Source organism: Curvibacter microcysteis (assembly GCF_028649455.1).
GTDB classification, from domain to species: domain Bacteria; phylum Pseudomonadota; class Gammaproteobacteria; order Burkholderiales; family Burkholderiaceae_C; genus Curvibacter; species Curvibacter microcysteis.
Genome location: NZ_JAQSIO010000002.1, coordinates 501582 through 558384, shown reverse-complemented (window position 1 = coordinate 558384; position 56803 = coordinate 501582). Strand labels below are relative to the sequence as shown.

General features: G+C 64.4%; 48 protein-coding genes, 3 tRNA genes and 2 riboswitches (2 of these 53 only partly in view). Of the genes, 24 read left to right on the top strand and 27 right to left on the bottom strand.

All coding sequences use genetic code 11. From position 1 onward, the window contains the following. From ssuD to PSQ39_RS07785, 6 genes are all read right to left on the bottom strand, one after another. Window positions 1–440: the 5' portion of an FMNH2-dependent alkanesulfonate monooxygenase gene (gene ssuD / locus PSQ39_RS07810; protein WP_273926140.1), read on the bottom strand. The gene continues 724 nt to the left of window position 1, outside the view; 440 of the gene's 1164 nt are visible here — the first part of the coding sequence; it begins with the start codon at window positions 438–440; its stop codon lies beyond the left edge, outside the window. A 41-nt stretch (window positions 441–481) separates the two neighbouring features. Next, entirely contained in the window at window positions 482–784 is a 303-nt protein-coding gene (locus PSQ39_RS07805; RefSeq protein WP_273926139.1) for a hypothetical protein, read from the bottom strand. Between the two features lie 39 nt (window positions 785–823). After that, on the bottom strand, window positions 824–1786 hold the full coding sequence (locus PSQ39_RS07800; RefSeq protein ID WP_273926138.1) for a sulfonate ABC transporter substrate-binding protein: 963 nt from the start codon (window positions 1784–1786) through the stop codon (window positions 824–826). A gap of 45 nt (window positions 1787–1831) precedes the next feature. Next, a complete protein-coding gene (locus PSQ39_RS07795) occupies window positions 1832–2014 on the bottom strand; it encodes a hypothetical protein (RefSeq protein WP_273926137.1) in 183 nt (60 codons plus the stop codon). Between the two features lie 136 nt (window positions 2015–2150). Further along, window positions 2151–2738 (bottom strand): NADPH-dependent FMN reductase, encoded by a 588-nt coding sequence (ssuE, locus tag PSQ39_RS07790; RefSeq protein ID WP_273926136.1) that lies wholly within the window; start codon window positions 2736–2738, stop codon window positions 2151–2153. A 51-nt stretch (window positions 2739–2789) separates the two neighbouring features. Then, on the bottom strand, window positions 2790–3812 hold the full coding sequence (locus PSQ39_RS07785; protein ID WP_273926135.1) for a sulfate ABC transporter substrate-binding protein: 1023 nt from the start codon (window positions 3810–3812) through the stop codon (window positions 2790–2792). Between the two features lie 260 nt (window positions 3813–4072). Between PSQ39_RS07785 and PSQ39_RS07780 the strand changes: the two genes are divergently transcribed. From PSQ39_RS07780 to PSQ39_RS07730, 11 genes are all read left to right on the top strand, one after another. Next, the gene (locus PSQ39_RS07780; RefSeq protein WP_273926134.1) at window positions 4073–4345 is read left to right on the top strand and encodes an oxidative damage protection protein; all 273 of its coding nucleotides are present in this window, start codon (window positions 4073–4075) and stop codon (window positions 4343–4345) included. A 79-nt stretch (window positions 4346–4424) separates the two neighbouring features. Further along, the gene (mnmC, locus tag PSQ39_RS07775) at window positions 4425–6233 is read left to right on the top strand and encodes an FAD-dependent 5-carboxymethylaminomethyl-2-thiouridine(34) oxidoreductase MnmC (protein ID WP_273926132.1); all 1809 of its coding nucleotides are present in this window, start codon (window positions 4425–4427) and stop codon (window positions 6231–6233) included. Window positions 6234–6369: 136 nt separating this feature from the next. Further along, window positions 6370–7161 carry a sulfite exporter TauE/SafE family protein gene (locus PSQ39_RS07770; protein ID WP_273926131.1) on the top strand — a complete coding sequence of 264 codons (792 nt, stop codon included), beginning with the start codon at window positions 6370–6372 and terminating at the stop codon, window positions 7159–7161. A 29-nt stretch (window positions 7162–7190) separates the two neighbouring features. Next, a complete protein-coding gene (locus tag PSQ39_RS07765) occupies window positions 7191–8978 on the top strand; it encodes a nitrite/sulfite reductase (protein WP_273926129.1) in 1788 nt (595 codons plus the stop codon). Between the two features lie 36 nt (window positions 8979–9014). Then, a complete protein-coding gene (locus tag PSQ39_RS07760; RefSeq protein ID WP_273926127.1) occupies window positions 9015–9401 on the top strand; it encodes a DUF934 domain-containing protein in 387 nt (128 codons plus the stop codon). A gap of 55 nt (window positions 9402–9456) precedes the next feature. Further along, a complete protein-coding gene (locus PSQ39_RS07755) occupies window positions 9457–10233 on the top strand; it encodes a phosphoadenylyl-sulfate reductase (protein WP_273926126.1) in 777 nt (258 codons plus the stop codon). Beyond that, window positions 10230–11201, top strand: coding sequence for a sulfate adenylyltransferase subunit CysD (cysD, locus tag PSQ39_RS07750; protein WP_409242004.1), 972 nt, complete (start codon window positions 10230–10232; stop codon window positions 11199–11201). The genes PSQ39_RS07755 and cysD overlap by 4 nt, the downstream gene beginning before the upstream one ends. Then, on the top strand, window positions 11201–12499 hold the full coding sequence (locus tag PSQ39_RS07745; protein ID WP_273926125.1) for a sulfate adenylyltransferase subunit 1: 1299 nt from the start codon (window positions 11201–11203) through the stop codon (window positions 12497–12499). The genes cysD and PSQ39_RS07745 overlap by 1 nt, the downstream gene beginning before the upstream one ends. A 137-nt stretch (window positions 12500–12636) precedes the next feature. Continuing rightward, the gene (gene fdxA / locus PSQ39_RS07740; protein WP_273926124.1) at window positions 12637–12966 is read left to right on the top strand and encodes a ferredoxin FdxA; all 330 of its coding nucleotides are present in this window, start codon (window positions 12637–12639) and stop codon (window positions 12964–12966) included. 73 nt (window positions 12967–13039) lie between these two features. Further along, complete coding sequence (locus PSQ39_RS07735; protein WP_273926372.1) at window positions 13040–14119, top strand: NAD(P)/FAD-dependent oxidoreductase; 1080 nt, start codon at window positions 13040–13042, stop codon at window positions 14117–14119. Between the two features lie 334 nt (window positions 14120–14453). After that, window positions 14454–16757: a PAS domain-containing protein gene (locus PSQ39_RS07730; protein WP_273926123.1), complete on the top strand. Its 2304-nt coding sequence runs from the start codon at window positions 14454–14456 to the stop codon at window positions 16755–16757. Between the two features lie 47 nt (window positions 16758–16804). On the opposite strand, the gene thiD is transcribed toward PSQ39_RS07730, so the two are convergent. Next, complete coding sequence (thiD, locus tag PSQ39_RS07725; protein WP_273926122.1) at window positions 16805–17662, bottom strand: bifunctional hydroxymethylpyrimidine kinase/phosphomethylpyrimidine kinase; 858 nt, start codon at window positions 17660–17662, stop codon at window positions 16805–16807. A gap of 90 nt (window positions 17663–17752) precedes the next feature. Beyond that, window positions 17753–17869: riboswitch (TPP riboswitch) on the top strand. Window positions 17870–17999: 130 nt separating this feature from the next. Here thiD and PSQ39_RS07720 point away from each other — a divergent pair. The 8 genes from PSQ39_RS07720 (at window position 18000) to PSQ39_RS07685 (ending at window position 24710) form a co-directional block, all read left to right on the top strand. Further along, window positions 18000–19088 (top strand): FAD-dependent oxidoreductase, encoded by a 1089-nt coding sequence (locus PSQ39_RS07720; RefSeq protein WP_409242010.1) that lies wholly within the window; start codon window positions 18000–18002, stop codon window positions 19086–19088. Between the two features lie 37 nt (window positions 19089–19125). Next, complete coding sequence (thiS, locus tag PSQ39_RS07715; RefSeq protein ID WP_273926370.1) at window positions 19126–19323, top strand: sulfur carrier protein ThiS; 198 nt, start codon at window positions 19126–19128, stop codon at window positions 19321–19323. Window positions 19324–19328: 5 nt separating this feature from the next. Then, entirely contained in the window at window positions 19329–20165 is an 837-nt protein-coding gene (locus PSQ39_RS07710) for a thiazole synthase (protein WP_273926121.1), read from the top strand. A 31-nt stretch (window positions 20166–20196) separates the two neighbouring features. Further along, entirely contained in the window at window positions 20197–21144 is a 948-nt protein-coding gene (locus PSQ39_RS07705; protein WP_273926120.1) for a thiamine phosphate synthase, read from the top strand. Window positions 21145–21228: 84 nt separating this feature from the next. Next, window positions 21229–21329, top strand: a riboswitch (TPP riboswitch). A 73-nt stretch (window positions 21330–21402) separates the two neighbouring features. Further along, the gene (locus tag PSQ39_RS07700; protein WP_273926119.1) at window positions 21403–23646 is read left to right on the top strand and encodes a TonB-dependent siderophore receptor; all 2244 of its coding nucleotides are present in this window, start codon (window positions 21403–21405) and stop codon (window positions 23644–23646) included. A gap of 42 nt (window positions 23647–23688) precedes the next feature. Further along, window positions 23689–23764: transfer RNA gene (locus PSQ39_RS07695), tRNA-Asn, on the top strand. 73 nt (window positions 23765–23837) lie between these two features. Further along, window positions 23838–23913: transfer RNA gene (locus tag PSQ39_RS07690), tRNA-Asn, on the top strand. 197 nt (window positions 23914–24110) lie between these two features. Continuing rightward, window positions 24111–24710: a DUF2242 domain-containing protein gene (locus PSQ39_RS07685; RefSeq protein WP_273926118.1), complete on the top strand. Its 600-nt coding sequence runs from the start codon at window positions 24111–24113 to the stop codon at window positions 24708–24710. Window positions 24711–24746: 36 nt separating this feature from the next. Here the strand turns inward: PSQ39_RS07685 and PSQ39_RS07680 are convergent, their stop codons facing one another. After that, the gene (locus PSQ39_RS07680) at window positions 24747–28496 is read right to left on the bottom strand and encodes a PAS domain-containing sensor histidine kinase (protein ID WP_273926117.1); all 3750 of its coding nucleotides are present in this window, start codon (window positions 28494–28496) and stop codon (window positions 24747–24749) included. Window positions 28497–28707: 211 nt separating this feature from the next. On the opposite strand from PSQ39_RS07680, the gene PSQ39_RS07675 reads away from it, so the two are divergent. Beyond that, a complete protein-coding gene (locus PSQ39_RS07675; RefSeq protein WP_273926116.1) occupies window positions 28708–29463 on the top strand; it encodes a fused MFS/spermidine synthase in 756 nt (251 codons plus the stop codon). Between the two features lie 138 nt (window positions 29464–29601). Here the strand turns inward: PSQ39_RS07675 and PSQ39_RS07670 are convergent. The 10 genes from PSQ39_RS07670 to uvrB form a co-directional block, all read right to left on the bottom strand. Then, window positions 29602–29676, bottom strand: a tRNA-Val gene (locus tag PSQ39_RS07670). Window positions 29677–29775: 99 nt separating this feature from the next. Then, window positions 29776–30486: a DNA polymerase III subunit epsilon gene (dnaQ, locus tag PSQ39_RS07665; RefSeq protein WP_273926115.1), complete on the bottom strand. Its 711-nt coding sequence runs from the start codon at window positions 30484–30486 to the stop codon at window positions 29776–29778. Then, on the bottom strand, window positions 30486–30824 hold the full coding sequence (gene fdx / locus PSQ39_RS07660) for an ISC system 2Fe-2S type ferredoxin (protein WP_273926114.1): 339 nt from the start codon (window positions 30822–30824) through the stop codon (window positions 30486–30488). Before fdx ends, dnaQ begins: the two co-directional genes overlap by 1 nt. 32 nt (window positions 30825–30856) lie before the next feature. Beyond that, window positions 30857–32719 (bottom strand): Fe-S protein assembly chaperone HscA, encoded by a 1863-nt coding sequence (gene hscA, locus PSQ39_RS07655; protein ID WP_273926113.1) that lies wholly within the window; start codon window positions 32717–32719, stop codon window positions 30857–30859. Between the two features lie 35 nt (window positions 32720–32754). Beyond that, window positions 32755–33273: a Fe-S protein assembly co-chaperone HscB gene (hscB, locus tag PSQ39_RS07650; protein WP_273926112.1), complete on the bottom strand. Its 519-nt coding sequence runs from the start codon at window positions 33271–33273 to the stop codon at window positions 32755–32757. A gap of 89 nt (window positions 33274–33362) precedes the next feature. Further along, complete coding sequence (gene iscA, locus PSQ39_RS07645) at window positions 33363–33686, bottom strand: iron-sulfur cluster assembly protein IscA (protein ID WP_273926111.1); 324 nt, start codon at window positions 33684–33686, stop codon at window positions 33363–33365. A 2-nt stretch (window positions 33687–33688) separates the two neighbouring features. Then, window positions 33689–34075, bottom strand: a complete 387-nt coding sequence (iscU, locus tag PSQ39_RS07640; RefSeq protein ID WP_273926110.1) for a Fe-S cluster assembly scaffold IscU — start codon at window positions 34073–34075, stop codon at window positions 33689–33691. Between the two features lie 33 nt (window positions 34076–34108). After that, complete coding sequence (locus PSQ39_RS07635; RefSeq protein WP_273926109.1) at window positions 34109–35329, bottom strand: IscS subfamily cysteine desulfurase; 1221 nt, start codon at window positions 35327–35329, stop codon at window positions 34109–34111. A gap of 83 nt (window positions 35330–35412) precedes the next feature. Next, window positions 35413–35949, bottom strand: a complete 537-nt coding sequence (gene iscR, locus PSQ39_RS07630; RefSeq protein ID WP_273926108.1) for a Fe-S cluster assembly transcriptional regulator IscR — start codon at window positions 35947–35949, stop codon at window positions 35413–35415. Window positions 35950–36174: 225 nt separating this feature from the next. Further along, window positions 36175–38280, bottom strand: a complete 2106-nt coding sequence (gene uvrB / locus PSQ39_RS07625) for an excinuclease ABC subunit UvrB (RefSeq protein WP_273926107.1) — start codon at window positions 38278–38280, stop codon at window positions 36175–36177. A gap of 122 nt (window positions 38281–38402) precedes the next feature. Here uvrB and PSQ39_RS07620 point away from each other — a divergent pair, with 122 nt between their 5' ends. Continuing rightward, window positions 38403–39599 (top strand): amino acid aminotransferase, encoded by a 1197-nt coding sequence (locus PSQ39_RS07620; protein WP_273926106.1) that lies wholly within the window; start codon window positions 38403–38405, stop codon window positions 39597–39599. 94 nt (window positions 39600–39693) lie between these two features. Here the strand turns inward: PSQ39_RS07620 and ygiD are convergent, their stop codons facing one another. Continuing rightward, on the bottom strand, window positions 39694–40530 hold the full coding sequence (gene ygiD, locus PSQ39_RS07615; RefSeq protein ID WP_273926105.1) for a 4,5-DOPA-extradiol-dioxygenase: 837 nt from the start codon (window positions 40528–40530) through the stop codon (window positions 39694–39696). 220 nt (window positions 40531–40750) lie between these two features. Between ygiD and PSQ39_RS07610 the strand changes: the two genes are divergently transcribed. Next, window positions 40751–42250 carry a polyhydroxyalkanoate depolymerase gene (locus tag PSQ39_RS07610; RefSeq protein WP_273926104.1) on the top strand — a complete coding sequence of 500 codons (1500 nt, stop codon included), beginning with the start codon at window positions 40751–40753 and terminating at the stop codon, window positions 42248–42250. 7 nt (window positions 42251–42257) lie between these two features. Continuing rightward, on the top strand, window positions 42258–42938 hold the full coding sequence (rsxB, locus tag PSQ39_RS07605) for an electron transport complex subunit RsxB (protein WP_273926102.1): 681 nt from the start codon (window positions 42258–42260) through the stop codon (window positions 42936–42938). 99 nt (window positions 42939–43037) lie between these two features. Here the strand turns inward: rsxB and PSQ39_RS21760 are convergent, their stop codons facing one another. From PSQ39_RS21760 to scpA, 6 genes are all read right to left on the bottom strand, one after another. After that, window positions 43038–45365: a methyl-accepting chemotaxis protein gene (locus PSQ39_RS21760; protein ID WP_409242003.1), complete on the bottom strand. Its 2328-nt coding sequence runs from the start codon at window positions 45363–45365 to the stop codon at window positions 43038–43040. Window positions 45366–45586: 221 nt separating this feature from the next. After that, window positions 45587–46069 (bottom strand): VOC family protein, encoded by a 483-nt coding sequence (locus PSQ39_RS07595; RefSeq protein ID WP_273926101.1) that lies wholly within the window; start codon window positions 46067–46069, stop codon window positions 45587–45589. A gap of 171 nt (window positions 46070–46240) precedes the next feature. Beyond that, window positions 46241–48289 (bottom strand): acetyl-CoA carboxylase biotin carboxylase subunit, encoded by a 2049-nt coding sequence (locus PSQ39_RS07590; protein WP_273926100.1) that lies wholly within the window; start codon window positions 48287–48289, stop codon window positions 46241–46243. 33 nt (window positions 48290–48322) lie between these two features. Beyond that, entirely contained in the window at window positions 48323–49855 is a 1533-nt protein-coding gene (locus PSQ39_RS07585; protein ID WP_273926099.1) for an acyl-CoA carboxylase subunit beta, read from the bottom strand. Window positions 49856–49898: 43 nt separating this feature from the next. Continuing rightward, window positions 49899–50912, bottom strand: coding sequence for a methylmalonyl Co-A mutase-associated GTPase MeaB (gene meaB, locus PSQ39_RS07580; RefSeq protein ID WP_273926098.1), 1014 nt, complete (start codon window positions 50910–50912; stop codon window positions 49899–49901). After that, window positions 50909–53110, bottom strand: coding sequence for a methylmalonyl-CoA mutase (scpA, locus tag PSQ39_RS07575; RefSeq protein WP_273926097.1), 2202 nt, complete (start codon window positions 53108–53110; stop codon window positions 50909–50911). Before scpA ends, meaB begins: the two co-directional genes overlap by 4 nt. A 120-nt stretch (window positions 53111–53230) precedes the next feature. Between scpA and PSQ39_RS07570 the strand changes: the two genes are divergently transcribed. Continuing rightward, window positions 53231–53866: a GntR family transcriptional regulator gene (locus PSQ39_RS07570; protein ID WP_273926096.1), complete on the top strand. Its 636-nt coding sequence runs from the start codon at window positions 53231–53233 to the stop codon at window positions 53864–53866. Window positions 53867–53905: 39 nt separating this feature from the next. Here PSQ39_RS07570 and dusA read toward each other — a convergent pair whose 3' ends face one another. Further along, a complete protein-coding gene (dusA, locus tag PSQ39_RS07565) occupies window positions 53906–54910 on the bottom strand; it encodes a tRNA dihydrouridine(20/20a) synthase DusA (RefSeq protein WP_273926095.1) in 1005 nt (334 codons plus the stop codon). Between the two features lie 172 nt (window positions 54911–55082). Continuing rightward, on the bottom strand, window positions 55083–56803 hold the 3' portion of the coding sequence (locus PSQ39_RS07560; RefSeq protein ID WP_273926093.1) for a PAS domain S-box protein. Its footprint extends 799 nt past the window's final position; 1721 of the gene's 2520 nt are visible here — the last part of the coding sequence; its start codon lies beyond the right edge, outside the window — the gene reads right to left on this strand; the stop codon is at window positions 55083–55085.

Here is a 56803-nt window from a genome sequence, read left to right as displayed (position 1 = left end):
CCGGTGTGGCTGCGCGTCAGGATTTCGCGCCAGATGCGGATGAATTCGGCAGACTGCTCGTAGCGTTCGGTGTGGTTGAGGTAGACGCCGTCGCCTTCCAACTCGATCTGGTCACCGCCGGTGACGAGGTTGACCAGGAGACGGCCTCCCGAGAGGCGGTCAAAAGTGGCGGCCATGCGCGCGGCCAGGGCCGGCTGATGCAGGCCCGGGCGCACCGCGACCAGGAACTTCAGGCGCTGGGTGACGGGCAGCAGGGCCGAGGCCACCACCCAGGGGTCTTCACACGAGCGCCCGGTGGGGATCAGCACGCCCTCGTAGCCCAGGTGGTCCGCCGCGGACGCCACTTGCTTGAGGTAGTCCAGGCTGACTTCGCGCGCGCCTTCGCTGGTGCCGAGGTAGCGGCTGTCACCGTGGGTGGGGATGAACCAAAAAATTTTCATGGGAATTTCTCGCAAATCAGAACTCGCTCAGGCCGCTGGCCTCACCAGGCCAGCCCCTTCAAGGACCAGGCCGACACGGGCTGGTATGCCAAGGCCTGGGCCATGGCGCGCCGAGCACGGTTCATGCGCCGGCGCACCCGCACGCTACCCCCGCCCTGAAGCGCCCCCTGGGCCTGCACCGAAGGCCGCGGACACAGCGGTCGGCTCGGCGCCGACAGCGGCCAGGCCAAGCCCCATTGGGCGGCGGTGGTGCCCAACACCTGATCGATGCGGGCGGACACCCGGTCCGCCTTGTCGAGGGCTTCGGGCCGGGAGGGAAAGGACAAGGGAGGGAAGGTGCTCATGGGTGGCTCCTGCGCTCAGGTCAGTGGCGGGTCAGCCGGTCACAGGTCCACGGGCGCGGCGTGCAACAGGTTGAGCTTCTTGGGGATCAGCTTCAGGTCGAAGAAGGTGTCGGCAATGGATTGCTGCTCGCCCAGGATGTCGCGCGTCACCGGCGCTGCCCCGTAAGAGGCGCGGTTGATGAACAGCTCGGTGATGCTCTTGTCCAGGCCCAGCACGGTGGACAGCTCCGCCGCTGCGGCCGGCTTGTTCTTGGCGATCCACTGTTCGATGGTGTTGATTTCCTGGATCGCGATGCGCAGCACATCGCTGTTCTTGGTGGCGAAATCGCGCGAGCTGAAGTAGTAGGCCCGGTTGTTGACCACGCCCGTGGCGTCGGCCAGCAGGCGGGCGTCCAGGGTCTTTTGGGCGGCGGCCAGGAAGGGGTCCCAGATCACCCAGGCGTCGGCGGCACCGCGCTCGAAAGCGGCGCGGGCGTCCGGCGGCGCCAGGAAGACGGACTGCACATCGCTGTACTTGAGGCCGTTCTTCTCCAGCAGCTTGACCAGGAAGTACTGCACGTTGGAGCCCTTGTTGTAGGCCACGCGCTTGCCCTTGAGGTCGGCGATCGAACGGATCGACGAGTCCTTGGGGACGATCACCGCCTCCAGCGCCGGGCGGGGCACGGTGGCGCCGGCATACACCAGCGGGGCACCGGCGGCCTGGGCAAAGATGGGGGGCGCTTCGCCCACGTCACCAAAGTCGATCGATCCGACGTTCAGCGCTTCCAGCTGCACCGGGCCGGCGTTGAACTCGGTCCAGGTCACGCTCACACCCAGGGGGGAGAGGCGCTTTTCCAGCGTACCCCGGGCCTTGAGCAAGGACAGCCAACCCTTTTGGTGGCCGATGCGGAACACGCGGTCGGTCTTTTGCGCCCAGGCCGGGCCCGCAGTGAGGGCGGCACCCGCCAGTCCCAAGGCCGTGATCAGGGCCTGACGGCGCTGCCAATGAAGGGAAGAAGTCATGGTCAGTTCTTTCAATCTAAGAAGAGGGTTCAGCGCAGCGGGCCGTCAGGCCGGCACCACAGGCAAGAGCAGGAAGCCCACGATCAACACCAGCGAACTCACCAGCAGCACGGCAATGCCCAAGGCCTGCACCAGGTCCAGCCACCAGGAGCGCCAGCTCAAGGACAGCTCGTCCTGGGCGGCCGACAGGGGCGTGGGACTGGGGGTCGACAAGGGCAAGGGACTCATGGCGGTGGACTCAGGTGAGGGGAACAGAGAAATTCGAGGCAAACGCTTCCCCCGGGTGGCACACACGCCACCGCTGTCCAGCACAAAGAAGGGGGGGGAAACAGAAGAGGCAGCGGCGCGGGCCGCTGCCCCGCGATCAAACGCTACATCGCACCTGGTCGAAGGGGATGGGGGCAAAGCCAGCCAAAGGTTGGCGTTGGCCGTAAGCCTCGAGTTGCAGCACGCCGACGGCTTCGTCGAGGCGGGTGCCGATGTCCGGGCCGATTTGGTAGGCGCCTTCGGGGGTCACCGCGATCTGTGCATCGGTGGCATAGACACCGGGCAGGATGTGGCGCGCCGCCAGCGACTGCAGCACCGGGCGCAGGGTGTAGTCCAGCGCCAGCATGTGGTGCGGACTGCCGCCCGTGGCCAGGGGCAGCACGGTCTTGCCCTTGAGGGCCGTCTGGGGCAGCAGGTCCAGGAAGACCTTGAGCACACCGCTGTAGGCGGCCTTGTACACCGGGGTCGAGACCACGATGGCCGAGGCGCGCTCCACCTGGGCAATGGCCTGCAGGATGCTGGGGTGGCCGAAGTCGGCCAACACCAGCGCTTCGGGCGCCAAGTCGCGGATCTGGATGCGATCCACTTCGACGCCGCGCTGCTGCAGGCGTTGACCCACGCTGTCGAGCAAGCCCGAGGAGCGGGATCGGGCCGAGGGGCTGCCGGCGATCAGGAGTACGGTCATGTTGTTTCTTTCTGAACCTGGAAGGCCGTCAGGCGTGATGTCAGCCCGGGCTCAACGCGGCGAGTAGATCTGGTCGAAGGAAGCACCGTCGGCAAAGTGGTCCTTGTCGGCCTTGCCCCAGCCACCAAAGGCCTCGTCGATCGTGACCAAGGTCAGCTTGGGGAATTGGTTGGCGAACTTGGCCTTGGCCTTCTCGGCCGTCGGGCGGTAGTAGTTGCGACCCGCGATGTCCTGGCCTTCGTCGGAGTACAGGTACTTCAGGTATTCCTCGGCCACGGCGCGCGTGCCCTTCTTGTCCACGTTCTTGTCGACCACCGCCACCGAGGGCTCGGCCAAGATGCTGACCGAGGGCACGACGATCTGGAACTTGTCCGGGCCGAATTCCTTCAGGGCCAGGAAGGCTTCGTTTTCCCAGGCCAGCAGCACGTCGCCCACGCCGCGTTGCACAAAAGTGATGGTGGAGCCACGCGCACCGGTGTCGAGCACCGGGACGTTCTTGTAGAGCTTGCCCACGAACTCCTTGGCCTTGGCATCGCCGCCGTACTTGCGCTTGGCGAATTCCCAGGCCGCCAGGTAGTTCCAACGGGCACCGCCCGAGGTCTTGGGGTTGGGCGTGATGACCGACACACCGGGCTTGGCCAGGTCATCCCAGTCCTTCAAACCCTTGGGGTTGCCCTTGCGCACCAGGAACACAATGGTCGAGGTGTAGGGCGAAGAGTTGTGCGGCAGGCGCTTGACCCAGTCTTTGGCCAGCAGGTTGCCGTTCTTGGCCACGGCGTCCACGTCGCCGCCCAGGGCCAGGGTCACCACATCGGCGTCAATGCCATCGATGACCGAACGGGCCTGCTTGCCGGAGCCGCCATGCGACTGTTTGATCGACACGTCTTGACCCGACTTGGCCTTCCAGTGCTTGGCGAAGGCGGCGTTGTACTCGACGTACAGCTCGCGCGTCGGGTCGTAAGACACGTTGAGCAGGGTGACGGTCTGGGCCGAAGCCGGCAGGGCGGACAAGGCACCCGCCAGGGCCAGAGAAGCCAGGGCAGCACGTTGGATCAGGGCGCGTCGGAAGTTCATCGGTTGCTTTCGTTCGGGGTCGGTCAAGGGGGGGTGAATCAAGTGATGGGATGGATTCTGGAAAACCTCGGTTAAAACTCAAACGCATAAGAAATCATTTGTTTATCTGTTTTCTATCTTTCAAAACGTGGAAACGGGGGCGGCGCGTGCTCAGCGCAAGCCCCCAGCCCCTGTGGGGACCGGCAGCAATGGGATAATTCGGCGCTTTGGTCAGGCCGCTCGCCGGCCCCGCCCTCCCCCACTGGACAAGGAAGAACGACATGGCACGCATGGTCAACTGCATCAAACTCGGCAAGGAAGCCGAAGGTCTCGATTTCCCGCCCTACCCCGGCGAGCTGGGCAAGCGCCTCTGGGAAGGCGTGAGCAAGGAAGCCTGGGCTGCGTGGATGAAGCAGCAAACCATGCTGGTCAATGAAAACCGCCTGAACCTGGCCGACGCCCGCGCCCGCCAGTACCTGGCGCGCCAGATGGAAAACCACTTTTTCGGTGGCGGCGCCGACGTGGTGCAAGGCTACGTGCCGCCGCAGGCCTGATCGACACGGCACCCGACCCAGGCGGCCATCCCGCCTGGGCCCCACCTCCCAGCCAGCCCGGTCCGCCGGGCTTTTTGCCATGAGCCTGCCCCGCACCACCGACCACCCTGCCCCACCGGAGTCCCTGCCGCCCAGCCCGGGCCGGGACCACTGGGTGCTGCTGGCGGTGGGCGAAGGCGCTGACGCTGCATGCCTGCAAGCCTGGCAGGACTGGCGCCAGGCGGCGCCCCCGGGCTCCCCCAGCCGCCTGTCGATGGTGTGGATGGCCGAGACCCCACCCCAGGCCGAGGCCCTGCGGGCCAAGTGGGGGCCGCACCCCGATCTGGGCCCGCTGGCCGAAGCATGGGCCCGGCAGTGCTGGGGCCTGACACCCGGCTTCCATCGACTGAGCTTCGACCAAGGCCGGCTGCAACTCATGCTGTGCCTGGGACCGCTGCTGGAGAACCTGCGCGAACTGCAATTGCAGGCCGACCAGGTTCACTGGGGCGCCGGTGGGGACGCGAGCCAGCGGGACACCACCCTCAAGACCATCGCCCGCCTGTGCCGACGCGGCGCCACCTTGCAGAGCCCGGACGCCGACCTGGCAGAGTCCCTGCGCCCCCTGGGTTTTGGGCCAGAGGGCGACGGTCACTGGCGTTACCAACCCCGCTGGGAGCCGCGCCGCGCCGCCCCCCTGAGCCCCCCCTGGCCCGAAAGCGCCCCCCGCCGCTGCGTGGTGGTGGGCGGTGGTTTGGCGGGCCTGGGCACGGCCCATGCCCTGGCGCGCCGGGGCTGGCAGGTCACGGTGCTGGACGCGGCCGAACAGCCCGCGCAGGGCGCCTCGGGCCTGCCGGCGGGGCTGTTCTCGCCCCATGTCTCACCCGACAACAACCGCATCTCCCGCCTGACCCGCACCGGCCTGCGCCTGAGCCGTGACACGGCGCAACGCCTGCTGCGCGAGGGTGAGGACTGGGCCCCCAGCGGCGTCATGGAGCACCGCGTGCACGGCAAAGCCGGCCCGCGCGGCGCCCTGATCGATGAAGCCTTGTGGAGCCACGAGGCCAGCCCCGAGCAAAAAACGGCGGCAGGCCTCGGCGCAGACGCCTCGGCCACCTGGCACCCCACGGCCGGCTGGGTGCGGCCGGCCCGCCTGGTGCAAGCCCTGCTGGCCGAAGCCCGCAGCGCCCTGCCCGGCCGCGTGGACTGGCGCGGGGGCTGCCGTGTCGCGCAACTGCAGCGCGGCGACTCGGGTGAAGCAGGCCCTGAATGGCAGTTGCTCGATGCGCAAGGCCAGGTGTTGGCCAGCGCCGCTTTGGTGGTGATTGCCGCTGGCCCGGGCAGCCGCGCGCTGGGCGAGCCCCTGGTGCCGCTGCAAGCGCTGCGCGGCCAACTGAGCTGGGCCGTGGCCCAGGCGGGCGAGCAGTTGCCGCCCCACCCGGTCAACGGCCAAGGCAGCCTGATCCCCCACCTGCCCGTGCCCGGCGGCACGGCCTGGTACACCGGCTCGACTTTTGACCGCGGTCACCCCCTCCAGGCCGCGGGCGAGGCGACGCCCTTGAAACCAGACGACCATGAGACCAACCTGAACAAGCTGGCCAGCCTGCTGCCCGCCACGGCCGCCAGCCTGCAAAGCCCGGCAGGCAGCCGCACGCTGCAGGCCTGGGCGGGCATTCGCTGCACCTCCCCCGACCGCGTCCCCTTGGTGGGCCCGGTGAACCCCGAGCACCGGCCCGGGGTCTGGCTGTGCACGGCCCTGGGCACGCGCGGCTTGACCTGGGGCCTGCTGTGCGCCGAACTGTTGGCCGCGCAGTTGACAGGCGAGCCCCTGCCGATCGAGTTGAGCCTCGCCCGGGCCTTGCAAGCCAGCCGCCCGGCCCCCGGCAAAGCACAGCCCCTGGGCGAAGACTGAAGCCCCCGGCTTTATCCGAAAACGCCTCCCAATCGCCCGCCAAGCCGCGCCAAATAAGGCGCATAAGCTTATCCGCATAAAGCGCGAACAAAAAAATCGTTGGGGGTCATAAGACCACTCACCACAATACGCCCCCATGCAAGAATTCGCGTTTGTGTTGGCTGGTCTGTTCGTGGGCATCGTGGTTGGTCTGACCGGGGTGGGTGGCGGCTCGCTGATGACGCCTATCCTGATCTTCTTTTTCGGCATGAAGCCCCACCTGGCCATCGGCACCGACTTGCTGTTCGCCGCGGGCACCAAGTTCAGCGGCTCGGTCAAGCTGGCGCGCTCGCGCACCATCGACTGGCCCGTGGTGCTGCTGATGGCCCTGGGCAGCGTGCCCGCCTCCGTGCTCACCCTGGTGGCCCTGGACCACTTCGGCGCCACCTCGCCCGCCGTGCAAAAAGCCATGACCACCACGCTGGGTGTGGCCTTGCTGCTGACCGCCGTCGCCACTTTGTACAAGGCCTTGTTCGGTCAAAAGCAAGGCACCATCGCCGTCGGCCAAGACCCCGCCCTGGCGGCACTCCCCATTCACAAAGCCCTGCCGGTGCTGTTCGGCGCCGTAATCGGTGTCTTGGTAACATTAACCTCGGTGGGTGCCGGCGCGATTGGCGTGCTGGTGCTGATGTTGGTCTACCCCGCGCTGCCGCTGCAGCGCATCGTGGCCGCCGACATCGCGCACGCGGTGCCGCTGACCCTGGTGGCTGGCCTGGGCCATGCGGGCCTGGGCACGGTGGACTGGTGGCTGCTGGCCAAGCTGCTGGCGGGCTCCATCCCCGGCATCTGGCTGGGTTCGCACCTCAACACCAAACTGCCTGAGCGCTTCATCCGCTCCGTCCTTTCGCTGCTGCTGGCCTACGCCGGCACCAAATTGATCGCTATTTGATCGCCATTTCATAAAAACCCACGTCCACGATGTACCAATACACCGCCTTCGACAAGCAGTTCGTCAAGCTGCGCGCCGCCCAACACCGTGACCAGCTCGAGCGCTGGCAGGCTGGCAAGCTGGCCGACGAGGAGTTCCGTCCGCTGCGCCTGCAAAACGGCTGGTACGTGCAACGCTACGCGCCCATGCTGCGCGTGGCCGTGCCCTATGGCGAGCTGTCCAGCGCCCAGTTCCGCGTGCTGGCCAAGATCGCCCGCGAGTACGACGAACCCGAAGCCGGTGTCTACGCCGAAGCGCTGAAGATCCAAGGCGCCATGGGCTCGACCCAGTTGCCCACGCACTACGCGCACTTCACCACGCGCCAGAACGTGCAGTTCAACTGGATCCCGCTGAGCAAGTCGGCCGACGTGATGGACCTGCTGGCCAGCGTCAACATGCACGGCATCCAGACCAGCGGCAACTGCATCCGCAACATCACCAGCGACGAACGTGCCGGCATCGCCGTCGACGAGCTGGCCGACCCGCGCGCCTTTGCTGAAATCCTGCGCCAGTGGAGCACGCTGCACCCCGAGTTCGCCTTCCTGCCGCGCAAGTTCAAGATCGCCATCATTGGCGCCACCGAAGACCGCGCCGCCACGGCCTGGCACGACGTGGGCCTGCACCTGATCAAGAACGAAGCCGGCGAGCTGGGCTTCCGCGTGCTGGTGGGTGGCGGCATGGGCCGCACGCCGATCCCGGGCACGGTGATCCGCGAGTTCCTGCCCTGGAACCAGATCATGAACTACCTCGAAGCCGTGGTGCGCGTCTACAACCGCTACGGCCGCCGCGACAACATGTACAAGGCGCGCATCAAGATCCTGGTCAAGGCCGAAGGCCAGCGCTACTTTGACGATGTGGAAGCCGAGTTCAAGCAGATCGTCGAGCACGACGGTGGCCAGCACACCATCCCGCAAAGCGAACTCGACCGCGTCAGCGCCTCGTTCGTGCCGCCCTCGCTGGCCGGCCGCCCGGTGGTCAGCGCCGAAGCCGTGGACACCCAGCTGCGCCAGGCCGCCGATGCCGACCCGCTGTTTGCCCGCTGGCTGGCCCGCAACGTGGCCCCGCACAAGAACCCGGCCCTGCGCGCCGTGACCCTGTCCTTCAAGCGCCTGGGCCAAGCCCCGGGCGACGCCAGCGCCGACCAGCTCGACACCATTGCCGATCTGGTGGACCGCTTCAGCGCCGGTGAAGCCCGCGTCACGCACGATCAGAACGTGCTGCTGCCCTGGGTCTCGGCCAGCGAGCTGCACGCGCTCTACACCGCCGCGCGCGCCGCCGGCTTCGCCAGCCCCAATGTGCACCTGCTGACCGACATGATCGCCTGCCCCGGCGGCGACTTTTGCGCGCTGGCCAATGCGCGCTCGATCCCGATCGCCGAAGCCATCACCGAGCGCTACCAGGACCTCGACGAGCTCGACGACCTGGGCGAGATCGACCTGCACATCAGCGGCTGCATCAACTCCTGCGGTCACCACCACAGCGGCCACATCGGCATCCTGGGCGTCGACAAGGACGGCAAGGAGTGGTACCAGGTGACCCTGGGCGGCGCCGATGGCTCCGACCTCAGCGGTGCCGCCGTGGCCGGCAAGGTGGTGGGCCCGTCCTTCTCGGCCGCCGAAGTGCCGGACGTGATCGAAGCCGTGCTCAACACCTACCGCGACCTGCGCGAAGGGGGTGAGACCTTCATCACCACCCTGCGCCGCGTGGGCCTGGACCCCTTCAAGACCGCCGCCAACGCCGCCCGTGCCGAGCCCGCCCACGCCCCGGTGGCCGCCTGAGCCGGCCGCCCCCAGAACGTCAAGAGAACAAGCGCCATGAAGATCATTGAAGCCAAGGACCACCAAGCTGCGTCCCAAGACAACCCTGCCGTGCTGGCCCCGGCCAACGATGTGGACCCGAGTGAACTGTCGCTGGCCGGTGTGACCCGCATCGACCTGACCTTCCCGAAGTTCACCGATGGCCGCGCCTACAGCCAGGCCTACCTGCTGCGCCGCCGCCTGGGCTTCCAGGGCGAAATCCGCGCCGTCGGCGACGTGCTGATCGACCAACTGGTGCAAATGAGCCGCACCGGCTTTGACGTGGCCGTGCTGCGCGCCGGCGTGGACATCGCTGACGCCCAACGCCAGTTCGACCGCTTCTCGGGCTTCTACCAAGCCGATGCGGTCAACGCCAAGCCGGTGTTCGCCCGCCAAGGCGCCTGAGGCCCTGCCGCCAGCGCCCCGCCCCTGTCACTCACTTTAAAAAACACCCCGCGACATGAGTGCCATTTCTCTTTATGCCCACACCGCCTCAGCCGACCTGTCGGCCAAGGTGGCGGCCAGCCAGGCCCTGCTGCAGCAAGCTGTGGCCGAGTTCCAGCCCCTCACCCAGGCCTCCAGCCTGGGGGTGGAGGACATGGTCATCACCGAACTGCTGCACCAGGCCGGCGTGCTCCAGGCCCCCAGCCTGAGCGTGTTCGTGCTCGACACCGGCAAGCTGCACGCCGAGACCCTGGCCCTGATCGGCCAGATCGAAGCGCGCTATGGCAAGACCCTGGACCTCTACCGCCCGGACGCGGCAGCGGCCCAGGCCTTTGTGGCAGCCAACGGCGAAGACGCGATGTACAAAAGCATCGAACTGCGCAAGGCCTGCTGCGACATCCGCAAGATGGTGCCGCTGGCCCAGGCCCTGGAGGGTAAAAAGGCCTGGATCACCGGCCTGCGCCGCGAGCAATCCAACGCCCGCGCTGAAGTGCCCGATGTGGACCGCAGCGGCGAACGCGCCAAGGTCAATCCCCTGGCCAACTGGACGCTGGGCGATGTCTGGCGCTTCATCGAGCTGCACGGCGTGCCCTACAACCCCCTGCACGACCAATTCTTCCCCAGCATTGGTTGCGCGCCCTGCACCCGCGCTGTGACCCTGGGTGAGGACTTCCGGTCCGGCCGCTGGTGGTGGGAGCAGGAATCGGCCAAGGAATGCGGCCTGCATGTCGACCACGGTGAAGAGGCCGCCCCCGCCTCCAGCATCATCCCCATCCGCCCGGTGAACGCATGAACACCCGAACCGATCCCCAATTGCTTGAGCCTCAGACCATGACCGCCACCGGCACCTCCCCCACCAGCCACCTGAGCAACGCCCACCTGGACGCCCTGGAAGAAGAAACCATCTTCATCCTGCGCGAAGTGGCCGCTGCCTTCGAACGCCCCGCCCTGCTGTTTTCGGGCGGCAAGGATTCGCTGGTGATGCTCAAGTGCGCCGAAAAAGCCTTCGGCGTCGGCCGCATCCCCTACCCGCTGCTGATGATCGACACCGGCCACAACTTCCATGAAGTGACCGATTTCCGCGACTTCCGCGCCAAGGAACTGCAAGCCGAGCTGATCGTGCGCAACGTCGAAGACTCGATGAAGCGCGGCACCGTGCGCCTGGCCCACCCGGGCGAGTCGCGCAATGTGCACCAGTCCGTGACCCTGCTCGAAGCCATCGAAGAATTCCGCTTTGACGCGCTGATCGGCGGCGCGCGCCGCGACGAAGAAAAGGCCCGCGCCAAGGAGCGCATCTTCTCGCACCGCGACAGCTTCGGCCAATGGCAACCCAAGGCCCAGCGCCCCGAGCTGTGGACCCTGTTCAACACCCGCCTGGCCCCGGGCGAGCACTTCCGCGTGTTCCCCATCAGCAACTGGACCGAACTCGACGTCTGGCAGTACATCGAGCGCGAACAAATTGCCCTGCCTTCGCTGTACTACACCCACCAGCGCGAGGTGGTGGACCGCCGTGGCCTGCTGGTGCCGGTGACCGAACTCACCCCCGCCAAGGACGGCGAGACCGTGCAGTTGCGCGACGTGCGCTTCCGCACCGTGGGCGACATCACCTGCACCTGCCCGGTGGAAAGCCTGGCGGCCACGCCGGCGGACATCGTGATTGAAACCCTGGCCGCTGACGTGAGCGAACGCGGCGCCACCCGCATGGACGACAAAACGTCCGACGCCTCGATGGAAAAACGCAAGAAGGACGGTTACTTCTGATGAGCACGACTGAATTGAACACCCCCGCCAGCACCGACACCGAACTGCGTCCGGCCCTGCGTTTCATCACCTGCGGCTCGGTCGACGACGGCAAGAGCACCTTGATTGGCCGCCTGCTGGTGGACAGCAAGGCCGTGCTGCAAGACCACCTGGCCGGCGTGCAACGCCAAGGTGAAACCGACCTGGCCCTGCTGACCGACGGCCTGTCGGCCGAGCGCGAACAAGGCATCACCATCGACGTGGCCTACCGCTACTTCGCCACCGAGAGCCGCAAGTTCATCATTGGCGATGCCCCGGGCCACGAGCAGTACACCCGCAACATGGTGACGGCCGCCTCCAGCGCCGACGCCGCCGTGGTGCTGGTCGACGCCACCAAGCTCGACTGGAAGAACCCGGCCCTGGAACTGCTGGTGCAAACCCGCCGCCACTCGCTGCTGGTCAAGCTGCTGCGCGTGAGCTCGCTGGTGTTTGCCATCAACAAGCTCGACGCGGTCGAAGACCCGACGCTGGCCTTCCAGCACATCAGCGCGGCGCTCAAGGCCTTTGCCGACGCCGCCGGCATCCAGGTGCGCGCCACCATCCCCGTGTCGGCCCTGAAGGGCTGGAACGTAGTCGACGCCAAGGCCGGCTGGTGCGGCTACGAAGGCGACAGCCTGCTGCAACTGCTGGAACAACTGCCGGTGACCCATGCCGACGTTGAGCAGCCCTTTGCCTTCCCGGTGCAGTGGGTGGAGAAGTTCTCCTCCTCGTCGGACACCAGCCAGGGCCGCCGCGTGTTCTGGGGCCGTGTGGCCGCAGGCAGCGTCAAGCCCGGCCAGGCCGTGACGGTGCTGCCCGGCGGCCAGAGCGCCACCGTGGCCCAGGTGCTGGACCACGCACGCCGCCCCTCGGACATCGACGCCGGCCACAGCGCGGGCATCGTGCTGGACCGCGAAGTCGACGTGTCGCGCGGCGACTGGCTGCTGGCCCCGGGTCAGATCGAAGCCCAGCGCACCCTGCAAGCCACTGTCGCCTGGCTCGACGACGAAGCCCTGGTGCCCGGCCGCGTCTACTGGGCCTTGCATGGCCACCGCTGGATCAAGGCCAAGGTCAGCCGCATCGTGCACAAGCTCGACGTCAACACCCTGGCCGAAGAAGCCGCCACCGAGTTGCCGGCCAACACCATTGGCCTGATCGAACTGGCCCTGCAAGAGCCCGTGGCCACCCTGCCGTTCGAGCAAGCACGCGCCCTGGGCTCGCTGATCCTGGTCGACACCGCCAGCCACAAAACGGCCGCCGCCGTGCTGGTCAAGGCCTGATCCGACGCAGCCCCCAGGCCAGAGGCCGCAGACTTGTCGAGGACAAATCTGCGCTCTGGCCGGATTCCCCCTAAAATCAAGGGTTTTCCCGAAAATCGTTCGGGAAACCTTCCCCCCACCAGACAAAACCTCTTCCCATGACTCACGTCGTTACCGAAAACTGCATCAAGTGCAAATTCACCGATTGCGTGGATGTGTGCCCCGTGGACTGCTTCCGCGAAGGCCCCAACATGCTCGTGATCGATCCCGACGAGTGCATCGACTGCGCCGTGTGCATCCCGGAATGCCCGGCCAACGCCATCTTTGCTGAAGAGGACACCCCTTCGGACCAGCTGCACTTCATCAAGCTCAACGCCGAGCTGGCCCTGGCCGACGGCTGGAAGAGCATCACCAAGCGCAAGCCGGCCCTGCCCGACGCTGACGCCTGGAACAACAAGCCGGGCAAGCTGGCTGAACTGATCCGCTGATTCCCTGCCCCCCTTCGGACCGGGCACCCTGGGGTGCCCGGTCCCCACGGCTGACCCCTTGACCACCGCCCCCATGCTGCCGCCCATTGAAACCGATGCCCTTGTCATCGGCGCGGGGCCCGTGGGCCTGTTCCAGGTCTTTCAGCTTGGCCTGCAAGGCTTCCATGCCCATGTGGTGGACACCTTGCCCGCCGTCGGTGGCCAGTGCCTGGCGCTGTACCCCGACAAACCCATCTACGACATCCCCGGGCTGCCGGTGTGCACCGGGCGTGAGCTGGCCGACCGCCTGCTGCTGCAAACCAAGCCGTTTGCGCCCACCTTCCACCTCTCGCAAGAAGTGGCCGAAGTGGCCCAGCAGCCCGATGGCCGCTGGCTGTTGCAAACCACGGTCGGCACCCGTTTTCTGACCCGCACCGTGTTCATTGCCGCTGGCGTGGGCGCGTTTGTGGCGCGCAGCCTGCGCCTGGAAGGCATCCAGGCCTTTGAAGACCAGCAAGTGCACTACCAAGCGCCGGAGCCAGAGACGCTGGCGGGCCAACGCGTGGTGATCAACGGCGCCGACGAAACCGCCGTACAAGCGGCGGTGGACGCAGCGAATCAAAAACGGAGCGGACTGAACGCGCCCCGCAGTGTGACCCTGTTGCACCGCAAAGACGTTTTTGAAGCCCCGGCCCCGCTGTTGGCTGAACTGGCCGCCTTGCGCGCCGCAGACGCCCTGCGGGTGACCGTGGGCCAAGCGGTGGGCCTGCAAACCCATGACAGCACCCCAGGCCCACGTCTGACCGGTTTGCAAATTGCCACCGCCGACGACGAGGAGCTGACCCTGCCGGTGGACCAGCTTCTGGTCTTCTTGGGCTTGGCGCCCCGCCTGGGACCGCTGGTGAACTGGGGCCTGGCCATGGAGCGCAAATTGCTGCCCGTGGACCCGGTCAGTTGCGGCACCGAGCTGCCCGGCATCTTTGCCGTGGGTGACATCAACCACTACCCCGGCAAGCGCAAGCTGATCCTCTGCGGCTTCCATGAAGCCACCATGGCCGCCTTCGCCGCCGCCCAATGGCTGTCGCCGGGCCAAGCGCCGGTGCGCCTGCAATACACCACCACCAGCACCCAATTGCAGCAACGCCTGGGCGTTGCGCCCGGCCCGCGTCACTGAAACGGGTGTCGCTGGCCCCCCTGGGTTCACGACGGGGCCAGCCCCACCGTGCCGGGGCCAGGCCGCCTTCGCGGCAGCCCAGCGCATGGTGGTTTGGCCCCTGGGATGACTGACCACGGCACCCAGCAGGGTCAACGGCTGGCCCCAGCCCGAAGCACCCTCTCTCAAGATGCTCATTCCTGCATCACAAACCCGATCCAATCAGGATAAAAATCACATTTGTCGCAATTTAAATATTGCCTAAATGATTCATTTGATATCATTCAAGTGATTGATTCTCCAGAGATCCCCTTCTACTGCGGCTGTTGCGCGCCGGAACAGCCGCCAACACGACATGCGGTTCCACCTTCCCGGACGTTTTCGCCTGCTGCTCTTGAACATCGCCGTGGCCTTGTTGCTGGGTGGCGTCGCCTGGACCAGCTTCAGGGTGCTGGATGCCATGCGGCTGGGCCAGCCATGGCCGCCCCCGAGCCGCTCCAGCAAAGACCTGGCGTCCGAGCTTCTGTTGCCCTCCCTGTACGTGACCGAGTCCTACCTGCTGTGTTTTGAGCTGGGCTCCAGCCCGGACCGAGACCCGCAAAAGCGCCTCATCACGCGGCTGGAGAAGCTCCAGGCCAACTACCAACAAAGCTACCAGCACTGGAGCAAGGCCATGGGCCTCGGCTCAGCCCAACTTCAGCAGCTCTACCGAAACGCCAACCAGAGTGCGCAGCAATTGCTCCGATTGGCGGTGGGGCCCTTCAGCCAAGCCGTCTTGCAGGGCCGCCGCGAAGAACAGCAGCAGCTCCTGGCGGAGCTGACGGTCTTGTTTGAAAAACACCGACGTGAACTCAACGAAACGGCCCAGGAAGCCAGGAAATCCGAACAAGGCCAGGAAAACTGGCTGGCCACCTACGTCGAACAGCAGCGTTTCTGGCTGGGACTGGAGTTGGGCACTGCCCTGGTGCTGAGCCTGCTGCTGGGGGCCGTGATGCAGCACAGCGTGCTGCCACGCTGGCGCCAACGCCTGTTGAATCCGCCCCGCGATCTGGCCGCGGGCACGCCGCCGACGGAGCCCCCCAGGGCCGAGCTCGCACGGGGGCCCACCAACCCCTGGCTGGCCGCGCTGGTCGACCCGCTGCCGCTGATCGTGGTGGGCGTGGACAAGCGCGGTGACATCGTGCTGTTCAACCAAGCGGCGGAGAACTTCACTGGCTTGGGACGCGAACAGGCCCTGGGGCAGAACTGGATGGCCTTGAGCGCGACACTGGAGCCGACCCGCGCCCAGCCACCCCAGCCAGACCCGGCCTTCGGTGAAGCCGCCCTCCATGAGCTGACCGATCGAAGTGACGCGCGCCGGCGAATTGTCTGGCGCTGCAGCCCGCCCTGCCAGATCCCCAGCCCGTGGGGCGCCAGCTCGGTGGTGCAAATCAATGTCGGCATTGATCTGACCGAGCCGCAGTGGCGCGAAGAGCAAGGCCTGCAGGCCGCCGCAGCGCCCCCAGTCGAAGCGCTGACGCCAGCGCCCGACCTGGCTTGGACCGCGCACTTGCAGGCCCTCAAGAACCCCTTGAATACCGTTTTGGGCCTGGGCAGCCTGGCACTGCGTCAGGCCTCAGATGACGCCCAGCGTCACACGCTCAAGCGCCTGAACCTGGCCGCCCAGGCGCTGCACCAATGGTTGGACAGCGCCAAGGTGCTGGCCGATATCCAGGGCGCCGAGGTGCTGGGCATGCCGCAGCCCTTCTGCTTGCTGGACACCCTGGACGACTTGCTGACCTCCACCGTGCTGCAGGCCGATGAGCAAGGCCTGCATCTGGAACAAGAGGTGCCCGATCAGGTCACCACGGCCTTGGTGGGAGATGCCGCCTACCTGCTGAGCATCTTGCGCCGAGTGGTGGACCACGCCATGGCCTGCAGTGGCCCCGGCGCCATCCAGGTCAGCGTGGCGCAACTGAGCATGCAGGCGGACACGGTGGCGCTGCGTTTTGCCGTCCGTGTCCCCCAAGCCCGGGACGCCACGGAGCCCCAGTCACCGTGGTTCGCCGCCCCGACGCGGCTGGCCGCGCCCCCCCTGCCAGGGGGTGGGCCGCTTGACCTGCCTCAACACATGGTCGGGACGTTGGGGGGCCGACTGTGGGTGGAGCCCTGCGGTGACACGGGGCTCCAAGTGCTTTTCACGGCGGTCTTTGCCAAAGCTTCGGCAGCGCAAATCCAGCAGCTGACCACCTCGGTGACCTTGACGCCCCGTCGCCTGCTGGTGCTGGAGCCCGACCCCGACGCGCGTGAGATCCTCCAGCAGGTCTTGGGGGCCTGGCAGATCCCCGTGCAAGGGGTTGCGACGCCCCAAGCCGCCTCCGACGCGCTCGCACAGGCCGAACAAGAGGGCCATCCCTTCCAGACGCTGTTGCTGGCCCTGGAGCCTGGGGCGGTCGAGCCTTGGACGTGGCTGCAGTCGCTGCGCGGTGCCAGCCCCCAGACGACCTTGCTGGAACGGGTGGCCCTGACCACCGCCCCACCCAGCCAAGTCCTGCAGACCGCCCAGCGCATGGGGCTTCGCCTGGATCAGGTGCTGGAAAAACCCATACGCCCCCATGCGCTGCTGACCGCTCTGCGGCATCTGCAAGCCAATCGCAGCCAAGCCGCCTCCACACCATGAGCCGGCCCTCACCAGTGCGCTGGCAGCGCGCCTGGAACGGCCTCAACTCAAGCGCTGGGCAGCAAGCGCAGGCCATGGTTCAAGGGGCCATGCCCTTGGCCCACCTGCACCCCGGCACCTCCGCGGATGGCTTGCACGATGAAGGCGCGCGCCTCGCTGACCGCCTGGGCCAGGGGCAAGCCGCCCGCCAGACCGCAAGCGACGGCAGCGGACAAGGTGCACCCGGTGCCATGGGTGTTGCGACTGGCAAGGCGGGGGCTGGACAAGCGCAGCTGGGTGCCGTCACGCGCCAGTAGCAAATCCACCACCTCCTCACCGGGCAGGTGACCGCCTTTGAGCAGCACCGCCCGGGCGCCCAGGGCCAGCAGCTCATGGGCTGCTGGTTCCAGTTCACTGGCATCGCAGATGCGGTGGCCCAACAGGGCTTCAGCCTCATCCAGGTTGGGCGTGATCAGGGAGGCGCGCGGAAACAACTCGCGCACCAGCACCGTCGCGGTGCTGTCGTCCATCAAGCGGTGGCCGCTGGTGGAGACCATCACCGGGTCGAGCACCAGGTGGGGCCACTGGTAGCGGTCCAGGGCCTGGGCCACGGCGAGCACGGCTTCGGCACTGGGCAACATGCCGGTTTTGACGGCATCCACGCCGATGTCCTGGGCAACAGCATCCATCTCCTCGATCAGGTGCGCCACCGGGACCGGGTGCACCGCCCGCACGCCGAGGGTGTTTTGAGCGGTCAAGGCGGTGATGGCCGTCATGCCGTGGCAGCCCAGGGCCAGCATGGTTTTCAGGTCAGCCTGGATGCCGGCGCCCCCGCCGCTGTCGGAGCCCGCGATGCTCAACACCCGCAGGTAGCGGGCGGCGGGCGACACGGCGGAAGAGGACGAAGAAGCTGCGGAATCGGTCATGGCGGGGCTCGGTGGTGGGGCTCAGGTCGGCGCGATTATGGCGTCCATGCCGCCAGCGCACCGCCCGCTTTGTGCTGTAATCGCGGCTTGCGGATGAAACAGGGGTGCCTGTCGGACGATCGTGAAACGATCCAACGGCTGGGCTGAGAAAGACCCTCATGACCCGATCCAGATCATGCTGGCGTGGGAAGTTTCAATCAACGACGCGCGGCCTCGTTTCGTCCTGCTCAGGCATTCCCTGGAAAGGACTTTTGACGTGCTGGCCCCTGTCGCCCCTTCTGCTGCGCCCCCGCCCTCCGCCCCCGAGCGGCGAAGCCACCACCCCACCCGTCCCCTGATCGGTCCGCACACCCGCCGTGTCGCGGTGCTGGGCGCTGGTTTGATGGGCCGTCTGATGGCCTGGCGCCTGGCCCGGGCCGGCCAGACCGTGGCGCTGTACGAGGCCGGCAGCCCCCAGGCCGAGGGGGCGGCCGCCCGGGTCGCCGCCGCCATGCTGGCGCCCTTGGCCGAATCCGCGGTGACCGAGCTGCCCGTGGTGCGCATGGGCCAGTACGCGCTGGGCCGTTGGCCGGCGCTGCTGGCCGAGCTGCGTGAGCCGGTGTTCTTCCAACGCGAAGGCACCCTGATCGTCTGGCACCGCCAGGACCGCCCCGAAGCGCAGCGCTTTGAACACCTGCTGCGCAACACCACCCGGCACCTCCCCGAACTGCCCGTGCCCCAAGCCCTGGATGCGGCCGGCCTGGCCGGCTTGGAGCCTGAACTGGCCGACCGCTTCAGCCAAGGCCTGTACCTGCCGGACGAGGGCCAACTGGATAACCGCGCGCTGCTGGCGGCCTTGCTGAGCGAGCTGCAAAGCTGCGGCGTGGCCCTGCACTGGAACAGCCCGCAAGAGCCTGCCACGCTGGCCGCCGACGCCAGTTGCTGCGTGCTGGACTGCCGAGGCATCGGAGCCAACCCCCAATGGACCGGGCTGCGCGCCGTGCGTGGCGAGGTGGCACGCCTGCATGCGCCTGGCGTGCAACTGAGCCGCCCCACCCGGCTGATCCACCCGCGCTACCCGATCTACATCGCGCCCAAGCCCGACCAGGTGTTTGTGATCGGCGCCACCGAGATCGAGTCCGAGGACTTCAGCCCCGTCAGCGTGCGCTCCACGCTGGAACTGCTCAGCGCGGCCTACACCGTGCACCCCGGCTTTGGCGAGGCCCGCATCCTGGAGCTGAGCAGCCAGTGCCGCCCCACCCTGCCCGACAACCTGCCGGCGCTGCGCCAGCTGGCGCCCAATCTCCTGCAAATCAACGGCCTGTACCGGCACGGTTTCTTGATCGCGCCCGCCATCGCTGACGTGGCCTGCGCCTGGCTGACCCAGGGCGACGACACGCTGGCCCAGCGCCTGGGCGTGCCTTTGAGCACCGTGCTCCCCGCCTGAATTCCGCCCCTCTTTTTGAGCCCGCATCCCCATGACGATCCAAGTCCTGATCAACCAGAAGGCCGTTTCCTTGGCCGCTGACACCCCCCTGGCCGAAGCCCTGGCCCAACAGGCCTTCAGCCCCCCCTACGCGGTGGCCATCAACACCCAGTTTGTGCCCCGCTCGGCCTACGCCCAGACCCTGCTGAAGAGCGGCGATCAAGTCGAAGTCATCACCCCAGTCACCGGAGGTTGAAGCCCATGCCCCCCCTGCCCCTCCACCCCGAGCAGCCCGCTGTGGCCGATCCGCTCTTCCTGTACGGCCAACGTTTTGACAGCCGCCTGATGCTGGGCACGGCCCGCTACCCTTCGCCCGCCACCCTGCGTGAAGCGGTGCTGAGCGCCCGGCCGGCCATGCTGACCGCCTCGCTGCGCCGCCAAAGCGCCAGCGCGGAGGCCGCCAACGGCAGCCAAGACAACACCTTCTGGGCCCTGCTGCAAGAGCTGGGCGTGCCCGTGCTGCCCAACACGGCCGGCTGCCACAGCGCACAAGAGGCCCTGGCCACCTCGCACATGGCGCGCGAGGTGTTCAACACCGACTGGATCAAGCTGGAGCTGATCGGCGACGACTACACCCTGCAGCCCGACACCCTGAACCTGGTCGGCGTGGCCGACCGGCTGATCCGCGACGGCTTCAAGGTCCTGCCCTATTGCACCGATGACCTGGTGCTGTGCCAGCGCCTGGTGGACGTGGGCTGCCAAGCCGTCATGCCCTGGGCTGCGCCCATTGGCACGGGCAAGGGCCCCATCAACCCCCACGCCTTGCAGACCTTGCGCGAGCGCCTGGATGTGCCCCTGATCGTGGACGCGGGGCTGGGTCGCCCCTCGCATGCCTGCACCGTGCTGGAGTGGGGCTTTGACGCCGTGCTGCTGAACACCGCCGTGGCCTTGTCGCCCCAGCCAGTGCAAATGGCCCAGGCCTTTGCCCACGCCGTGCAGGCCGGTCGCCAGGCCTACCTGGCCGGGGTCATGCAAGAACAGGCCAGCGCCCAACCCAGCACGCCGGTGCTGGGCACTCCCTTCTGGCACCACGCCTGAACCCACCGCCCCCCCGTTCGAGTCCATTCGCATGCCCCACCCCGACCCCCAGACCGCCCTGGCCCAGACCCTGCTCAACACCCACCAGTCCCGCTTCGGCCTGGCCAGCGACCTGCCCAGCGATGCGCCATCAGGCCCCGAGACCTACCAAGCGGCCTGGCGGGCCTGCCGCGCCTTGGGCTTCATTGAACGCGACGCCCACTGCCTGGCCCAGGCCTGGCAACACCGAGCGCAACGCACCGGCCGCGCCGATGATCTGAGCTGGCCCGAGCAGCCCGAAGACTTCGGACTGGGCCAAGGCCTGGACCCCGCCCTCGCCTTTGCGCCTTGTCCCCAAGCCTTGGGGCTGTATGTGGTGGCCCCCAGCGCCGAGTGGATTGCGCGCCTGGCCCGCATGGGCGTGCCCACGCTGCAGCTGCGCTTCAAGTCGGACCAGCCCCAGGCCATTCGCCAGGAGGTGCGAGCCGCCTTGCAAGCGGTGCGCGGCACCGAGGCGCGTCTGTTCATCAACGACCACTGGCAAATTGCCATCGAGGAAGGCGCCTGGGGCGTGCACCTGGGGCAGGAAGACCTCGAAGGCCTGGACCTCACGCCCTTGCGCGCGGCCGGTCTGCGCCTGGGCGTCAGCACCCATGGCTACGCCGAGATGCTGCTGGCCGACCGGGTGCAGCCCAGCTACATCGCCATGGGCGCGGTCTTCCCCACCACCCTCAAGGCCATGGCCACGGCCCCACAGGGCGTCGCTCGCTTGCAGGCCTATGCCCAACTGATGCGCCGCATGGCCCAGCCTTACCCGCTGGTGGCCATCGGCGGCATCGAACGCAGCCGCCTGCCTGAGGTGCTGGCCAGCGGCGTGGGCAGCGTCGCCGTGGTGCGCGCGGTGCTGGCAGCCGCTGACCCGCAGGCCGAGGTGGACGCCTTTCAGGACGCCCTCCAAAACGCGCTCCAAGACGCGTCCTGCCGCAGCCCCCGCGTCTGACGGGCCGGGCGGGTCATTCCTCCCGCCCGCTCAGCCGCTTCACCAGCCGATTACAATTCGGTCATCTCGCGGTCACACGAACCGCGAGGCCGCTAGGGGTGTCTGGACTGCCAAGTCCGGGCTGAGAAAGTCCCTTTGAACCTGATTGAGATCATCCTCGCGCAGGGAAGCATGGTGAAACGTTGCCGGGCTGAGCTTTAGCCATCGCCCCGGCCCGTGCGCTGCTCTTTCCTGCCCCCATTGGAAAGTACCTGAAGCATGCGCCATTTGATGCCCCACCACCTGAACTTGCGCCCAGCCACGGCCACCGGCCTGGCCGTGTCCCTGCTGCTGGCCAATCTGGCCTGGGCCCAGCAAGCCCCCGCAGAAAAGTCCTTGCCCGCCGTGCAGGTGAGCGAACGCAACGCAGCCCCGGTGGCCGACGTGACCGGCTTTGGCGACGTGCCGGCGCGCGAAGTGCCCATTTCAACCACCGTGATCGACCGCGCCGAGCTCGATCGCGTGGGTGCCCGCCGCCTGGCCGACCTGACCCAATTGGATGCGTCGGTCACCGACGGCTACAACGCCCCCGGCTACTGGGACACGCTGAACATCCGCGGCTACACGCTGAATCAGAACTACAACTACCGCCGCGAAGGCCTGCCCATCAGTGCCGAGACGGTGATCCCACTGGACAACAAAGAGCGCATCGAAATCCTCAAGGGCACCAGTGGCCTGCAGTCCGGCACCAGCTCGCCGGGCGGCCTGGTCAACTACGTCGTCAAGCGCCCCACCGAAACCCCGCTGCGCGAAGTGACCCTGAGCACCGGCGAGCGCGGCAGCCGCCTGCTGGCCCTGGACCTGGGCGGGCGCAGCGAGAACAAAGTGCTGGGCTACCGCCTGAACATCGCGCATGAAGACATGCGCCCCTTGATCAACAACACCAACGGCCGCCGCGACCTGCTGGCTTTTGCCGGTGACGCGCGCCTGAGCCGCGACACGGTGTTGTCGGCTGAGTTGGAATGGAGCCAACAAACCCAAGCCAGCGTGCCAGGCCAGAGCCTGCTCGGCAGCCAACTGCCCAGCGTACGCGACCCCAACATCAACCTGAACAACCAGCCGTGGTCCAAGCCCAATGAATTCCGGGGACTGACCGGCACGGTCAAGCTCGACCAAGCCATCAACAACCAGTGGAGCTGGCAAGCCGTTTATGGCTCGCAGCGCCTGAAGAGCAACGACCGCCTGGCCTACCCCTTCGGTTGCTACGACGCGAGCAGCGGCGCCTACTACGCCGACCGCTACTGCCCCTCCAGCAGCACCGGCAAGGCCGGTGTGGGCCTGGCCGACATCTACCAGTTCGAAAGCAACAACGAACGTCGCCAGCAGCAGGCCCTGCAATGGCGCTTGCAAGGCAATACCGTGTTGGCTGGCGTGCCCCACCAGGTCAGCACCGGCTTGTTGCGCAGCGTGCTGAACAACCGTTTTGACTACCAGGCCGATGGCTCGGCCGCCGTGGGCCAGGCGACGACCGATGGCCTGACCGTCATCCCAGCGCCCAACCCGCCCCTGGCCTTCAACAGCCCCAACACCAACCGTGACGAATACAACACCGAGTTGTTTGTGCAGGACATGGCACGCTGGACGCCCCGCCTGAGCAGCTGGGCCGGCCTGCGCCACACCGCGCTGGACCGTCACAGTGTGCAAAACAGCGGTGGCCGCGAAACCCGCTACCGCCAAAGCTTCACCAGCCCCTGGCTGGGCCTGAGCTATGACCTGGGTCAGCAACTGTCGGTCTACGGCAGCTGGGGCCGCGGCGTCGAGTCCAGCGTGGTGCCCAACCGCGCCTATTACGCCAACGCCGGCACCGGGATCCCCGCCGCACAAAGCACGCAAAAAGAAGTCGGTCTGAAGCACGCCAGCACCGACCTCAACTGGCAACTCAGCTACTTCGACATCCGTCGACCCGCGCTGTATGAGAGCCAAATCAGCGACGCCGCCCTGGCCGCCCAGCTGTGCCCCAGCAGCAGCAGCGACTGCCGCACCCAAAGCTACAACGGCGATGCACACCACCGCGGCCTCGAAGCCTCCGCCAGCACCCGCCTGGGCGACTGGCGCCTCAACGGCAGTGCCCTGCTGCTGCGTGCTGTGCGCCACAGCGCCGACGCCACCCTCAACGGTCTGGCCCCCACCAACGTGCCCAAGCAAGTGCTGCGCGCCCACGCGGAGTACCGCATTGCCCAAGTGCCGGGCCTCAGCGTGGGCGGCGGCCTGACCCACGAGGGCAGCCGCAAGGTGGTCAGCACCAGCACCGAGCAGGTGGACCTGCCCGCCTGGACCCGTTTTGACGCCCAGGTGCGTTTGGCGCAAAAGCACAGCGATAGAAGCAGCACCGTCTGGTTGTTCAGCGTCGACAACCTGTTCAACCGCAGCTACTGGCGCGAGTCGCCGACCAGCTTCGGCCACGTCTACCTGTACCCTGGCGCGGCAAGAACTTTGCGTTTGACGATGAAAACCAGCTTCTGACTTTTCAGGACCCAATTTTTGTGTATATAATCTAAGTCTTGTTCCTCGATAGCTCAGTCGGTAGAGCGCCGGACTGTTAATCCGTAGGTCCCTGGTTCGAGCCCAGGTCGAGGAGCCAAGTTTTTACAATTTAATTTCCAGAAGTTTCTGACCCCTGCAATGCAGCAGGTCAGGTCTTCAGGTACCGACATTCCTCGATAGCTCAGTCGGTAGAGCGCCGGACTGTTAATCCGTAGGTCCCTGGTTCGAGCCCAGGTCGAGGAGCCACTTAAAGCCCTGCAAACACCTTGTTTGCAGGGCTTTTTCTTTTTGCCCAAGCAAGGCGCGATGAAACCCCACTGCAACCGCCATCAGACATGGCGCGAATGGTGACTTCACCGGATCGATCAGTGACAAAGCAATAATGCGCTTCAGCGCTACACGGCTTGTTGGCCTGTCACGTCTGTTTTGGCTTCACTGCTTTCATGACCCATTCACCCCTCCTCCGCCACCCAGTAACGCGCACCGCCCTTTTGCTGGGCCTGGCTTTGAACTTGACCGCTTGCGGCCTGTGGCCCAAATCGCCTGCGGCCCACGGCCCCTCGGCCTACCAAAACGAGCAGTTTCAAGCCAATGAAAACTTCTCTCGCCTGTTTGATGGCGCGTCAGACACCACCTGCGAAGCGGCCCGCCGTGCGCTGCTGAGCCAAGGCTATGTGATCACGGGCAATCAGCCTTCGGGCATCAAGGGGCAAAAAAGCTTCCAACCCGATGGCGACACACACCTGGAGATCAATTTCACCATCGTCTGCGTGCCCGACGGGCGCGACAGCCGCGTCGCCACCGCGTACGTCACGGCCCAGCAAGACCGATACGCCGTGAAAAAAAGCAGCAACTCCACCAGCGTGGGGGTGAGTGCCATCGGCTCCATTTCACTGCCGCTGTCGTCCAGCCAGGACTCGATGGTCAAAGTGGCGTCGGAGACCATCTTGTCGGCCTCCTTTTACGACCGATTCTTTGCGCTGGTGTCGCAGCAATTGAAAGATTTGCGCGAGTCCGAAGCGGCGACGTCAGCCGGACGCTGACGGCCCAGCGGGCCCACCGCGCCGAACACCCTTCACTCAAGCAGCACCGCCAGGCAACTCCACCCCTGCCCCGCTGCTGACGACGGGCGCCAGCACCGGCAGACTCATGACAAAACAAGTGCCCTCGCCCAGGACGCTCTGGACCTGCAATTCACCTCCCAGCACCCGGGTCACCAGGGTTTGGCAAATGGCCAACCCCAAGCCCGTGCCGCCGCGGCCTAATTTGGTGGTGTAGAAGGGGTCGAAAATGCGGCGCAAGGCCTCGGGCTCGATGCCTTGGCCGTGGTCACGCACCTCAATGTCCACCCAACCCGGGCGACGGCTCAGCGCCTGGATGTCCACCACCCCACCTTTGACGCCTTCGTAGGCGTGCAGCATGGCATTGGTCATGAGGTTGACCAGCACCTGCCCCAAGGGCCCCGGGTAGCTGTCCATCGCCACGGGCTGCGGCACGTGAGCCTGCACCTGGACCTCATGGGTGCGCATCAAGGGCCGGTGCATTTGCAGGATTTCTTGCACCATCTCACCCAACTCAAATGGGCGGCGTTGCAGGCTGGTCTGATCGGCGGCCACCTGCTTGAAGGTGGAGATCAGATCGGCCGCCCGGCTGAGGTTTTTGACCAGCATGTCCACCGCATCGCGGGTCTGCTGCACATGCGAACTCAAGGCACTGCGGGTCAGCCCCTGCTGAGCCTGGCGGGCAAAGGCATCGACTTCGGCCCCCAGGGTCGTGGCCACCAGGACGCTGTTGCCGATCGGGGTGTTGAGCTCATGCGCCACCCCGGCCACCATGCGCCCCAAAGCCGCATGCTTTTCCGAGCGCAGCAGCTCCTCTTGCGCGGTGTGCAAGGACTCCAAAGCTTGCTTCAACTCCCCATTGGCCTCAGTCAGGGCCTGGGTGCGCTGGGCCACGGACTGTTCAAGCAGCTGGTTCATTTGCTCCATTTGGCGCTGGGCACGTCGCTGGTCACTGACATCCACGATCCCATACAGATGCATCCGCTCGCCATTGATCAACAAGGTGCGCCCCGAGGCCACACAGCGCAGCACCTGCCCATCGGCCCGGCGCAAATCCAACTCAAGCTGGTCCACACGCTGCTGGCCCCGCATTTGCTGATAAAGCGCCACACGGTCCGCCGCATCCACAAACAAGCCGAACTCGGGCGAACTGCGCCCCAGCACCTGCGCTTCCGGGTAGGCAAAAAGGCGCAGCCAAGCCTCGTTCACCGACCGGTAAATGCCCTTGGCGTCGATCATGGCCAGGGCGGCAGGCGAATGCTGGAACATCACGGCCAATCGCTGCTCGCTGGCCTCCAAAACGGCTCGTGCGCGCTTCTCTTCAGCGATGTTGCGGTTGATGCCCAGCAGGCCTTGCAGCTCTCCACGCTCGTCAAACAGGGGTACCTTCACGCTGTGAAAGGGCGCGGGCTCCCCACGGGGGCCACGCAACTCGACATCAGGCTGGATCAAGGCCTTGCGGTGTGAGAAAACCCAGGCGTCATCCGCCAGCGAGCGGCTCTTGTCGACTGCCGCGACATCGGCCGTGTGACGGTAGGTCAGCGCCTCCTTGGTGCTGCACATGAAGTCAGCCATCGCCTGGTTGACCATCACATAGCGGGACTGGGTGTCCTTGGCAAAGATGCACATGGGCAAAGCGTCGATCACCCACTCCAGCAAACGGCGGTTGGCACGCAGGTCTTCCTCGGCGCGCTTGCGTTCGGTGATGTCCACCAGTTGGCTCATCCAGGCAGGCTGCCCATGCCAGGTGACGGGCAGCATGGAAGTCAGCACGGTGCGCTGCTCACCCCGTTCGGTGCGGATCACCAACTCTTCGTTCTGCACCCGCCCCTCACGCAGCAAGGTGGCCAGCACGGCGTCGCGCGCCTCGGGATCGAAATGAAGATTCAACTCGCGCATGCTGCGCGACATGAGCACCTCCCGACCCAGCCCAAACAGTTCGCAGAACGCATCGTTGCAGGCCAAGGTTTGGTTGTGGCCATCGGCCGCAAAGATGCGGGCCGGTGTCGGACTCTCCAGGAACACGGACTCGAAACTCTGCTGCACCTGACGCAACGCATCGGCCGCGCGACGGCGCTCGGTCAGGTCCACCGTCATGGCGACCAGTCGCTGCTCACCGCTGCGTTCCAGCAAGGCGAACAGCGAACACAAGACGGAACGCTCATCGCCGTCGGAGCGCCGGAAATTCAACTCAAAGGGGGCGACGGCGTCCCCGGCCAAAACTTGGCGCCACCCCTCCACCCAGCGTGGGTCCACCCCCTGGGGCCACAGCAAGGCCGACAGCGACTGCCCCACACACACCTCGGCCGACAAGCCCGTGAGCTGCTCGCTGGCGCGGTTCCAGTAGAGCACCCGCCCGTCCCGGTCGAATTGCTGCACAGCCACAGCGGGCGTGTTGTCCAGCATGGACTGCAAGCGAGCCTCGCTGGCGGCCAAAGCCCGCTGCGCCAACTCGGCCTCGGTGATGTTTTGCCAGACCCCAATCATGCGCAGCCCGCCGGCATCGCCCGGCCGAACCTGGGCCTTGACCATGGCCCACTGCGTGGCACCGTCGGCGTCAAGATAGCGGTAGTGCGCGCTGAGCTGCCCTTCCCGCCAGGCCGCACTCATGTCCGAGGCGACACGGTCTCGGTCCTCAGGGTGCAACACCCCCAGGTAACGCGACCAAGTCCAGTGCGCGGCACCTTCGCGGCGATCGACATCCATGCCCCAACGCAGGACTTCGGAGTCGCGCTCCAGCTCCCAATAGACCAAGCCCGCCAGGTCCACCGCCAAACCCAGTCGCTGACGGCTTTCGTGCATCGCCTGTGCGGCCTGGTGCTGGGAGGTGACATCCCGGAGCAGGCCAAACCAGCCATCAACTTCGCCGCTGGGCAGGCGATCAGGCACCAGTTGAACCAACCAAACCCGAGCTTGGCCGTTGTCCATGCGCTGCACGGTCTCGTAGCGAACCTCTTGTCCGGCCAACACTTGCGCGATGTAGGGCTTGGCTTCCTCACACACGCTGGGGCTCCACAACTCATCCATGGAACGCCCAATGCAATCGGCGGCCGAACGCCGCATGACGGACAGGTACCTGGCGTTGAGCCAGCGGCAACGCATGTCACGGCCCCAGTGCGACATCAGGCCCGGGACGTTGTTGGCAATCAACTCGAAATGCTGGTTGGTGGTGAGCTGCGCCTGCCGCGCCTGGCGCAAGCCCTCCAGTTGAAGGTCGCTTTCACGGAACACCAGGTAGAGCAAGCTACCGCACAGGCCAAACACCACCACCAAGCCCACCAACACCCGCTGCGGGTTGTCGGCCACCCTTTGCAGCTGGACCCAGTCGCTGAAAAAAAGCTCCATCCCCAACAACAAGGTGAGCGAAGAGAGCATCAAAGCGAGCATCCATCGCCGCCCCAGCATCCAGCCCGCCAAGGCGCCAATGGTGATGTAGGCCCCAACCACAACAGAACGGGCCCCACCCGTGAGCACGGTGATCCAGCCAATCCACACCAAAGCCCCGACCAACAGCACCAAAGCCGCAGCGTGAGGCTGCCGCCAGCGGTGCAAGTACAGACTGAGCGCCCCGGCCACCAGCGCGCAACCTGATCCGAGCAGGGCTTGCCAGGGACTCATGCCGGAATAGAGGTGACTGACCATCACCAAGGAGGCGGCGCCCATGGTCAAACCCGCCAGAACCTTCAAGTAGGCCTGTTTGCGGGCGAGCATGGCCGAGGAGATGTCGGCGCGAACATCTGTGAAGTTGGAGGCGTCTGTAGCGGCCATGTCGATATCCCAAGCAATTCAATCCATCGTCCTGACACCCAAAGGAGCAGCCTCTGCCCTCATGAGCCCGGCACGCAGGCCTTCAGCGCATGATAGCGACCGATGCCAGCACCGAGTCGCCTCAATGCCCTACAGTGTCGGCTCCGAGCTGCCCCACAACGACCTCCGATGCGTGCGGGCCGGCAATCTCCCGAAGCTTCTGAATGGCCGCATGCTCCAAGCCCCCTCTCCACGACTCCATGTCAAGCCGTACGTGGCCAGCAGCGCCCGAACGAAATCACTGCATTTCTCCAGCCTGGCGGTGCAGAGCACCATGAGCCGCGCCGATCCTCAGGCCCTGGTGCTGAGCTACACCCGCACGATGATGGGCTTTGTGCTGTTCAAGCCGGCGCCCACCTGCATCGTCAGCGTGGGGCTGGGAGGTGGATCGCTGCCGAAGTTCTGCCACCGCTATCTGCCCCACACCCGGCAGCTGGTGCTGGAGATCAATCCGCATGTGATCGCCTTGCGGGATGAGTTTCAGGTCCCGCCCGACGGAGAACGATTCGAAGTGCGTGAGGGTGATGGGGCGTTTTATGTGCGCCACGCCAGCGCCAGTGCTGATGTCTTGCTGCTGGATGGCTACCAGTCGCTGGAAATGCCAGCCCAGTTGTGCTCAGAGCGCTTCTATCAAGGCTGCCGAGACACTCTGAACCACGATGGCATCCTGGTGGCGAATCTGCATGTCCACCACCCAGACTACCCGCTGTACATCGAGCGCATGGCCCATGTGTTTGACCAATCTGTTTTGCTGGTCAGAGAGCCTGGCGGCACCAACTGCACGGTGTTCGCGTTCAAAGGGGTCATGCCCACCCTCCCCCTGACGATCCAAGCCGCCCGACCCCCTGATTTGGAGCCCAAGGCCTGGAAACAATTGGCGCTGGCTTGCGAGCGCATCCACCGGGCCCGCCGGCAATTGAAGACCTGAAAACGGGTGCCGCACACCTGGAGGGCTCCAGGTCAGCCCCCCCCCCCCCCAAAGCACCGCCATGGCGAATCCCGAACAGACAAAATTGGGATCCCCAAACGAGAAAACCCGTGAACCAAGGTTCACGGGTTTCAAGATTGGTGGGCGATACATGGATCGAACATGTGACCCCTGCAGTGTGAATGCAGTGCTCTACCGCTGAGCTAATCGCCCTGATGCTGTGATTTTTTAGCTCTGATTCGCTGCAGCATTTCTGCTTTGCGTTTTGTTCAGTGCTTCACTGCGTCAAGAACTCTATTATGGCACAGTTTTTTAGCTGTTTGCAAGACTTCGCCAAATTGTTTTGCCTGAACTCGATTTATCGAGTTGCTTGAGCACCTCTTCGTGGGCCGAGCTCTCTTGCTCGCTCGCACGCAACACGGGCAGCTCAATGCCACGCAGATCGACGGACTCCACCTGGGATGACTGCTCTTCGTCTGCGCTGGGTTCAATCAACAAGGCATCCTGGCCCCGCGTCATGTAGATGTAGACGTCCGCCAGCAACTCCGCATCGAGCAAAGCGCCGTGCAGGGTGCGGCCCGAATTGTCCACGCCCAGGCGGTCACACAAGGCATCCAGCGAGTTGCGTTTGCCCGGGAACATTTCCTTGGCCATGACCAAGGTGTCGGTCACGCTGGCCACCACGGTGGTCAGCGGCGGTCGACCCAGCAACGCCAGCTCCTTGTTCAGGAAGCCCATGTCGAAGGCCGCGTTGTGGATGATCAGCTCGGCGCCGGCCACGTAGTCCAAAAACTCGTCGACCACGGCGGCGAACTTGGGCTTGTCGCGCAAGAACTCGTTGCTGATGCCGTGCACCTTGAGCGCATCCTCGTGGCTGTCGCGCTCCGGATTCAGGTAGTGGTGCAGGTTGTTGCCAGTCAACTTGCGGTGCAGCATCTCCACACAGCCGATTTCAATGATGCGGTCACCGTTCTCGGCCGACAGGCCGGTGGTTTCCGTGTCGAGAATGATCTGGCGCGACATCAGTGGTTCTCTTTGGCGTGGTTGACCGTGTATTTGGGAATCTCGATCGTGAGGTTATCCCGGGCCACGATGGCCTGGCAGCTCAAACGCGATTGGGGCTCCAGGCCCCAGGCGCGGTCCAGCAGGTCTTCCTCGACTTCTTCCAACTCGTTGAGCGAGTTGAAGCCTTCACGCACCACCACGTGGCAGGTGGTGCAAGCGCAACTCATATCGCAAGCGTGCTCGATGTTGATGCCGTTGTCGAGCAAGGCTTCACAGATGTTGGTGCCGGTGGCCACCTTCAGTTCGGTGCCGTGGGGGCAGTACTCGGGGTGGGGCAAAATTTTGATGACAGGCATGGCGTGGGGTGATCTGGTTCAGGTTCGAAGAATCAAAGGCTGTCGAGCTGACGCCCGGCCAACGCTTGCTGGATGCCACGGTTCATGCGGCTGGCGGCGAAGGCCTCGGTGCCCTTGGCCAGGGCCTCGGTGGCCGCTTCAATGGTCTTGGCGTCGGTCAAGGCCTTGGCGCTGAGCGCGGCCTCCAGCAAGGCATCGATCGCCGCGCGTTCGCTGGCTTCCAGCAAGTCGCCATCGGCCTGCAAGGCACTGCGCGTCGCCAGCACCATGCGGTCCACTTCCAACCGGGCTTCAGCCAAAGCGCGCGCCTGCATGTCCTGCTGTGCAGTGCTGAAGCTGTCTTGCAGCATGCGCGCGATTTGATCGTCAGACAAGCCGTACGAGGGCTTGACCTCGATGGCCGCCTCAACGCCACTGATCATTTCCTTGGCCGCCACTTGGAGCAGGCCGTCGGCATCGACCGTGAAGGTCACGCGGATGCGCGCTGCGCCCGCCGCCATGGGCGGAATGCCGCGCAGCTCGAACCGGGCCAAACTGCGGCAGTCGACCACCAGGTCGCGTTCGCCCTGCACGACATGCAAGGCCAAGGCAGTCTGTCCGTCTTGGTAAGTGGTGAAATCTTGCGCCATGGCGGTCGGAATGGTCTGGTTGCGCGGCACGATGCGCTCCACCAAGCCGCCCATGGTCTCGATGCCCAGCGACAGCGGAACCACATCCAACAGCAGCAAATCACCCGCGCTGTCGTTGCCCGCCAGTTGATTGGCCTGGATGGCAGCGCCCAAGGCCACGACCTCGTCGGGGTTCAGGTTGTTCAGCGGGGGCTTGTCAAAAAACTGGGCCACGGCCGCCTGCACCTGCGGCATGCGGGTGGAGCCACCGACCATGACCACGCCTTGGATCTCGTCTCGTTCCAGGCGGGCATCGCGCAAGGCTTTGCGCACTGCGGCCAGGGTGCGGGCGGTCAAGTCGGCCGTGGCGGCATCGAAGTCAGCACGGTGAACAGACAGGCGCAGAGGCCCGCCGCTGAGTTCGGCCACAAAATCAACCGCGTCCTGGGCGGTCAAGGCCTCCTTGCAAGCACGGGCAGCGACGCGCAAACGCGCCAGGTCAGTGGCCTCCGTGGCCTGCCCCCCCACCTGCTGCTGCACCCAGGCCACCAGGGCCTGGTCGTAATCGTCGCCCCCCAAGGCCGAGTCACCGCCCGTGGCGATGACCTCGAACACCCCGCGCGTGAGGCGCAGGATGGAGATGTCAAACGTACCGCCTCCCAGGTCATAGACGGCGTAAATGCCTTCGCTGGCGTTGTCCAGACCATAGGCGATGGCCGCCGCCGTGGGCTCGTTGATCAGACGCAGCAGCTTGATGCCGGCCAGTTGCGCAGCATCCTTGGTCGCCTGGCGCTGAGCGTCGTCAAAGTAGGCGGGCACGGTGATGACCGCGCCGTACAGGTCGTCGTTGAACGTGTCTTCGGCGCGGTAGCGCAGGGTGGCCAGGATCTCAGCGCTGATCTCCACGGGCGACTTGATGCCCGCCACCGTGTGCAGGCTCACCATGCCAGGGCCCTCGGCGGCCTCAAATCGGTAGGGCAGACGCGCGACGTCCTTCAGGTCATTCAGGCCTCGGCCCATGAAGCGCTTGACCGAGACAATGGTGTTTTGGGGGTCCGAGCCCTGGGCGGGCAAGGCATCAAAGCCAATCTGGCGCCCGCCGCCAGCCAGGTAACGCACGGCAGAGGGCAGGATCACGCGCCCCTGGTCATCCGGCAGGCATTCGGCCACGCCGCTGCGCACCGAGGCCACCAGCGAATGCGTGGTGCCAAGGTCAATGCCCACGGCGATGCGCCGCTGATGGGGGTCGGGCGACTGGCCGGGTTCGGAAATCTGAAGAAGCGCCATGTTGTTCTTTTCGGGTTCGGGAAAAAGGCAAGCCCTTATTGTCCCAGTTGATCCTGACGGGATTCGATGTCACGCACAAAACGCTCAATGAACATGAGGGCTCTGACCTCGCGTGCTGCCGCCGCCGCGTCGCCGGCGCCATCCAAAGCCTGTTGGCATCGCGCCAGCAATTGGCGCCGCTCGGCGCTGACCTCCGTGTCCAAGGCGTCCAAAGCGGCGGCGTCTTGGGCCTCGTCCAAGGCCTCGCGCCAGGCCATTTGCTGCATCAGAAAGGACGCAGGCATGGCCGTGTTGTTCTCGGCTTGAATGGGCGCACCGCGCAATTCGCACAGGTAGGCGGCACGGCGCAGCGGGTCTTTGAGCCGCTGGTAGGCCTCGTTGATGCGCACCGACCACTGCATGGCCACGCGCTGAGCGGCGGCCCCTTGGGCGGCAAAGCGGTCCGGGTGGGCCTCGCGCTGGAGTTCCTTCCAGCGCTGATCCAGCGCGGCGCGGTCTTGCTCAAAGCGCTCAGGCACGCCAAACAACACGAAATCGTTGGATTGAAGGTTCATGGCAATCAGTAAAAAACCGCCAGCACATCCGTGAAGGCGGTTTTTGCAACAAGCGAGGCAGCGGATCTTGAGCCGCCACGGACGGGGCATCAGACCCGGAAGCTCTCTCCACAGCCACAGCGGTCGCGTTCGTTGGGGTTGTTGAAGCGGAAGCCCTCATTCAGGCCTTCACGCACAAAATCCAACTCGGTGCCGTCGATGTAGGCCAGGCTCTTGGGGTCGATCAAGACCTTCACGCCATGCCCTTCAAAGACGATGTCTTCGGGGGCGATGTCATCCACGTATTCGAGCTTGTAAGCCAAGCCCGAGCAACCGGTGGTCTTGACCCCCAAACGCACACCAACGCCCTTGCCACGCTTGCTCAGGTAACGGGTCACATGCCGGGCTGCGGCTTCTGTCAGGGACACAGCCATGGTCAGTGCGCGTGCTTTTGTCGGTAGTCGTCCACCGCAGCCTTGATGGCGTCTTCGGCCAGGATGGAGCAGTGGATCTTCACGGGCGGCAGGGCCAGTTCTTCAGCGATCTGGCTGTTCTTGAGCGCCGCTGCTTCGTCCAGGGTCTTGCCCTTGACCCATTCGGTCACCAGGGAGCTCGACGCGATGGCCGAACCACAACCATAGGTCTTGAAGCGCGCATCTTCGATCACGCCCGTTTGCGGGTTGACCTTGATCTGCAGCTTCATCACGTCGCCGCAAGCCGGTGCGCCCACCATGCCGGTGCCCACCGAGTCGTCACCCTTGTCAAAAGAGCCCACGTTGCGCGGGTTTTCGTAGTGGTCCACCACTTTTTCAGAATAAGCCATTGCAAGTCCTTCAATCGGTTGAAGCAGGCGCGCTCAGTGCGCGGCCCACTGGATGGTGCTCATGTCGACGCCATCCTTGAACATCTCCCACAGCGGGCTCAGTTCGCGCAAACGGGCCACATTTTCGCGGATGGTGGAGATGGCGTAGTCAATTTCTTCTTCGGTCGTGAAACGACCGATGGTCATGCGCAAGCTGCTGTGGGCCAGCTCGTCGCTGCGGCCCAAGGCGCGCAGCACGTAGCTGGGCTCGAGGCTGGCCGAGGTGCAAGCCGAGCCCGACGACACAGCCAAGCCCTTGATGCCCATGATCAAGGACTCGCCTTCCACAAAGTTGAAGCTCATGTTCAGGTTCTGCGGCACGCGGCGCTCCAGGCTGCCGTTGATGAACACCTGCTCGATGTCCTTCAGGCCGTTGAGCAAACGCTGCTGCAGCGCATGGGCCTTGGCATTGCCTTCGGCCATTTCGACCTTGGCGATGCGGAAGGCTTCGCCCATGCCCACGATCTGGTGGGTGGGCAAGGTGCCCGAGCGCATGCCACGCTCGTGGCCGCCGCCGTGGATTTGGGCTTCCAGGCGCACACGCGGCTTGCGACGCACGTACAGGGCGCCCACGCCCTTGGGGCCATAGGTCTTGTGCGCGGTCATGCTCATCAGGTCGATGGGCAGGGTGTTCATGTCGATCTCAACCCGACCGGTGGCCTGGGCGGCATCGACGTGCAGCAAGATGCCCTTTTCACGGCACAGCGCGCCGATGGCCGGGATGTCTTGGATGACCCCGATCTCGTTGTTCACGAACAAGATGCTGACCAGGATGGTGTCGGGGCGCAGCGCAGCCTTGAGGGCGTCAAGGTTGACCAGGCCGTCTTCCTGAACGTCGAGGTAGGTGACGTCAAAGCCTTGGCGCTCCAGCTCACGCATGGTGTCCAGCACGGCCTTGTGCTCGGTCTTGAGCGTGATCAGGTGCTTGCCCTTGCCCTTGTAGAACTGGGCCGCGCCCTTGAGCGCCAGGTTGATGGATTCGGTCGCGCCGCTGGTCCAGACGATTTCACGCGGGTCTGCACCGATGAGGTCAGCCACCTGCACGCGGGCTTTTTCAATGGCCTCTTCGGCCTCCCAGCCCCAGGCGTGGCTGCGCGAGGCGGCATTGCCAAAGTGCTCACGCAACCAGGGAATCATCGCGTCCACCACGCGAGGATCCACCGGCGTGGTGGCACCGTAATCAAGGTAAATCGGGAAATGAGGGGTCATGTCCATGGCTGGCTCAATCAAAACTGGCTTGGCGAAATAGCATTGGCGCGGCCGTTGCACTCAGAACAACACGGCCCGCCGGATCGGAATCAGGATTTGGCAAACACATTGCCCAGTGCGAACACCGAGTTGGGCGCATTGACCCGGATCGGCTTGACCACCGGCGTGCTGGAAATCGCACGGCGCAGCACCGGCTTGTCTTCCACCTGCACGCCCTTGGCGATCTGTTCGTCCACCAGCTTTTGCAAGGTGACCGAGTCCAAGAACTCGACCATGCGCTGGTTCAGCGCCGACCACAGTTCGTGGGTCATGCAACGGCCAGCGTCACCGAGGCAGTTTTCTTTGCCACCGCATTGGGTGGCATCGATGGGTTCGTCCACCGACACGATGATATCGGCCACGGTGATGTCGGTGGCCTTGCGACCGAGGGTGTAGCCACCGCCCGGACCTCGGGTGGACTCGACCAGTTCGTGGCGACGCAGCTTGCCGAACAGTTGCTCCAGGTAAGACAGCGAAATTTGCTGACGTTGGCTGATGGCAGCCAGGGTGACCGGTCCGTTGTTTTGGCGCAGGGCCAGGTCGATCATCGCGGTGACCGCAAAGCGGCCTTTGGTAGTGAGACGCATATCAAGCTCCTTCATCAGGCTTGGTTTGTTTACATGACCTGCCGCCTTGTGGCCGACAGGCACCGTCCCCACCCTTTCCAGCTGTTGAAGCTGGCCCTTCATCGTTCTGGGTTGTTGACTATTTGCGTCAAGTATAACACGCAAAGCCAATGTATTCACTCAGGTAAGTGAACGAGGCAGTCACAATTTAGCCGTTTTCGTAAAAAACACAAGCCCAGCACCCCACTATTTTTTCAAAGGCAGCAGCACGATGTTGTCTGAGCCCGCGGCACCGAAGGCCCGTTCGCGCAACAACGCCAACTGATCCCGGCTGCGCGCCGCCTTCTCGAACTCCAGGTTGCGTGCGTGCTCGAGCATTTCTTTCTCGAGTCGCTTGATCTCGCGGCCCACGTCCTTTTCGCTGAGCTCTTCCACCCGCGCGCGCTGCATGGCCGACTGCTCCAACTTCTCGGCTTCGCGCCCGCTTTTCTCGCTGTAAACGCCGTCAATCAGGTCTCTCACCTGCTTGACAATGCTGCGCGGCGTGATCCCGTGCGCTTCGTTGTGGGCAATCTGCTTGAGGCGGCGGCGCTCGGTTTCGCCCATGGCCTTCTTCATGGACTCGGTGATGCGGTCTGCGTAAAGAATGGCCCGACCGTTGAGGTTGCGCGCAGCGCGGCCAATGGTCTGTATGAGGGAGCGCTCAGCCCGCAAAAAACCTTCCTTGTCGGCATCCAGAATGGCCACCAGTGACACTTCGGGAATGTCCAGGCCTTCCCGCAGCAGGTTGATGCCCACCAGCACGTCGAACGTACCCAAGCGCAGGTCACGCAAAATTTCCACCCGCTCCACCGTGTCCACATCACTGTGCAGGTAGCGCACCTTGACGCCGTTATCACTCAGGTAGTCGGTCAATTGTTCGGCCATGCGTTTGGTCAGCGTGGTGATCAGCACCCGCTCGTTTTTCTCGACCCGGATGCGGATCTCCTGCAGCACGTCGTCGACTTGGTGGGTAGCGGGGCGCACCTCCACCACCGGGTCGACCAGGCCGGTGGGGCGCACCACCTGCTCCACCACCTGCCCTGCATGGTCAATTTCGTACTGGGCGGGTGTGGCCGAGACGAAGATGATTTGCCGCATGCGCTTCTCGAATTCTTCGAACTTCAGAGGCCGGTTGTCCAGCGCTGAAGGGAGGCGAAAGCCGTATTCCACCAAGGTGGTCTTGCGTGCCCGGTCGCCGTTGTACATGCCGCCCAATTGGCCGATCAGCACATGGCTTTCATCGAGGAACATGACGGCGTCGGCCGGCATGTAGTCGGTCAAGGTGGACGGCGGCTCGCCCGGGGCGGCCCCCGAGAGATGGCGCGTGTAGTTCTCAATGCCTTTGCAGTGGCCTACTTCGCTGAGCATCTCCAGGTCAAACCGGGTGCGCTGCTCCAGGCGCTGGGCCTCAACCAACTTGCCCATCCCGACCAGTTCTTTGAGGCGTTCAGACAGTTCAACCTTGATGGTCTCGACCGCCGCCAGGACGCGGTCGCGCGGCGTGACGTAGTGGCTGGAGGGGTAGACCGTGAAGCGGGGAATTTTCTGCCGCACCCGGCCGGTCAACGGGTCGAACAGTTGCAGGCTTTCGATTTCTTCGTCGAACAGCTCGATGCGCAAGGCCAGCTCACTGTGCTCGGCGGGGAACACATCGATGGTGTCGCCGCGCACGCGGAACTTGCCCCGGCCGAATTCCATGTCATTGCGCTGGTACTGCATGCGGATCAACTGAGCGATGACGTCGCGCTGGCCCAAGGTGTCGCCACTGCGCAGCGTCATCACCATGCGGTGGTAGCTCTCGGGCTCGCCGATGCCGTAAATGGCGGACACCGTGGCCACGATCACCACGTCGCGCCGCTCGATGATGCTCTTGGTACAGCTCAGGCGCATCTGCTCGATGTGCTCGTTGATAGCCGAGTCCTTTTCAATGAAAAGGTCACGCTGCGGCACGTAGGCCTCGGGCTGGTAGTAGTCGTAATAGCTGACGAAATACTCGACGGCGTTCTTGGGAAAGAACTCGCGGAACTCGCTGTAGAGCTGGGCGGCCAGGGTCTTGTTCGGGGCAAACACAATGGCCGGGCGTCCCAAGCGCGCAATCACGTTGGCCATGGTGAAGGTTTTGCCCGAGCCCGTGACGCCCAGCAAGGTCTGAAACACCTCGCCGTCGCGCACGCCCTCGACCAACTGATTGATGGCCGTGGGCTGGTCACCCGCTGGCGGATAAGGCTGGAAGAGCTCAAAGGGCGAGTCGGGAAAACGGACGAACTCGCCCTTGGGCGGCTCGACCAGCACTTCGGAGATGTCGGGCATGGTGCGCAATGTGAGAGGTTGTGGAGCCAGGTGCTGGCCCTGCGGCTAAAATTCAAGCCAATCCGCCAGCGTACCCCAGCCGGCCGATTGCCGCTACTGACAACCTCTCAAGGACTTTTTCCATGTCTCTCTTCACGGCCGTCGAAATGGCCCCCCGCGACCCGATCCTGGGCCTCAACGAGCAATTTGCAGCCGACAGCAACCCCAACAAGGTCAACCTCGGCGTGGGCGTTTATTTCGACGACAACGGCAAGCTGCCTTTGCTGGAATGCGTGCAAGCCGCTGAAAAGGCCATGATGGAAAAGCCTTCGGCCCGTGGCTACCTGCCCATCGATGGCATTGCCGCCTACGACGCTGCCGTCAAGAGCCTGGTGTTCGGCGCCGAATCCGAGCCCGTCACCTCGGGCCGTGTCGCCACCGTGCAAGGCATTGGTGGCACTGGCGGCCTGAAGATCGGCGCCGACTTCCTCAAGCGCGTCAGCCCCAACGCCAAGGTCCTGATCTCTGACCCGAGCTGGGAAAACCACCGCGCCCTGTTCACCAACGCCGGCTTCACGGTCGACACCTACGCCTACTACGACGCTGAAAAGCGCGGCGTGAACTTCGACGGCATGCTGGCCTCGCTGAACGCTGCTGCCGCCGGCACCATCGTGGTCCTGCACGCCTGCTGCCACAACCCGACCGGCTACGACATCACCGCCGCCCAGTGGGATGAAGTGATTGCCGTCGTCAAGGCCAAGAACCTGACCGCCTTCCTGGACATGGCCTACCAAGGCTTTGGCCACGGCATCGCCGAAGACGGCGCGGTGATCGGCAAGTTCGTGGCCGCCGGCCTGAGCTTCTTTGTCTCGACCTCGTTCTCCAAGAGCTTCAGCCTGTACGGCGAGCGCGTTGGCGCCCTGTCGGTGCTGTGCGCTGACAAGGAAGAAGCTTCGCGCGTGCTGTCGCAGCTGAAGATTGTCATCCGCACCAACTACTCCAACCCCCCCATTCACGGCGGCGCCGTGGTGGCCGCCGTGCTGGGCAACCCCGAGCTGCGCGCTCTGTGGGAAAAGGAACTCGGCGAGATGCGCGTGCGCATCAAGGCCATGCGCCAAAAACTGGTCGACGGCCTGAAGGCTGCCGGTGTGAAGCAAGACATGAGCTTCATCACCACCCAGATCGGCATGTTCAGCTACTCCGGTCTGAACAAGGACCAAATGGTTCGCCTGCGCAGCGAATTCGGTGTCTATGGCACCGACACCGGCCGCATGTGCGTGGCCGCGCTGAACAGCAAGAACATCGACTACGTCTGCCAAGCCATCGCCAAGGTGGTCTGAGCACGCGCCAGCCGCTGAGCAAAAAGCCGCCTTCGGGCGGCTTTTTTCATGGAGCGCCTGAAGGCGCCCGGATGCCCTGCCCGTTCGCGCTGATTCAGCCCCAGAGCACCGAACGCATCGAAATCGAAGCGAACTGAAAACTGTTGTTGAAGAAGCGCGGCATCTCTTTCGGATCCGCGGCGCCAGCGGCCACCAACAGGGGCCAGAAATGCTCTGCCGTGGGGTGGGCCATGCGTGCCACGCTACCCAGGGACTCAAAGCCCGACAAGGCCGCCAATTCGCCACGCTTCAATTGCCCTTGCACATGCGCGTCAAACTCCTGCGCCCAGTCATAGACCTGGGTGGGCGCAGCATCACGGCGCACCGCGCGCAGGTTGTGCACGATGTTGCCACTGCCCACAATCAAGACGCCGCGCTCGCGCAAGCCTTTGAGTTGCTGACCCAGCGCGAAGAGTTCACTCGGGCTGCGCCCCGCATCCAGGCTCATTTGGATCACTGGGATGCTGGCCGACGGGAACATGGGCTTGAGCACAGACCAGGTGCCATGGTCCAGACCCCACTGATCCACATCCAATTGGACCGCCGTCGGCTTCAGGGTGGCTTGGATGTCCCGCGCCGCACCAGGCCAGCCAGGCACAGGGTACTGTTGATCAAACAAGGCCTGCGGAAAGCCGCCGAAGTCATGGATGGTTTTGGGGTGTTCCATGGCCGTGAGCCATGTGCCGCGACTGACCCAGTGGGCTGAGATGCACAAGATCAATTTCGGCACCGGGTGCTGACGACCGAATTCGGTCCCCAGAGTGCTCCAGGTGCGACGGTAGGTGTTGTCGTCAATGGCATTCATGGGGCTGCCGTGCCCCACAAACATCACCGGCATGCGGGCCGTCTTGGGCAAGGCCCGAAATGCGTCAGCCGCAGCGGCCAGTCTCATGGGGGACACTCCAATCGCAGCGCTCAGCGCCAAACCTGAGCAAGTAAACAGTCTTCTGTGCATAGCTTCGTCTATTTTTATACCTATTTGGCAGATAAGCGGCCAGACAACAAGTTCCCGAGGCTCGAATCCGACACGGCATTGGTGTTTGTCCTCCAGACAGAACCGCCCTTCTGCTGGTATATTGCTGCACTGCAACATAACGAATTCGGGTCGCCCCATGCTTTACCAAGTCTATGAAACCCAACGCTCCTTGATGGAGCCGTTTTCCGATTTCGCCCAGGCTGCGGCCAAGATGCTGAACAACCCAGCCTTCCCGCTGAGCCAGGTTCCCTTTGCCCAGCGGATGTCCGCCGGTTACGACCTGATGTACCGCCTGGGTAAGGACTACGAAAAGCCCGTGTTCGGTATCAACACGGTGGATGTGGACGGTGTGGGCGTGGCGATCCATGAGCGCATCGAAGTCGATAAACCTTTTTGTGAACTGCGCCGCTTCAAGCGCTTTTCGGACGACACGGCCACCCTGACCAAGCTCAAGGGCCAGCCCGTGGTGTTGATCGTGGCGCCGCTGTCGGGCCACTACGCCACCTTGCTGCGCGACACGGTCCGCACCATGCTCAAGGACCACAAGGTCTACATCACCGACTGGAAAAACGCCCGCCTGGTGCCCCTGGCCGACGGTGAATTCCACCTCGACGACTACGTCAACTACGTGCAGGACTTCATCCGCCACCTGCAGGGTGCTTATGGCAACTGCCACGTGATCAGCGTGTGCCAGCCCACCGTGCCGGTGCTGGCCGCCGTGTCGCTGATGGCCTCGCGTGGCGAGACCACCCCGCTGTCCATGACCATGATGGGCGGCCCCATCGACGCCAGCAAGTCGCCCACGGCGGTGAACAACCTGGCCACCACCAAGAGCTATGAGTGGTTTGAAAACAATGTGATCTACCGCGTGCCGCACACCTTCCCAGGGGCTGGCCGCCGCGTCTATCCGGGCTTCTTGCAGCACACCGGTTTCGTGGCCATGAACCCGGACCGCCACGCCACCAGCCACTACGACTACTTCAAAGACCTGATCAAGGGCGACGATGCCAGCGTCGAAGCCCACCGCAAGTTCTATGACGAGTACAACGCCGTGCTCGACATGGACGCGGACTATTACCTCGAAACCATCCAAACCGTCTTCCAAGACTTCAAGCTGGTCAAGGGCACCTGGGACGTGCGCAACCCGCAGGGCCAAGTCGAACGCGTGCGCCCGCAGGACATCAAAACCACGGCCCTGCTGACCGTTGAAGGTGAACTGGACGACATCTCCGGCTCGGGCCAAACCGAAGCCGCCCACGACCTGTGCGCCAGCATCCCGGCCGACCAGCAAAAGCACCTGGAAGCCAAAGGTGCCGGCCATTACGGGATCTTCAGTGGCCGCCGTTGGCGCGAGGTGGTGTACCCCGTGGTGAAGCGCTTCATCCTGGACCACCAGCCTCAAGCCAAGGCGGTGGCCCCTGCCAGCGTGCCCGCCCCGGCAGTTGAAAGCACCCCTGCGCCCAAAGTGGCGGCCACCACCGCCGCAGCGGTGACTACGCCCAAAGAAGCGCCCGTGACCGCTGTCAAGGCTGTGGCTGGTCCCAGCTCGGCCGCCAGCCGCAAGCCATCGACCAGCGCGCGCAGCACAGCCAAGCCGGTGTCCGCGGCACGTCGCAGCGGCGCGAAGAAGGCCTGACGGACCGGTGCTTTCGCTGATTGAACAACTGCATGCGGCCCTGCCGCAGACGCAGTGCACACGCTGCGGCTACCCCGACTGCCGCGCTTATGCCCAAGCCCTGGCCGCAGGCCAGGCTGAGATCAACCAGTGCCCCCCCGGCGGGGCCGAGGGTGTGGCGCGCCTGGCAGCGCTGACCGGGCGCCCTGTGCAAGCGCTGTCGCCCGAGCACGGCCAGGAGGGTCCTCGCTTGGTCGCCTTCATTGACGAGGCCTGGTGCATTGGGTGCACCCTCTGCCTCAAGGCCTGCCCGACCGACGCCATTGTGGGCAGCAACAAGCAAATGCACACGGTGATTGAAAACGAGTGCACTGGCTGCGAGCTCTGCGTACCGGCCTGCCCCGTGGACTGCATTGAACTGGAAGACGTCAGCGGCCCCTTGACAGGCTGGGCGGCCTGGTCCGGTGCACAGGCCGAACGGGCTTTGGCGCGCTACCAGCAGCACCAAGCCCGCACGGCCCGCGAGCAAGCTGAGAATGATGCCCGCTTGCGCAGCGAGGCCGAGGCCAAGCTGCACGACATCGCGGCCCATTCACGCCTGAGCGACCCCACCGTGTTGGAGCGCAAGCGGGCCTTGATTGAGGCCGCGCTGGCCAAATCCCGCGCCCGCCGCGCCAGCGTGTCGGACGAGGACGGCCCCTCCGATTGAGCGGGCTTTGGCGCTCATTGGCCGACACATTGGCAGGAGGCTAGGACATGGACGGTATGAGGTCCATGGCCCATCGCCAGTGGCGGCGCGGTGCAGAGCTCAGCCCCCGGCTAGGGTCTTGTAAACCCCGCACCCCACGTACAGGCCCTTGAACTCCTGCACATAAGACATCTTGGTCTGCATCTGACCGGTCGCCGGGTTGGTGATGTCGTACTCCACCCAACCCGCGCCTTGCTGAGCCCGCTCCATGATGCGATTGAGCAGTGCCTGGCCGTCGATACCCGGCAAATCCTGCACCCGGGTGCCGACCCGGGCTGGCTGGCCGCCAAACGCGCGGTAATGCCCCCCTTCATCGAGCGCAAAGACGTACATGTCTCGATCAAAGAAGGGCTGTGACGGATCACTGACCTGCCGCAGGAAGGACTCCAGCGAGCTGCTCTGCGCCAAGGCCATGGCCTGGTGTACCAAGGCCTCCGCTTCGTCGGCCGTGCCTTGTTGGAGCACAAAAGACGACACAGACTGCGCGAGGGTGGTCGCCCGGCTTTCGAGCAGGACCGTTTCCTGGACCGAGGACTCCACCATCTGGGCATTGCGCTGGGTGATTTGGTCGAGTTGCTGCACAGCCAGGGTGATCTCACTCAAGCCCGCGCTTTGCTCAGAACTGAGGGCTGATATCTCGGCCATGCTGCCGGCCACCGAGCGAATGCCCTCGGTGATGTTCTTCATGCTGTCACCAGCGGCACGGATCAGGTCCACACTGGTTTCGACTTGCTCAGAAGAAGAGCTGATGAGCTGGCGGATTTCACGCGCAGAAGCCGCTGAGCGCTGCGCCAGAGAGCGCACCTCGGCAGCCACCACGGCAAAACCCCGACCCTGCTCCCCTGCCCTGGCCGCTTCAACGGCAGCATTGAGGGCCAAGATGTTGGTTTGGAAGGCCAGGCTGTCGATCACGCTGATGATTTCACCCATCTTGCTGGCACTGCTTTGGACGCCCTCCACCGAGGCCACAGCCCGCCCCATGGCGGAGGCCCCTGCCTCGGCTGCATCACGCACCTGGGCAGCCCGCTGATTGGCCTGCTGGGCAATGCCCGCGTTGTGCTCCACGGTGCCAGCCAATTGCTCGACGCTGGCCGCGGTCTGCTCCAAGTTGGCCGCTTGCTGCTCGGTGCGGTCCGACAAGGCCTTGCTGCCCACGGCCAGGCTGCTGCCCGCATGGGACACCAGGGCGGCATTGCTGCGCACATCGGCGACCATGCCCGACAAGGTCTGGGTCATCTTGTGCAGCAAGCCGGCCAATTCAGCCAGTTCATCACGCCCAGCCACCGTGACCTTGACCCGCAGGGCGCCCTGCGCCACCGAATGCATCGCATCGACCACCTGACGGAAGTTCAAGACGAAGCTGCGGTAGAACGCCCCCAGCAAATAAAGCAAAAAGCCAATACCCAACAAGGTGACGCAGATGTAGATCAAGCGCTGCTGACGCTGGGCCTCGGCCCTGTCCAGCAAACGGCTGTCGATTTGGGACAGCACCTGCACCCCATAGCGCCCAGCCTCTTCAATGGCCTGTGTCCCTTGGCTGAAAAAGTCCGCCGAGGCCAGGCGAGGTTCCGCCACCCCACCTGCTGCCGGAAAAGCCTTCGCGGCGAGGGCCTGGAAGGATTGGCTGCTGGCCAGCGCCGCCTCATCTTTGCCCTGGCCCTCTTGGCGAGCGTTGAGCAACTGCATCGCAAATCGAACATCCCCCACCTCGCGAGCCAAGGCCTCGATCTGGGCGTGCAAGCGTCCCAAGCCCTGAGGGTCGGGGTTGCTCTGACTCAAAACGCCTGAACCCAGGCCACGCAACTGACCCAAACGCTCAGTCCAGGGAATGACGCGAGACACCGCCATGTCGATCAGCAGGTAGGTCACCGGGTCAGGGTCAAACAGCAAACCGGAGCGCTCGCCCACGGTGTAGGCGAGGCGGCGCAGTTCATCGATGACGGCCGTGTGTTCGGAGAAAGCGGCCTGACGCTCTCCTTGACGCAAGCTGGGCAGAGCCTCGATGCGAGAGACCAGGCGACTCCAGTCACTCTCCAACCCCAAGCCCGCCGAACCCAGCGCGCCCTTCGAGTCGTTCAAGGCTTGCCGCAAACGGCTGCCGGTCTGGTCCAGCGCCGCCGCCGCTGCGGTATTGCCAGACAACAGCATATTGGTTTGACCGCGGTGCTTTTGCGCCTCCTGGGTCAGCTTGAAAAGCGGCTCCAGCACCTTCACGCCAGCCTGCTCCTGGGCCATGAAGTTCAGGTCATCCTGAATCCGCTGCATGAGTTGCAGGCAGACCAGCACGAGTGGAATCAACAACATGGCTGACAACCACAGCAGCTTGGCTGGCAAACGCATGCGCAGCATCAAGTCCGTACCCGGGCGCCAAAAAGCGGCAGAACTCATATCATTTCCAAAATTAATTTTGCGGTTTTATGTGTAGATTTTGGCTTGAATAGAGCGGAGAGTCAGGACCCAACCGACGAATTGCATCCTGATAAACCCTAGGATTTTTAGCACTTCATCGCATGTAGAACACCACCGGTCATCTCAAGAACTTATTCGGCATTTTTGATAAGTTCTTGAATGTTGATGTGAGAGTGTTCAGAACACACGCCGCTGGCGCCTCAAGAGGCCGAAGCGGCCAGCGCTTGGAAGGCTTTCACCACCTCCGGCGGTGCCTGCACCAGCTCGATCAACACGCCCTCACCCGAAATCGGAAACTCCTCGTTGCCCTTGGGGTGGAGAAAACAGATGTCAAATCCCGCTGCGCCGCGGCGGATGCCGCCAGGCGCAAAGCGCACGCCCTGGGCCGTGAGCCATTCGACAGCCTGCGGCAAGTCGTCGATCCACAAGCCGATGTGGTTCAGTGGCGTGGCGTGCACTGCGGGCTTTTTTTCTGCGTCCAGCGGCTGCATCAGGTCAACTTCGACCTTGAAGGGGCCGCTGCCCATGGCGCAGATGTCTTCGTCGACGTTCTCACGTTCACTGCGGAAGGTGCCAGTCACGCTGAGGCCCAACATCTCCACCCACAGCTTGTGCAGCTTCAGTTTGTCGAGGCCGCCGATGGCGATTTGCTGGACGCCCAGCACTTGAAACGGACGGGTCATGGTGAGCTTCTCTTTCGTTCAAGGAACTGCAGACGCAAGGCCTGCAGCGATCAAAAAAGGCTGCTGCGTCCACCCCATGGCGAACACCAACAGCCTGTCTGCCAGGTCGCGACAGGGCCACCTGGGGGGACGGATGCGCAGGCGCCGCGGCGAGCGGCGCCAGACTCAAGTTCAGACGAACTCGAGGATCACCTGGTCCACCGCCAGGGATTCGCCCTTGCCGGCCAACACCTGACCGACCACGCCGTCTTGGGTGGCGAACAAGATGTTCTCCATCTTCATGGCCTCGATCACCGCCAGCTTTTCGCCAGCCTGCACGGTTTGCCCCGGCTGCACCGCCACGTCGACCAGCAGGCCCGGCATCGGCGAGAGCAGGAACTTGCTGAGGTCCGGCGGCGCCTTGTAAGGCATGAGCTTGTGCAGCTCGGCACCACGTGGCGACAGCACCAGGGCTTCGATCTGGGTGCCGTTGTGCGACACACGCAGGGCCAGCGGGTTCTTGCCCGAACCACGCTCGACCTGGGCCGTGAACGGCGCGCCATTGACCTGGCCTTCGATGCGGATGGCGCCCAGCCGCGAAGCGCTGCTGAGCTGGTAGCTGCGGTCACCCACGGTCACCAAGGCACTGTGGCCTTGCTCGTCGAGGTCGGTCACGCTGACGGCTTGCTGCTGGTGCTGACCCAGTTTGTCCAGCACCACCACCACAAAGGCCTCGCCCACCTTGACACCGTGGCCTTCCAACTGGCCGGTGATGCCCGTGGCGCGGCTGCGGTAGCGGCGGTTCTGGAAGGCGGCCAGCGCCACCAGGAAGGCCGGATCGCTGTGCGGCACGTCTTCGGCAAAAAAGCCCTTGCCGTAGTTCTCGGCAATGAAGCCGGTGTTGAAATCGCCCGTGACGAACTTGGGGTGCGCCAGCAAGGCGGCCTGGAATGGGATGTTGCTGCTGATGCCGCGGATCACAAAGCCGTTCAGGGCTTCGCGCATCTTGGCTATCGCGTCGTTGCGATCCCGGCCATGCACGATGAGCTTGGCGATCATCGAGTCATAGAACATCGGGATCTCGCCGCCGTCGGTGACACCCGTGTCCACCCGCACGCCATACAGCGCCTCGGTGTTGCTCTGGAACATGGTCTCGGGCGGGGTCTGGAAGCGCACCAGGCGACCGGTCGAGGGCAAGAAGTTGCGGAACGGGTCTTCGGCGTTGATGCGGCACTCAATGGCCCAGCCTTCACGCTTCACCTCGGCTTGGGTCAGTGGCAGCTTTTCGCCGGCGGCCACGCGGATCATCAGTTCCACCAGGTCGAGGCCGGTGATGCACTCGGTCACCGGGTGCTCCACCTGCAGGCGGGTGTTCATCTCGAGGAAGTAGAAGTCCTGGTCCTTGCCGACCACGAACTCAACCGTGCCCGCCGACTGGTACTTGACCGCCTTCGCCAAGGCCACGGCTTGTTCACCCATGGCTTGGCGGGTCGCCTCGCTGATGAAAGGGCTCGGCGCCTCTTCGATCACCTTCTGGTGGCGGCGCTGAATCGAGCATTCGCGCTCATTCAGATAGATCACGTTGCCGTGGCTGTCGCCCAGGACTTGGATCTCGATGTGGCGCGGCTCCTGCACAAACTTCTCGATGAAGATGCGGTCGTCGCCAAAGCTGTTGCGGGCCTCGTTCTGGCAGCTGGCAAAACCCTCAAAGGCTTCCTTGTCGTTGAAGGCCACGCGCAGGCCCTTGCCCCCGCCGCCGGCCGAGGCCTTGATCATCACGGGGTAGCCAATGCCCTTGGCGATCTCCACCGCCTGCTCAGGCCCTGCGATGGCATCGTTGTAGCCGGGGATGGTGTTGACCTTGGCCTCGTTGGCCAGCTTTTTGGAGGCGATCTTGTCGCCCATGGCGGCGATCGAGAAATGGCGTGGGCCGATGAAGGCCATGCCTTCGTCCTCGACGCGCTTGGCGAAGGCTTCGTTTTCGCTCAAAAAGCCATAACCGGGGTGGATCGCTTCGGCGCCGGTGGCCTTGGCGGCGGCAATGATCTTGTCGGCCACCAGGTAACTTTCGCGGCTGGGTGCCGGCCCCAAGAGCACGGCCTCGTCGGCCAGCGCCACATGGCGGGCTTCCTTGTCGGCTTCAGAGTAGACGGCAACCGTCTTGATGCCCATTTTCTTGGCGGTGGCAATGACGCGGCAGGCGATCTCGCCGCGATTGGCAATCAGAATCTTCTTAAACATGGTGTGTTTTCCGGTTCTTGTTCTGGCGGTCGATCAGAGCGGGATGTTGCCGTGCTTACGCCACGGGTTCTCAAGCTTCTTGTCCTTCAGCATGGCCAGCGAGCGGCAGATGCGCTTGCGCGTCTCGGAGGGCAGGATCACGTCATCGATGAAGCCACGCGCGCCAGCCACAAACGGGTTGGCAAAGCGGGCCTTGTACTCGGCCTCCTTGGCGGCCAGTTTGGCCGGGTCACCCTTGTCCTCACGGAAGATGATTTCAACCGCGCCCTTGGCGCCCATCACCGCGATTTCGGCGTTGGGCCAGGCAAAGTTGACGTCGCCGCGCAGGTGCTTGGAGGCCATCACGTCATAGGCGCCGCCGTAGGCCTTGCGGGTGATGACGGTGATCTTCGGCACGGTGCACTCCGCGTAGGCGTACAGCAGCTTGGCACCATGCTTGATGATGCCGCCGTACTCTTGGGCTGTGCCAGGCATGAAGCCGGGCACGTCGACAAAGGTCACCACAGGAATGTTGAACGCATCGCAGAAACGCACAAAACGCGCGGCCTTGATGGAGGACTTGATGTCCAGGCAGCCGGCCAGCACCAGCGGCTGATTGGCCACGATGCCCACGGTCTGGCCGTCCATGCGCGCAAAGCCGATCAGGATGTTCTTGGCGTACTCAGGCTGCAGCTCGAAGAAGTCGCCGTCGTCCACGGTTTTGACGATCAGCTCCTTCATGTCGTAGGGCTTGTTCGGGTTCTCGGGCACCAGGGTGTCCAAGCTGAGTTCGCGGCGGTCCACCGGGTCACCGCTCTTGCGCACGGGGGCCTTCTCGCGGTTGTTCAGCGGCAGGTAGTTGTAGAGGCGGCGCAGCATCATCAGCGCCTCCACGTCGTTTTCAAACGCCATGTCGGCCACACCGCTCTTGGTGGTATGGGTGATGGCGCCACCCAGCTCTTCGGCCGTGACTTCTTCGTGGGTCACGGTCTTCACCACCTCAGGGCCGGTGACAAACATGTAGGAGCTGTCCTTGACCATGAAGATAAAGTCGGTCATGGCGGGCGAGTACACCGCGCCGCCGGCCGACGGGCCCATGATCATGCTGATCTGCGGGATCACGCCACTGGCCAGCACGTTTTTCTGGAACACGTCAGCGTAGCCACCGAGCGAGGCCACGCCCTCCTGGATGCGGGCACCGCCCGAATCGTTGAGGCCGATCACCGGGGCGCCGACCTTCATGGCCTGGTCCATGATCTTGCAGATTTTCTCGGCGTGGGCTTCAGACAGCGCGCCGCCAAAGACCGTGAAGTCCTGGCTGAAGACGAAGACTAGGCGGCCGTTGATCATGCCGTAACCCGTGACCACACCGTCGCCCGGGATCTTGTTGTCGGCCATGCCAAAGTCGGCACAGCGGTGCTCGACGAACATGTCCCACTCTTCAAAAGTGCCTTCGTCGAGCAGCAGCTCGAGGCGCTCGCGCGCAGTCAGCTTGCCCTTGCTGTGCTGGGCGTCAATGCGCTTTTGGCCACCACCGAGGCGGGCTGCAGCGCGCTTTTTTTCGAGTTGATCGAGGATGTCTTGCATGGTCGTGCTCTCTCTTTGCTCCAGGATGATTCGGGGGTGAGGCTCAGCTGCCCAGGCGGCTGGCGCTCAACAGTTGGCGGGCCGCCGTTGAGGCGGGCAGGCGGCCCAGGGCCACGTCCTGCGTGAATTGGGGTAGCAGGTGCTGCACCTGGGGATGCGCGCGGAAAGCCTGCTTGAGGCCCGCGTCGATGCGCTCCCACATCCAGGCCTGGGCCTGGTTTTGACGCCGTGAATTCAAACGCCCATTGGCAGTTTGCAAGCGGCGGAATTCGCTGACTGAGCCCCAGAAGCGGTCCACGCCCTGGCCCAACAAGGCACTGAGTTGGATCACCTGGGGGTGCCACAAGGCCTCATCGTGGTGGGCATGCTCGGGGTTGCCGTGCAAGCCCAGCAGGCGCAGCGAGGACATGATCTGAGCCTGGGCGCGGGTGGCGGCGTTGACGTCGATGTCGGCCTTGTTGATGACCACCAGGTCGGCCAGCTCCATCACGCCTTTTTTGATGGCCTGAAGGTCGTCGCCGGCATTGGGCAGCTGCATCAGCACGAACATGTCGGTCATGCCCGACACCGAGGTCTCGGACTGGCCCACGCCCACGGTCTCGACGATCACCACGTCGTAGCCGGCGGCTTCGCACACCAGCATGGCCTCACGCGTTTTCTCGGCCACACCGCCCAACGTGCCACTGCTGGGGCTGGGGCGGATGTAGGCGCTGGGGTGCACCGACAGGTGCTCCATGCGGGTCTTGTCGCCCAGGATGGAGCCCCCCGACACGGTGGACGACGGATCCACCGCCAGCACGGCCACGCGCAAGCCCTGGCCGATGAGGAACAGGCCCAGCGCCTCGATGAAGGTGCTCTTGCCCACCCCGGGCACCCCGCTGATGCCCAGGCGGAAAGCCCGCCCGGTGTGCGGCAGCAGCGCCGTCAAGAGTTCATCGGCCTGAGCGCGGTGGTCAGCACGGGTGGATTCGAGCAGCGTGATGGCCTTGGCCATGGCACGCCGCTGCACCGTCGCGCTGCCATGGAGCAGGCCGTCCAGCAAAGGCAAGGAGCTCACCCCTGGGCCTTGCGGATTTGTTCCAGCACGTCTTTGGCGCTGGCCGGAATCGGCGTACCAGGGCCGTACACGCCCTTGACACCCGCGTCATACAGAAAACCGTAGTCCTGCTTGGGAATCACGCCGCCCACAAAGACGATGATGTCGTCCGCGCCCTGCTCTTTGAGCGAGGCGATGATGGCGGGCACCAGGGTTTTGTGGCCGGCGGCCAGCGTGCTGACACCAACGGCGTGCACGTCGTTTTCAATGGCCTGGCGGGCGCACTCTTCGGGGGTTTGGAACAGCGGGCCCATGTCCACGTCAAAGCCCAAATCGGCAAAAGCCGTGGCCACCACCTTGGCGCCACGGTCGTGGCCGTCTTGGCCGAGCTTGGCGATCATCACGCGCGGGCGGCGGCCCTGCTCCTCGGCAAAGGCGTTGATTTCGCCCTTGAGCTTGTCCCAGCCCTCGGCCGAGTCGTAGGCGGCGGCATAGACGCCGGTCACTTTTTGCGTGTCGGCGCGGTGGCGGCCATAGACCTTCTCCAGCGCGTCAGACACCTCACCCACCGTGGCGCGCAGGCGAATGGCCTTGATGGCCAAATCCAGCAAATTGCCCGCGCTGCCATCTGCAGCGTCGGCGTGTACACCCGCTTCGGCAGCGGCGGTCAGCGCGTCGAGCGCGGCCTGCACGGCGGCGCTGTCGCGGGTTGCGCGGATGGTCTTCAGGCGCTCGATTTGGCCGTCGCGCACTTTGACGTTGTCCACCTCCAGAATGTCGATGGTGTCTTCGGTCTTGAGCTTGTACTTGTTGACGCCGACGATGACATCCTTGCCCGAGTCAATGCGGGCCTGCTTTTCAGCGGCGGCGGCTTCGATCTTGAGCTTGGCCCAGCCGCTGTCCACGGCCTTGGTCATGCCGCCCATGGCCTCGACCTCTTCGATGATTTTCCAGGCGGCGTCGGCCATGTCCTGGGTCAGCTTTTCCATCATGTAGCTGCCGGCCCAGGGGTCGATCACACTGGTGATGTGGGTCTCTTCCTGGATGATGAGCTGGGTGTTGCGCGCGATGCGGGCGCTGAACTCGGTGGGCAGCGCGATGGCTTCGTCAAAGCTGTTGGTGTGCAGGCTTTGCGTGCCACCAAACACCGCAGCCATGGCCTCGATGGTGGTGCGCACGACATTGTTGTAGGGGTCTTGCTCGGTCAGCGACCAGCCCGAGGTCTGGCAGTGGGTGCGCAGCATCAGGCTCTTGGGGTTCTTGGCGTCAAAGCCCTTCATGATGCGGCACCACAGCAGGCGGGCAGCGCGCATCTTGGCCACTTCCAGATAGAAGTTCATGCCGATGGCCCAGAAGAACGAGAGGCGCCCAGCGAACTCATCCACGTCCATGCCCTTGGCGATGGCGGTCTTGACGTACTCCTTGCCGTCGGCCAAGGTGAAGGCCAGCTCCAGCGCCTGGTTGGCGCCGGCTTCTTGCATGTGGTAGCCGCTGATGGAAATCGAGTTGAACTTCGGCATGTTCTTGGCCGTGTACTCGATGATGTCGCCGATGATCTTCATCGACGGCTGCGGCGGGTAGATGTAGGTGTTGCGCACCATGAACTCTTTCAGAATGTCGTTCTGAATGGTCCCAGACAGCTTGTCCTGGCTCACGCCCTGCTCTTCGGCGGCCACCACATAGCCGGCCAGCACCGGTAGCACGGCGCCGTTCATGGTCATGGAGACCGACACCTTGTCGAGCGGAATTTGGTCGAACAAGATCTTCATGTCCTCGACCGAATCAATCGCGACACCGGCCTTGCCGACGTCGCCCGTCACGCGCGGGTGGTCGCTGTCGTAACCTCGGTGCGTGGCCAAGTCAAACGCCACCGACACGCCCTGCCCGCCGGCGGCCAAGGCCTTGCGGTAAAACGCATTCGACTCTTCGGCCGTCGAAAAGCCGGCGTACTGGCGGATGGTCCAAGGCCGCACGGCGTACATGGTGGCCTGCGGGCCGCGCAAAAAGGGCTCGAAGCCTGGCAGGGTGTTGGCGTAAGGGAGGTTGGCGGTGTCGGCCGCGGTGTACAGGGGTTTGACACTGATGCCATCGGGGGTGACCCAGTTCAACGCATTCACATCGCCACCGGGGGCCGACTTGGCGGCGGCCTTGGCCCAGGCTTCCAGGTTGCTGGAGGCGAATTCAGGGTGGCTGGGCGGGTTGGACTGGGAATCACTCATGACGAAGGCGTCTCCGAAGAATCTGGTGAGAAGGATCAGCGGCCTGCTGACTGCAGCCGGGATTTTACATCATTCATAATTATTGATTCAAAATATTCCAGGGGCCTTACAATCGTGCCCATGTCTGCCCTCACCCTCACGCCCAAGGCCCTGTACGAAGAAGTGGCCGAGCTCCTGCGCCAGCGCATCTTTCAGCGCGAGCTGGAGCCAGGCAGTTGGATTGACGAATTGAAAATTGCCCAGGAGTTCGGCATCAGCCGCACTCCCCTGCGCGAGGCCATCAAGGTGCTGGCTGCCGAGGGCCTGGTCACCATGAAGGTGCGGCGTGGCGCCTATGTGACCGAGGTGAATGAAAAAGACCTGCGCGACGTTTACCACCTGCTCAGCCTGCTGGAGAGCGATGCCGCAGGCGAAGTGGCCAGCCGGGCCAGCGATGCCCAGTTGGACGAAATCAGCGCCTTGCACGCGGACCTGGAAGCGGCCGTGGACGACCGCGAACGCTTTTTTGAACTCAATGAGCGCTTTCACCTGCGCGTACTGGAGATCGCCGACAACCGCTGGCGCCTGCAGATGGTGACTGACCTGCGCAAGGTCATGAAGCTCAACCGCCACAACTCGCTGCTCAAGCGGGGCCGCCTGAGCGAATCCTTGCAGGAGCACCGCGACCTGGTGCAGGCCCTCACCCAGCGCGACAGCCGGGGCGCGCGCGAACGCATGCAGTTGCACTTCACCAACGGGCTCGAAGCGGCGGCCTGACAGCCCCGCCCAAGCAACCGCCCCCCCCCCCTGCGGCGTCTACACCGGCAAGGGTTCGGAGCGCTCTTGGTGCGCCAGCACCATGACTTCTTGGGGCGACAAGTGCCGCAAACGGTGGTCACTCCAGACCTGGCGCCAACGCCGCGCACCGGGCAGACCATTGCGCAAACCCAACATGTGGCGCGCCATGGTGTGCCAAGGCGTGCCGTGCTCGGCCATTTGGCGCGCCATGTAGTCGCACATGCGGGCTTCAACGTCTTCACGACTCAAAGACTGGGCGGCGGAGTCATAGAACAACTCATCCCAATCCGCCATCACCCAGGGGTTGTGATAGGCCTCGCGCCCCACCATCACGCCGTCAACATGGTCCAGTTGTGCCTGCATTTGCGCACTGGTGGTGATGCCGCCGTTGATGGCGATGGTCAGCTGAGGAAACTCCTGCTTCAGGCGGTGCACCAGCTCGTAGCGCAGCGGTGGAATCTCGCGGTTCTCTTTGGGGCTCAGGCCCTTCAGCCAGGCGTTGCGGGCGTGCACGATGAAGACGCGGCAACCGGCCTCGCTGACCGTGCCAATGAAGTCGCGCACAAACTCGTAGCTCTCGATGCGGTCAATGCCAATGCGGTGCTTGACCGTCACCGGCACCCGTTGCACGGCATCGAGCATGGCCTTGACACCGTCAGCCACCAGCCCCGCCTCGGCCATCAGGCAGGCACCGAAGGCCCCACGCTGAACCCGCTCACTGGGGCAGCCGCAGTTGAGGTTGATTTCGTCGTAGCCCCACTGCTCACCCAAGCGGGCACAGTGCGCCAAGTCGGCCGCCTCGCTGCCGCCCAGCTGCAAGGCCACCGGGTGCTCTTCAGCGTTGTAGCGCAGGTGACGTTCCACATCGCCGTGGATCAACGCGCCCGTGGTCACCATTTCGGTGTAGAGCAAGGTGTGGCGGCTGATCAAGCGGTGCAGGTAGCGACAGTGGCGATCAGTCCAGTCCATCATCGGCGCCACGGAGGTGCGCCAGGGGCTGGTCAGGCGGGGGGAATCATGCATAAAAAGGGGCTATCAGGGCGGGCACCAGGGGTCACAAAAGACCATGCGGCGAAGCTGGCAGCGCCCGGCTCAGGCGGGTCAAACAGCGTGGCGCCACCACACCAGGGGCCCAGCCAGGCGGCGCTTAAGTGGCCTATTTTCGCCGAAATCCCATTCAACGAAGGCCGGCGGCTCACTCCATCACCATGGGCACAGTCTCAGGCCCCGAGCGGGCCGGGAAGGCGATCACAAACAGAGCCCCTTGGTCGGGCATGTTGCGCGCGTGGATGTGACCGCCATGGGCCTCGACAATCTTGCGGCAGATGGCCAGGCCCAGGCCCGTTCCACCCGAACCGTTTTTGGTCTTGCTCGACTGCACAAAGGCTTCAAAGATTTTCTCCAACTCTGACTCCGGAATGCCTGGACCATGGTCGCGCACCGAGATCAAAATCTCGCCCTGCACGCTCATCTCGGCCGTCAGTTCGACCACCTGCTCATCAGGCGAGAACTTCACCGCGTTGGCCAGCACGTTGCGAATCACCTGTTGGAAACGCATGGGGTCGGCCCGGGCCACCAGGGGGGCCTCGGACAAGTTGAGGGCCAGGTTCAGGTGCTTGCGCGCCAGCAAAGGCCCCAGCTCACGGGCCACGGGACGTATCAGCGAGCGCAGGTCCACGCTTTCCAGGTGGAAGGTGCCGACCGTGCTTTCGATCTTGGACACATCCAACAAATCATTGACCAGGGCGAGCATGCGCTGACCTGAAGCGTTGATGTCTTGGAACATGCCCGCGACACGCTCATTGCCGCGCCCACGCATCAGGCCCAACTCCGAAAAACCAATGATGGACTGCAAGGGCGTGCGCAACTCATGGCTGATGTTGGCCACAAACTCAGACTTGGACCGCGAGGCTTCTTCAGCCACGTCACGCGCTTCGCGGATCGCGCGCTCTGCTTCACGGAATTCGGTGACATCGGTCAGCACCGTCAGCACACCAATCAGAGCGCCGGACTCACTGGGCACTTTGACTTTGCTGATCAAGGCGTCGCGCAGACCTTGGTCAAAGCGCAGGATGCGCGCCTCAAAGCGCATTTCTCCGCCCAGGCTGTCGAGATCGCGCTCAGCGCGCTCGTGCAACTGCGCCTCGGCAGCGGGTAAAAATTCGATCAAGCGCTTGCCAATGACCTCGGAGCGCTCGAATCCCTTGAACTGCTCCCAGGCCTTGTTGACCATCACCAGTCGCCCCGCGTCATCGGCCATCGAGGTGGGCTGAGGGCTGATCTCAAGCATCAGTCCAATCAAGGACAGCTGCATCTGAAGCTGGCGCTGTGTCTCCAACAACTCCGTGATGTCGACCGCGCTGCCGGCAAACGCGGTGATTTGCCCGCCGACCAACAACGGGACAACCGCCAATTCGAAATACCGGGTTCGGCCATCGGCCCCCACGGTGCTGGCTCGGCAATGCCGGACACCATCCAGGTGGTCCAAAGCAAACAGGGCATTTCGGTCATTGGTCCGTTCGGGCACCAGCACATCAAGCACGCTCTGACCCAAGGCTTGGTGGGCCTTGGCGCCCAGCAGCGCCGCCCAACGTGCATTGACGTAAGTCACCACACCAGAGGCATCGGTGCGGAAGATCAGCTCCTGCAAGCTGCGCAACAGCACACTGAGCTCGCGCTCGCTGCGCACAACTTGGTCGCGCGCCCGGTCAAACAGCACCCGGGACCGCTCGCGTGCGCGCAAGCTGCGGTACAGGATGACGGACATGCCCAGCAGCAAAAACACCACCACCAGCCCGGCGATCAACACGGGACGGGCACGAGTCAACCAACGCTGTGTGGACGAGGCCACGGCCTGCTCCACCAAGACCACCAAAGGCCACGCGCGAGAGGCCCGGAAAGCGACCAAAACACCTT

What these genes read in the sequence shown, in the direction of transcription:
- PSQ39_RS07805 (WP_273926139.1), bottom strand. Translation starts at nt 784, where the DNA reads ATGAGCACCTTCCCTCCCTTGTCCTTTCCCTCCCGGCCCGAAGCCCTC.
- PSQ39_RS07800 (WP_273926138.1), bottom strand. Translation starts at nt 1,786, where the DNA reads ATGACTTCTTCCCTTCATTGGCAGCGCCGTCAGGCCCTGATCACGGCC.
- PSQ39_RS07795 (WP_273926137.1), bottom strand. Translation starts at nt 2,014, where the DNA reads ATGAGTCCCTTGCCCTTGTCGACCCCCAGTCCCACGCCCCTGTCGGCC.
- ssuE (WP_273926136.1), bottom strand. Translation starts at nt 2,738, where the DNA reads ATGACCGTACTCCTGATCGCCGGCAGCCCCTCGGCCCGATCCCGCTCC.
- PSQ39_RS07785 (WP_273926135.1), bottom strand. Translation starts at nt 3,812, where the DNA reads ATGAACTTCCGACGCGCCCTGATCCAACGTGCTGCCCTGGCTTCTCTG.
- PSQ39_RS07780 (WP_273926134.1), top strand. Translation starts at nt 4,073, where the DNA reads ATGGCACGCATGGTCAACTGCATCAAACTCGGCAAGGAAGCCGAAGGT.
- mnmC (WP_273926132.1), top strand. Translation starts at nt 4,425, where the DNA reads ATGAGCCTGCCCCGCACCACCGACCACCCTGCCCCACCGGAGTCCCTG.
- PSQ39_RS07770 (WP_273926131.1), top strand. Translation starts at nt 6,370, where the DNA reads ATGCAAGAATTCGCGTTTGTGTTGGCTGGTCTGTTCGTGGGCATCGTG.
- PSQ39_RS07765 (WP_273926129.1), top strand. Translation starts at nt 7,191, where the DNA reads ATGTACCAATACACCGCCTTCGACAAGCAGTTCGTCAAGCTGCGCGCC.
- PSQ39_RS07760 (WP_273926127.1), top strand. Translation starts at nt 9,015, where the DNA reads ATGAAGATCATTGAAGCCAAGGACCACCAAGCTGCGTCCCAAGACAAC.
- PSQ39_RS07755 (WP_273926126.1), top strand. Translation starts at nt 9,457, where the DNA reads ATGAGTGCCATTTCTCTTTATGCCCACACCGCCTCAGCCGACCTGTCG.
- cysD (WP_409242004.1), top strand. Translation starts at nt 10,230, where the DNA reads ATGAACACCCGAACCGATCCCCAATTGCTTGAGCCTCAGACCATGACC.
- PSQ39_RS07745 (WP_273926125.1), top strand. Translation starts at nt 11,201, where the DNA reads ATGAGCACGACTGAATTGAACACCCCCGCCAGCACCGACACCGAACTG.
- fdxA (WP_273926124.1), top strand. Translation starts at nt 12,637, where the DNA reads ATGACTCACGTCGTTACCGAAAACTGCATCAAGTGCAAATTCACCGAT.
- PSQ39_RS07735 (WP_273926372.1), top strand. Translation starts at nt 13,040, where the DNA reads ATGCTGCCGCCCATTGAAACCGATGCCCTTGTCATCGGCGCGGGGCCC.
- PSQ39_RS07730 (WP_273926123.1), top strand. Translation starts at nt 14,454, where the DNA reads ATGCGGTTCCACCTTCCCGGACGTTTTCGCCTGCTGCTCTTGAACATC.
- thiD (WP_273926122.1), bottom strand. Translation starts at nt 17,662, where the DNA reads ATGACCGATTCCGCAGCTTCTTCGTCCTCTTCCGCCGTGTCGCCCGCC.
- PSQ39_RS07710 (WP_273926121.1), top strand. Translation starts at nt 19,329, where the DNA reads ATGCCCCCCCTGCCCCTCCACCCCGAGCAGCCCGCTGTGGCCGATCCG.
- PSQ39_RS07705 (WP_273926120.1), top strand. Translation starts at nt 20,197, where the DNA reads ATGCCCCACCCCGACCCCCAGACCGCCCTGGCCCAGACCCTGCTCAAC.
- PSQ39_RS07700 (WP_273926119.1), top strand. Translation starts at nt 21,403, where the DNA reads ATGCGCCATTTGATGCCCCACCACCTGAACTTGCGCCCAGCCACGGCC.
- PSQ39_RS07685 (WP_273926118.1), top strand. Translation starts at nt 24,111, where the DNA reads ATGACCCATTCACCCCTCCTCCGCCACCCAGTAACGCGCACCGCCCTT.
- PSQ39_RS07680 (WP_273926117.1), bottom strand. Translation starts at nt 28,496, where the DNA reads ATGGCCGCTACAGACGCCTCCAACTTCACAGATGTTCGCGCCGACATC.
- PSQ39_RS07675 (WP_273926116.1), top strand. Translation starts at nt 28,708, where the DNA reads ATGCTCCAAGCCCCCTCTCCACGACTCCATGTCAAGCCGTACGTGGCC.
- dnaQ (WP_273926115.1), bottom strand. Translation starts at nt 30,486, where the DNA reads ATGTCGCGCCAGATCATTCTCGACACGGAAACCACCGGCCTGTCGGCC.
- fdx (WP_273926114.1), bottom strand. Translation starts at nt 30,824, where the DNA reads ATGCCTGTCATCAAAATTTTGCCCCACCCCGAGTACTGCCCCCACGGC.
- hscA (WP_273926113.1), bottom strand. Translation starts at nt 32,719, where the DNA reads ATGGCGCTTCTTCAGATTTCCGAACCCGGCCAGTCGCCCGACCCCCAT.
- hscB (WP_273926112.1), bottom strand. Translation starts at nt 33,273, where the DNA reads ATGAACCTTCAATCCAACGATTTCGTGTTGTTTGGCGTGCCTGAGCGC.
- iscA (WP_273926111.1), bottom strand. Translation starts at nt 33,686, where the DNA reads ATGGCTGTGTCCCTGACAGAAGCCGCAGCCCGGCATGTGACCCGTTAC.
- iscU (WP_273926110.1), bottom strand. Translation starts at nt 34,075, where the DNA reads ATGGCTTATTCTGAAAAAGTGGTGGACCACTACGAAAACCCGCGCAAC.
- PSQ39_RS07635 (WP_273926109.1), bottom strand. Translation starts at nt 35,329, where the DNA reads ATGGACATGACCCCTCATTTCCCGATTTACCTTGATTACGGTGCCACC.
- iscR (WP_273926108.1), bottom strand. Translation starts at nt 35,949, where the DNA reads ATGCGTCTCACTACCAAAGGCCGCTTTGCGGTCACCGCGATGATCGAC.
- uvrB (WP_273926107.1), bottom strand. Translation starts at nt 38,280, where the DNA reads ATGCCCGACATCTCCGAAGTGCTGGTCGAGCCGCCCAAGGGCGAGTTC.
- PSQ39_RS07620 (WP_273926106.1), top strand. Translation starts at nt 38,403, where the DNA reads ATGTCTCTCTTCACGGCCGTCGAAATGGCCCCCCGCGACCCGATCCTG.
- ygiD (WP_273926105.1), bottom strand. Translation starts at nt 40,530, where the DNA reads ATGAGACTGGCCGCTGCGGCTGACGCATTTCGGGCCTTGCCCAAGACG.
- PSQ39_RS07610 (WP_273926104.1), top strand. Translation starts at nt 40,751, where the DNA reads ATGCTTTACCAAGTCTATGAAACCCAACGCTCCTTGATGGAGCCGTTT.
- PSQ39_RS21760 (WP_409242003.1), bottom strand. Translation starts at nt 45,365, where the DNA reads ATGAGTTCTGCCGCTTTTTGGCGCCCGGGTACGGACTTGATGCTGCGC.
- PSQ39_RS07595 (WP_273926101.1), bottom strand. Translation starts at nt 46,069, where the DNA reads ATGACCCGTCCGTTTCAAGTGCTGGGCGTCCAGCAAATCGCCATCGGC.
- PSQ39_RS07590 (WP_273926100.1), bottom strand. Translation starts at nt 48,289, where the DNA reads ATGTTTAAGAAGATTCTGATTGCCAATCGCGGCGAGATCGCCTGCCGC.
- PSQ39_RS07585 (WP_273926099.1), bottom strand. Translation starts at nt 49,855, where the DNA reads ATGCAAGACATCCTCGATCAACTCGAAAAAAAGCGCGCTGCAGCCCGC.
- scpA (WP_273926097.1), bottom strand. Translation starts at nt 53,110, where the DNA reads ATGAGTGATTCCCAGTCCAACCCGCCCAGCCACCCTGAATTCGCCTCC.
- PSQ39_RS07570 (WP_273926096.1), top strand. Translation starts at nt 53,231, where the DNA reads ATGTCTGCCCTCACCCTCACGCCCAAGGCCCTGTACGAAGAAGTGGCC.
- dusA (WP_273926095.1), bottom strand. Translation starts at nt 54,910, where the DNA reads ATGCATGATTCCCCCCGCCTGACCAGCCCCTGGCGCACCTCCGTGGCG.